This window comes from Campylobacterota bacterium, from assembly GCA_040752835.1.
In the GTDB taxonomy this organism is placed as follows: Bacteria; Campylobacterota; Campylobacteria; order Campylobacterales; family Sulfurimonadaceae; genus Sulfuricurvum.
In genome coordinates, this window is record JBFMGG010000005.1 from 57,672 (window position 1) to 113,370 (window position 55,699).

The following is a 55,699-nucleotide window of genomic DNA, read 5'->3' on the forward strand; positions in this document are numbered from 1 at the left end:
CACGACATCTACACGAAAGTCTACGTCGGGTATCTGCCGATCGCCGAGTTCAAGCGTCTCGCCCCGGATGCGGTGAATGCCGAGAGCAAGGCCGAGCGGGCCGTCGTCGCGATCGAAAAAGACCACAGCGGCGGCTATTTTCTGACCTATTTTGTCCGCCATTCGGCGAAGAAACTCGACAATGTCACCCTCGGCGGCGGCGCGTGCAAGATCGTCAAAAAAGACCCTTTCGGGATCACCCTGACCGAGATGAACCATCTCGACCGCGTCATGGGGGAGGAATTCGCCCTCACCGCCGAACAGCATCGCCGCCTCGAAGCGCTTATTCCGACCATCCGTCACAAATAGGGCGTTAATCGTTAATTATCCTTTTTTGCCTTATACTTGCGGGATCACAAAAGTATAAGGGTTTATTATGAAAAGAGTTATCATTACCTGCCTTGCAGCCCTGAGCCTCTGGGGTGCTCCCTACAAAGTCGGACAGTCGGTCATGCCGCTGGACCTGAGCGACCAGTTCGGCAAGAAACACTCCCTCAAAGCGATGCCCAAAACCCTCATTATGGCGTTTGAAAAAGGGACCGGGGCCACGGTCAACGAGTATCTTGCGGAGCAGGAAAAGGGGTATCTGGCGAAAAACAGAGCCGCTTTCGTTGCCGATATCAGCCAGATGCCTCCGTTTATCACCGAAACTTTCGCCCTTCCCAAAATGCGCAAATATCCCCACACCGTCCTGCTGATCCGTGACGAGGAGCAGGGACTGCGCTTTCCGGGAGAAGACGGGAAAATCACGATCATGAAATTTCGCGGCAACTTTCTGACGAAGATTGATTTCGTCGAGAGCGCCGCCGAACTCAAAAAAGCGATCGAGCAGTGATCACGCCGATCAAGGCGCTGCGCAAGAACCGTTTCAAGACGGCTCTCATTTTCGTGAGCATGACCGTCTCGATCGCCGCGATTTTTCTCATCAGCGCGATCTCGGGCGGGGTGGTAAGCATGTACAGCGCGATGCTCAAAACCGACGGGGACGTCATCGTGACCCAAAAAGGGATCGCCGATACCTTTTTCAGCGACATCAACCGCTCGATGCTCCCGACGATCGCGGCGATGGAAGGGGTCCGGGAAGCAAGCGCGATGATCCTCGGCGCCGCCCCGGTCGATCCGCTCCCCATCGTCGGAATCTACGGGGTCAGCGACAACCGGTTCAAAAGCTACGTCCTCAAGCGGGGGAACTATCCCAAAGCGGGGGAAGTGATGCTGGGATCGAAAATCTATGAAACCCTCAAACACCCCCGCACGATCACCCTCTCCAAGCAGGAATTCAAGGTGAGCGGCGTTTTTAAAAGCCGGATCGGCTTCGAAGACGGCGGGGTTGTGATGAACCTCGAAGAAGGGGGCAAAATCTTTCACAAAAGCGCCTCGATTTTCCTGATCAGCCTGGACGATCTGGGGAAAAGCGACGCCCTCACCGCCCGTATCAACGCTCTGAACCCGCAGATCGAGGCAAAAACGACGGAGAGTTTCATCGATTCGTACAACCAGTTCAAAATCATCCAGACCAGTTCGGACGTGATCGGGGCGATGGCATTTTTGATGGGGATTTTGGGGATCGTGAGCATGATGAGCATGGTCGTCAACGACCGCAAGGCGGAATTCGGGATTATGCGGTCGGTCGGGCTGTCGTCGCTGAACATCATCCTCAAACTTCTGGGGGAGACGCTGATCGTCGCCCTGATCGCGTTTGCTGCGGCATGGGGGATTTCCGAAGGGGTGCTGGAGCTGATCGAGCATGCCGAAAAATTCCAGGGCTACATCAACGGCGAGATCACCGGGGCGCTGTTGCTCAAAGTGTTCGCCGTCTCGGTCGCGATGGCGCTGGTGGGGACGCTGCTGCCGGCGGTCTATGCGTCGCGCATCGACCCGATGAGCCTGATACAGCGGGGGGGAGCATGAGAATCGACGCACGGAATCTCGAACATTACTACGGGAGCGAATACGTTCTGCGCGGCGTCGATCTCTCGATCAAACCCGGGGGATTTACCGCGATCATCGGCGAGAGCGGGAGCGGAAAAACGACCCTGCTCTCGATCCTCTCGACGCTGCTGCGCCCCACTTCGGGGAGCGTTACCTACGAAGGGAAAACCCTCGATGAGGTGGGGGACATCGACGTCTTCCGCCGCCGAAACGTCGGTTTCGTATTCCAGTTTCACTATCTGATCTCCTATCTGACGCTGCGCGAAAACGTCGCCCTCTCCGCGCTGGATGAGGCCCTGATCGATCCGTTGATGGAACGGCTGGGCATTTTGCGCCTTCGCGGACGCTACAGCGACGAAGTTTCCGGCGGGGAACGCCAGCGCGCGGCGATCGCCCGGGCGCTGATCAACCGTCCCTCCGTCGTTTTCGCCGACGAGCCGACGGGAAACCTCGATACGAAAAATGCGTTGGGCGTCTACGAACTCTTTCGCGAATTTTCGGGGAGCGGGACCGGTTTTATCGTCGCCTCGCACGACAAGAAGATCGCCGATTTCGCCGATACGATCATTGAAATGGAGGACGGGATTGTTACGAAAATTTCTTGACGCGCAGCTCCCTCTTTTGCTGCTGTGGCTGATCCTCGGGCTCTTCGCGGGGCTCGTGTACGCGCTGGAGATGGTCGGGCTCGAAGCCACGGGGACGCTGCTCTCTCCCGAACGGGCGCGCTCGTTGCACATTTCGCAGATGCTGTACGGATTTTTTCCCCTGCTCCTTTCGCTGCTGCCGTTTGCATTGTTTGAAAAAGAGGGGGTTCTCAGCGAAACGGCCCTGGCTCACCTGGCGCGCTATTTCGTCGTCTGGAACCTGTTTTTGCTCTTTATGAGCATGGCGATCTTGTTCGGCAACATTCGGGGACTGCCGTTTTACGATTTCCCTTACGAACTCAACTTTCTGCTGGCGTTCAGCGGGCTTTTTTACCTTCTGGCACTTCTGGACGCCCTGCGCCGTTACGAAAAGCGGCCCGTTTGGGTCAACGTTTCGCTCTTTGCCGTGATCGCCGCGCCCATAGCCCTCGTCGTTTTGATGAACCCCCAGTACGGGCAGGTCGAAAAGAGCCTCATCGGCCCTCACGGGGACAATACGCTGGGGATGAGTTTTACCTTGATTCCGATCTATTACCTTCTGATCAAGCTGGTTGCGCCGAACGAATTCCGTCCCCGCGGACACTGGTTGTGGATCGTTCCGCTGGCGGGGTATCTCGTGTCGCTGGTAATCCGGAATTTTTTCCACCCCCTGAGTTACAACGAAGAGTGGTTTTTCCAGTACCTGACCCTGCTCTATCTGCCGCTGTTGTGGATTTGGCTGAGGGATGCGGGGGTGACATTCGCCCTCAACCCCTATCTGATCCTCTCGATCGCCGCGTTCGTCTTCGTGGACGTGCAGGGGAACATTCTCTTCATCCCCGAACTGCGGGAACTGATCCACCGCAACGACCTGGTTGTGGGGCATGCCCACATCGCGATGGGGCTTGGGGTGGCGTTTATGGCGCTCACCATTGCCCATCATCTCATGGGGCGTCTGTTCCGACGGATCCACGCACTGGTCTGGACCCTCCTGATGGCGGTAATGGCGGGGGTACTCACCGTTGCCGGAGTGATCGAAGCGGGGCTTGTCGAAGGGGCCGTCGAGCCGATGCTCACGCTACGGGCGATCGCGGGAGCGGCATTGCTGGCGATGGTGATCGCGTTGGCGTACGAACGGCTGGCGCTGCGTTTGAACACGCCGCTGCGGATCTATCACGCCCTCGGCGTCGCCGGCGACGCGGGAGGGGGGATTGTGTTGCTGATCGGCGGCGGGGTCCTTTTCGAACTGCTGGGATTCCGTTTTACGGGGACGTTCGAATACATCGTGTTCGCCTTTATGATCGGCACCGGGCTGGCCCACTGGGCGGGTTTGATGGGCGACGAAGAGCGCTTCGCCGATCTCACCGCGCAGGTAAGGGCGGTGTGCGCGTCGGTATTCGCCGCGCTGTACATGGCTGGGACGCTTGACGCTCTCGCCCTTTTGGTCGCGGTCTACGACGGAGCGTTTGCTTTGCTGTACTGGCTTGTCTTGCGGAGCCGCACATGAATTTCCTCGTCATTGTCCTGAGTTCCCAGCTGCTGTATTATCTTCTGATCGCCCAGACGGGGGTGGTCGGGGCGTTCGATTCGCATATCCACGACCTTTTCACCCTCCCCATCGGCGGAATCGTCGGAGCTTTGCTCAGTGCCTACTGGCGCCATCACGAGGTTCGGCAGGAACTCTATTTTCTCTTCGGTGCCCAGATCATCATTTCGTGGTTCTACCCCAACTATTCGCTGGGGATGTTGCTGGCGCTCGGATTCGTAGTCGGGTATACGACGCCGCTGATGCTCTATCTCTTCGGCAACCAAAGCCGCCTGCATCTGGCCGTCGGGCTGGCGATTTCGTATGCGGCGGGGACGGCGTTTTACACCTATCCCTTCGGTGAACGCGACGTCATTGCCGTGGTGTTGCCGGCGATTTCCGTCGCAGCGCTTTTTTTCGCCCGAACCGGGGCGATTCACCGCCCCAAGTCGCACGCCTTCGACTGGCCCGGAGTCGGGGTGATGATGTTGTGGATCTTTGCCGATTCGGCATTGTTTGAAACCCTCAGCCGCTCGGGGGATATGGACATCTGGAGCGAATACACGCTGCTCATCGTCACGTCCCATCTGCTGGGGGTTTATCTGGCCTACCGCTACGGGCAGGAACTGATGTCGCAGACCCGCACGGTCTGGCTGCTGTTCGCGCTGAGCTACCTGCTTTACTGGATCCGGCAGCCGATCGTACTGGCGATTGTTTATCCGGTCGTCATTTCGTACTATAATGTTCTTTTGTTTCAAAAACTGGTTGCGATGCGGGACGTTCGGCTGATCGCCCTCTCGATGGTGGGTGTGGGCTGGATCGCCGCTTCGGCGGCAAACGGCGTGGCTTTGGCCCAGCAGCTCTGGATCGCCGCGGTTGTGTTGGGGCTTTTCGCCCTCGTTTATCCATTTATTTTCAGGAGGTATGCATTATGAAAAAACTGTTGTTTGGGACGCTCGTACTGGCCGCATCGCTCTACGCCGGGAATCTCGGGTTCGAATCGGGGGTGATCAAAGCCCATACGGAAGTTTTCGGGGACAGCTCGATCGACCCGATGTTCAAAAAAGCCCATTCGAAACTTTCGATGGACGCTGACCCTTCGACTTTGCGCGGCACGATCGAAGTGAGCATCGGCGATTTTATCAGCGACAACAAAAAACGCGACGCCAACATGTACGAAGCGATGGAATCGGACAAATTCCCCAAAGCCTCGTTTGAGATCAAAGAGGTTGTCGCCAAGGGAGGAGACAACTACCTTCTTAAAGGGACGATGAATCTGCACGGCGTCGCGAAAGCGATGAATTTCGAGGGAACCGTCGCCGAGGAAGCGGGCAAGGTGCGTATCAAGGCCAAAAGCGCGATGAAAATGTCCGATTTCGGCATTCAGCCGCCGAAAATGGTGTTTCTCGTCGTTCGCGATCAGGTCGATTTGAACGTCGACGTCGTCTTGAAACGGTAAATCTCCCCGATTGCGAGGACTCGCGCCGCGTCGGCCGCCCCTTCGCGTTCGATCAACTCTTTGAACCACGCCGCGGGTTCGTCCAGCGGTTCATCCGAGAGACGGAACGTCCCGTAATGGATCGGGATGAGCGTCGCGGCCCCCAGATCGCGAAACGCCCGGATCGCTTCGGGGGGGTTGAGATGGTTGGGCCGCATGATCGCTTCGGGGCGATAAGCCCCGATCGGCAGAAACGCTTCGTCGATCGCAAACCGTTCCGAAATCTCGCCGAAATGTTCCCCATACCCCGTGTCTCCGGCATGGTAGAGGGTGTGCTCGGCATTTTGGATCACGTATCCTCCCCACAGTGCCTTGTTGGTGTCAAAAGGGGTCCGTTTGCTCCAGTGCAGGGCGGGGACAAGGGTGATGAAAAGTCCCCCGACCATCAGCGATTCCCACCATTCCAGCTCAAAACACCGTTCCCTCGTCATCTCGTTTTTCAAATAACGCCAGAACCCCTGGGGGGCGACGACGATGGTTTCGGGATTGCGCCGCAGCAGCTCGATGACCGAACGTTTGTCGAAATGGTCGTAGTGGGCGTGGGTGATGAGGACCAGGTCGGCGGCGAGACGCTCACGCGGCACCGGAAGGGGTGTGTGGCGCCCATACATCGGGATCCCGCCAAAAACCGGATCGATCGCGACGGTCGTGCCGCCGATATTCAGCCATAACGTGGCATGCCCCATCCACATCGCGTATTCGCCCTGCGGAAGCGCGTCTAGGAAGTCGATCGGGGTGGGAGCTTCGTCTACGGGTGCGGATGCGAAGCGTTTGGAAATCTGCCACTTGAGAATCGTACGCAGCGAGATGCGCGGCGAGGTATAACGCTCCATTGTGCCCCTTTTTGTTTGGTTTAATTGTACCAAAAGGCGCAAGGGAATAGTATTCTCCGCAAAAAAGGGGTGGAGATGGAGCCGTTTGCGTTTATCGTCGCGCTGCTGCTGATCGGGATGGCGCTCCAAAAAGCCGATGCTCCCGCCGATTTCTCCAAAAGCCTCAACTTTTTCGTCATCTACGTCTCCCTCCCCGCGACGGTGCTGCTGCAGGTCCCCAAGATCCATTTCGATCTCTCGGCGCTGGGGATCGTCCTCGTTCCCTGGCTGCTGCTGCCGATCACGGCAATGATCGTGATCGCGATGACGCGCAACCGGCCGCTCCACGTCCGTGCGGCACTGCTGCTGGTGATCCCGCTGGGAAATACCTCGTTCGTGGGTATTCCGATCGTTCAGACGCTGCTGGGGGAAAGCGCGATTCCCTACGTCTTGATGTACGACCAGTTCGGAACGTTCCTGATGCTTTCGCTCTACGGGAGCGCCGTGATCGCCCGTTACGAGAGCGGGGTCTTTCACAAGCGGCTGATCCTCAAAAAGCTGCTTCTTTTTCCCCCTTTTCTGGTACTTCTTTTTGCCCTTGGGTGGGGAGAGATGCCGGTGCACGCGCAACCCTACCTTCAAACCCTCTCCTCGACGCTCGTTCCCCTCGCGCTGGTGTCGGTGGGGTATTCGCTCAAACTTCGGGGGGAGATCGATTATCCCCTATTCGCCAAGGCGCTCGCCCTGAAGCTGCTTCTGATGCCGCTTATCGCATTCGGGCTGCTGTGGGGGATGGGGACGGCGTCTCCCGCGCTTGAGACGGGGGTGCTCGAATCGGGAATGCCTTCGATGATTACGGCGGGAGCGCTGGCGATCGCGGCGGGGTTCGCCCCGGCGCTAAGTGCCGCACTGGTGGGATACGGCATTATCGTATCGCTTGTTACGCTGCCGATGATTGCGTATCTGATGGAGGCAATGCGTTAGATGCGTAGGCGTCAGGGCCGTTAGAAACGGCGTTCATCGAAATGTTCTCTTATTGTTGGTGCGATCCGTCGCAAAACGGTTTACGTCCCGAACGTCCGCAGCGGCAAAGCCATTTGTCGGTATCGGCGTCGACCGAAAAAAGGATCGGCTCTTTTCCCGTCCCCTTGTGGTTCCCGTTGCAAAACGGGAAACTCTCCGAAAGGCCGCAGGTACAGTACGCGTACTCAACCCCCGCATCGAGCGACGCTTTGAACGGTGCGTTTTGAAATTTGGTTTCCATGGGATGCTCCTTTGGTCGGTGAAACTGACCTTACGGACTTCGTCTTGACAGGGGCCATCAGGGCAGTTTGTTTCCCGTATCCGGAAGATGCGGGAAGCATGTAGAGGAACGGACGGATATCCGTCCGTTCCCTTTTCCGGGCTCGCGCACCCGTTTCGGGCATTGTCCGAAACGGGGATAACATCAGAAATAATGATAACACGTTTTTTCGGTTTAGTCTCCCCGTTTAGCAATTGCCCCGAAAATGCAAACCTGCTCCAAGGAGGTACCCGTGAAGTGCTCGGGACGGGTGATGACTATTTAAGCGCTTTTTTGTAATAAAAAAGCGCCACCTCAGATGGTATAATTTCACATTTGATTTGTGAAAAGGGGACGCGGTGGATATTGTCGAGAGAGTCGAAGTGCTCGTGAAAAAAACCTATTACACCTACGAGCGCTACGAGCTCGACGCGACGTTTGCGATGCTGTACCACGAGCAGCCCATCACGTCCGCCGAACTGGGGCAGTATGTCCGCATCTCCGACCACCTGGTACAGCTTGATGCGAATCACTGCTTCATCATTTTCGCCTACACCGAGCACGACAGCGCCGTCAAGGCGTGCCAGAACCTCGTCCATAAACTCGACCACCATTTCAACGACCGTACCAGCTGCATCGCACTGGACAGTTTCAATCCTGCCAAATCGGCCAAAATCGTCCTCAAACGGCTCCAGGCCATCCTGGACGAAACCCGCGCGCGTTCCTACACCCGCGTCGAAACCGAAGAGATTCTCGACCACTGACGACGCACGCTTCGGCGTCAAAAAACATCATAACATTCTGGATGAAAAAATAAAAAGTCGTTGCTTTGAAAAAAGGGGAGTTTCAATGAAGTGGCGGGCAGACTGAGATTCGAACTCAGGGACCTGTTACAGTCGCCGGTTTTCAAGACCGGTGCATTCAACCGCTCTGCCATCTGCCCGTATAAGAATTGAGTGTATTTTAGTGGAGGCGGCACCCGGATTTGAACCGGGGATCGAGGCTTTGCAGGCCCATGCCTTACCACTTGGCTATGCCGCCGTCTATGGTGCCCGAAGCCGGACTTGAACCGGCACAGTGTTACCACCGAGGGATTTTAAGTCCCTTGCGTCTACCGATTTCGCCATCCGGGCAACGGACACAAAAAAATACCCCAGCTCAAACATCGTCGGACGATATTTCAACTGGGGTTATGGAGCGGGAAACGAGGTTCGAACTCGCGACCCCAACCTTGGCAAGGTTGTGCTCTACCACTGAGCTATTCCCGCATTGTTTTTGTGGACTGGAAGTATAGCAAAAAATTTTCGGCGTGTAAAGAGTGCGGAGAAAATTTTTGCGTTTTTTGCAACCGGAAAAGGTTTTTAGAGTATCGGTGCGGTATAATCGCGCCATTTAAACCATAACTATTGACGAACAAAGGAAACCCCTATGCGCAGCGATACGATCAAAAGAGGATTTGACAAAACCCCCCACCGGAGTCTCCTCCGTGCCACAGGTCTCAAAGACGAAGACTTCAACAAACCGTTCATCGGGGTGGCGAATTCGCACATCGACATTATCCCGGGGCATTTTTTTCTCCAGGAGTACGGCCGCATCGTCAAAGAAGCGATCCGCGAAGCGGGCGGGGTCCCGTTCGAGTTCAACACCATCGGCGTCGACGACGGGATCGCGATGGGGCACGACGGGATGCTCTACAGCCTTCCCAGCCGCGAGCTGATCGCCGATTCGATTGAGACGGTGATGAACGCCCACAAACTCGACGGCCTCATCTGTATCCCCAACTGCGACAAGATCGTTCCGGGGATGCTGATGGGCGCACTGCGGGTCAACGTCCCGACGATCTTCGTCTCGGGCGGTCCGATGAGGGCAGGACACAAGAAAGACGGTACCCCGATCGACCTGGCCACGGCGTTCGAAGCGGTCGGCAAACATGCCGATGGCAAAATGTCCGACGAGGAGCTCTACGAGATCGAGTGCGAGGCCTGCCCGAGCGGCGGGTCGTGTTCGGGGATGTTTACCGCCAACTCGATGAATACGCTGTGCGAAGCGATGGGGGTAGCGTTGCCGGGGAACGGGACCGTTTTGGCGATGACGCCGGAGCGGATCGAAATGGTCAAAACCGCGGCACGCCGCATCGTCGAGATGGTTAAAGACCAGAACCCCGAAAAATGGAACATGCGCAACATCCTCAACGAAAAAGCGGTCCACAACGCGTTCGTCGTCGACATGGCGATGGGGGGCAGCTCGAACACGGTTCTGCACATGCTGAGCATCGCCAAAGAGGCGGGGGTCGATTTCGACATCACCCAGATCAACAAAATCAGCGAGAACGTCGCCCACATCGCGAAAATCTCCCCATCGCTCTCGACGGTTCACATGGACGACATCAACCGCGCGGGCGGCGTCAACGCGGTCATGAAAGAGGTCTCCCGTCGCGGCGGAATCCTCCATACCGACGCGATGACCGTGACGGGCGAGACGATCGGCGAACGGATCAAAGACGCGGTCATCAAGGACCCGAACATCATTCACACGAACGAAAACGCCTACTCTCCCGTCGGCGGTCTCTCGATCCTCTTTGGTAACCTTGCCGAAGAGGGAGCCGTCGTCAAAACGGCGGGGATCGCCCCGGGAATGCGTCAGTTCAAAGGGACGGCGATCTGTTTTAACAGCCAGCAGGAGGCGATCGCCGGGATCGTCGGCCACAAGGTCAAGGCGGGCAACGTCGTCGTTATCCGTTACGAAGGGCCCAAAGGGGGACCGGGAATGCAGGAGATGCTCGCCCCTACTTCGCTCATCATGGGGATGGGACTGGGCGAGAGCGTCGCCCTCATCACCGACGGCCGCTTCAGCGGCGCGACCCGCGGCGCCTCGATCGGTCACGTCAGCCCCGAAGCGGCGGAAGGGGGGCTGATCGCCCTGATCGAAGACGGTGACGAGATTGAGATCGACGTCGATGCGCATCTGCTGCAACTCAACGTCAGCTACGAAGTGCTCGAACAGCGCCGCCTCCACTGGAAACCGATCCAAAAAGAGATCCCTTCCAAATGGCTCAAACGCTACAGCCTCCTCGTCTCCAACGCCTCCAACGGCGCCGCCCTCAAGACGGAATTGTAATCCTTCTCTTTTCCCCCGGCCTCAGGCCGGATTCTTCGGTAACTGATCCATCGTTTAATTGTGTTTGGCGTGCTCGAATTCGGGGACGATCTTCTTGAGCCCCTCGACGACGTTATCGGTATGTTCGAGGGCGTCGATGTCGCGGACGAGGGCGTCGATCGGGTAGCGGGTGGAGCGGGCGATCATGATCGATTCGAACGCCGTTTTCTGTTCGCTCTCATCGATCAGCAGCTCTTCGTAAAGTTTTTCGCCCGGACGAAGTCCCGTGTAGACGATTTCGATCGGGCGGGCGGCGTAGAGACGGATCATCGTTTCGGCCAGGGTACGGATCTGCACCGGCTGCCCCATGTCGAGGATGAAAAGTTCCCCCCCGCGCGCGATCGCGGCGGCCTGGAGTACCAGCTGGCACGCTTCGCTGATCAGCATGAAATAGCGGGTGATTTCGGGGTGGGTGATCGTGATGGGCCCTCCCGCTTCGATCTGGGATTTGAATTTGGGGATGACGCTGCCGCTGGAGCCCAGGACATTGCCGAAACGGACCGAGACGATTTCGCTGTTGCGCGGATCGACGTTTTGGGCGTAGAGTTCGACGACCCGTTTCGTCGCTCCCATGACGTTGGTCGGGCGGACCGCTTTGTCGGTTGAGATGATGACGATCTTGGGGACGTCGTGCGCGATCGCGCAGTCGATGAGGATGCGGCTGCCCAGAATGTTGTTCCGCACGGCGGCACGGGGATTGGACTCGCACAGCGGGACGTGTTTAAACGCGGCGGCGTGGATGACGATCTGCGGACGGGTTTGGGTAAAAATCTGTCCGAGGGTTTCGCGGTCGGTGATGCTGCACAGGTAGAGGTCGGCCCGGGGAATCCGTTCGCCGATCTGGTAGAGGTTGTATTCACTGTGGTCGATCAGCACGAGGCGTTCGGCTCCGAAACGGCGGCATTGCAGCGAGATTTCGCTGCCGATGCTTCCCCCGGCCCCGGTGATGAGGACGGTTTTCCCCCGGATGAAGCTTTCGATGGTTTGGGTATCGAGGTCTTTGGGGTGGCGGGCGAGGAGTTCCTCCACTGACAGCGGGGCGACCGTTTCGGCCCCGTCGGCGAGAAGGGCCGAGCGTTTGATTTCGTCCACCCCCGCTTTGGTGAGGAGTTCGTAGGCGAGGCGGAAATCGTCGTTGCCCAGCGAACCGTCGATGATCGCGGCGCTGACGTTGCGTTCCCGGACGGTCTTTTCGAGACGTTCGGGGGCGATCACTTTGATGTTCTGGACGCTGGAGCCGACCATGTGGCGGCTTGCGGGATCGATGGCGACCACGGCGACGGGATAATAGGGGATGGAGCCTTCCAGGGCGCTTTGGATCAGGTGGGCGCTTCCGGGGGAGATTCCGACGATCACGGTTGTGCGAAGATCCTCATGCGGCGCGGAGAAACCGAACACCAGCCGTTTCAGCAGACGCAGGCCCCCCAAAAACAGGATCGAGAGGATCAGGTCGATGACGATGACGCTTCGGGGAAAGGGGGCGAAAAAATCGGCAAAGAGGGTGTGGATGAGGGTGAACAGCGCGTAGGCCCCCGCAAGGGCGTAGACCAGTTTTTTTCCCTCTCCCAGGCCGTAGTAACGCCAGATGACGCGGTAGTTTTGCGAGGCGTAGATGAACGCGAGTTTGAGGGTGATCAGCGTCAGCGCGACCGATACGAACGGTTCCATGAACCGTTCGGGGACCGCAAAATTGAACCGCAGCAGGTAGGCGCCATAGAGAGACGCGAACGAGAGGAGGATGTCGAAGAGGACGAAAAAGGCGATCCGCCGCGCGGTCGTGGGGCGGAAGAATCTTCGTACACGGCTCACGCGCGTACCGATTTGACGATTTCGCAGACGCGGTGAACGTCGTCGCGGCTCATGCGGGTTCCGCTGGGGAGGCACAGCCCGGTTTCGAACAGCCGCTGCGATGTGCCGTTTTCGACGCAAAGCGCCTCTGTGAACAGAGGCTGAAGGTGCATCGGTTTCCACAAAGGGCGGCTTTCGATGTTTTGAGCTTCGAGGGCGAGGCGGACCCGTTCGGGATCGGTACGCTCAAAGGTGAGCGTCGTAAGCCACCGGTTGCCTCGGGTATCTTTGAGCTCGGGCATGAATGCGATTTCATCAATCTCTCCCAGCTCTTCGCGGTACCACTGGAAAATCTGCCGGCGTGCCGCAATCCGCTCATCCAGCACTTCCATCTGCCCCACCCCGATGGCGGCGAGGATGTTGCTGAGCCGATAGTTGTAGCCGAATTCGGTGTGCTCGTAATGGGGGGCGTCATCGCGCGCCTGCGTCGAATAGAAGCGGGCTTTGTCGATGAATTCCTTGTGTCCCGATACGAGCATCCCTCCCCCCGAAGTGGTGAGGATTTTGTTGCCGTTGAAACTGTAGGCGCCGAAGAGCCCCAGCGTCCCGCTTTGACGACCGTGATACAGCGCTCCGAGGCTTTCGGCGGCGTCTTCGATCAGGGCGATGCCGTGACGGTCGCAGATGTCGAGGATACGTTCCAGGTCGGCGCACTGGCCGTAGAGGTGGGTCAGAATCAGCGCTTTGGGTTTTTTGGGTGCGCGTGCGATCGCCTGTTCGAGCAGTTCGGGGTCAAGATTCCAGCTTGCGCGGTCCGAATCGACGAAAACGGGGATCGCGTTTTGGTAGAGGATCGGCGCGACCGAACCGATAAAGGTGAACGAAGAGGCCAGAACGACATCCCCCGCTCTGACGCCCAGAACCCGCAATGCCAGATGGATCGCGGCCGTCGCCGTCGAGAGTGCGAGGGCGTTGGGGGTTTGGGTGTAGGAGCGGATGCTCTGCTCGAACCGCTCGACCATGGGACCCAGGGGGGCGATGTAGTTGCTTTCGAAGGCTTCGGCGATGTACGCCTGCTCCCGGCCGCTCATGTGCGGCGGAGAGAGGAAAAGACGGGGGTTCATGGGAAAACGGTCCTCCAGATGTAGCCGATGTCCCCCCAAAACGACCATTCGTGCAGGTAACGGCGGTTGAGGCGGACTTTGTCGGGCCAAATGATTTCGTCATTATACCGTTTCGGGTCGGGCTGGGCGGCAAGGATCTGCTCTTCGTCTTTGTACTTAAGGGTCGCGGGACCCGTGATCCCCGGGCGGAGGGCGAGGATTTCGGCATCTTCGCCGCTGAGGCGGTCCATGTAGCCGCTGACGTCCGGACGCGGCCCGACGAGGCTCATCTGCCCCAGCAGGACGTTGATGAGCTGGGGGAGCTCGTCGATTTTGGTGCGGCGGAAAAAAGCGCCGCTGCGGGTGATGCGGGGATCGGCGGCGGTGGTTACCGTGGTGGTGTAATCGGTGAGGGGGCGCATCGTTTTGATCTTGATGACGGGAAACGGTTTGCCCCAGCGGCCGATGCGCGTCTGGATGAAAAAACCGTTGCTGCGGGTGTCGATGGAGGCCGCGACGAAAGCTATCAGGATGATCCACCATGTGGCGGCAAGGCCGAGGGCCGAGACGACAAGGTCGAAACTCCGTTTGAGGAAACGCTGGTACAGGGTCATGTCAAAGCTTCAGCCGGTAGATTTTGGTGAGCGGGTCGAGGATGACCGGTTCGAACAGCTTGGGATCGTAGCGTTCGAACACCGCCATCTGGATAAACGTCGAGTTGAGGTAAAAATCGTCCAGCACCAAAAAACGTCCGTAACTGGGGAGATAGATCAGGTTGATCCCCTCGGAGGCGAATTGCTGGCGGGTCACCTGCAGTTTGTTGTTGCCGTCGTATCCGGCCTGGTAGAACTCTTTGATGGGGACGTCCCGATCACCGATTTTGACGATGTTGCGCTCTTTGAGGACCGATACGCCGTTGCCCAGATCGAGCGTTTTGCCCGTATCCTGAACGGAGGCGGTCATGTAAAAATAGGGTTGCGGCCGATTGTCGGGGGCATTGAGATCGAGGTTGGAGAAGAGCGTTACGGTCGGGAGGATGTCGATCATCCGCCAGGGGAGATAGAGATAGACTTCCCGCGTCTTCGCCGGCAGCGCGACGTTTTCGCTGTAGCGGAGGGTGTCGAGGTAGTCGGCGACGTTTTCGGCCGTGCCGTCCTTGCGGATGAAGAGGGTGTCGGCGATCTCTTTGTAGCCCGAGGAGACGTAGGTCTCGACGGCGATCCGCGAGAGGCGGGCCGCTTCGAGCGCTGAGGAGGTGGTCAGGATCTCGCTGACGATAAAGTTGTCGTGATGGTGTTTTCCCCCGTCGATAAGGGTGTTGGTATGGGTATAAAACCACAGCGGGTAGCCGTAATCCCACCACGCGACCGTATAGTCTTTGCTCGAGGCGATCGATTTGAACTGATCGAGTGCCGCCGCCTCTTTGGCGGTCATCACCGTGGGGACCTTGTATTCGACGATGTGGACGATATGGGCTAGAAGGAGCACGGCACTCGAGACGCCGATGATCGCGTAGCGGATTTTGCGCGAGGCCACGCCGGCGGTGATGAAATAGAGGAGATAGACCGCTCCCAGTGCGGCGACGGGGACCGCATAGATGGTAAAGCGCAACCCGCCCCAAAAAGCGAAGAGCCCGATTCCCAGCAGCGGAAGGGTAAGGACAAACGCCTTATGCCGGACGATCAGGGCGATGTAGCCCAGCGAAGCGGCGATCAGCGCCGCCGTGTTGCCGCTGATGCGGTTGGCGATTTCCGAAAAGGGGATTTTGCCCGCTTCGCGCACCGTCTGGGTTACCTGGAAGAAATGAAGCGACCCCTCCGTCGCGGTCCCTTTGGCGGTGTAGCTGAGGATTTTCGCCCAGATGAGCGAGACGACGTTTCCGTTGACGAGAAAAACGGCAAAGGCGAACGCCGCAAGGACGAGCAGCACCCGCAACGAGAGCATCCCGCGGCTGTAGGCGAGACTCAGCGCGCCGATGAGAAGGAGTTTGATCCCTAAGGGAAGGAGAAAGAGGGCGACCGAGAGGAGCGCGATCGAATAGTAGGTAAAGGGCTCTTTACGGTGGAAGAGGAGCATATACCCCATGTAAAAGAGGGAGACGGCGTATATGACCGAAAGTCCCTGATCGTACAAAAACGGGTAGGCGAGGATCGAGAGGGCGCTGAGCAGCGCCCATGTGACGTTCTCCCTGATCGTCGTGGCCATGAGAAAGTAGACGATGAGCATCGGCGCCATCGCCGAGAACATGTCGGTATCGTAGTACCCCGCCATGGTGCGGTTGTAGTAGCTCCAGGCAATGGACGCGATGAGGGCGGCGAAAAATCCGAAATAGGCGGCGTTGAACAGCCGGCCGATGAGGATCAGCGGGACGACGACGAGCGAGGAGACGAACACGGGAAGATAGAGGATGACGCTTTCCAGGGGGAAAAATTGTGCGGCAAGCGCGGTGAGGGTGATCGTTGCCGAACTCCATGCTTCGGCAACGCGGGGGTTGTGTTCGAAGATCCCGGTGAGCGAGTTCTGGGCGGCGGCGGCAAAATAATAGCCGTCGTTGGTGTTGATCATCAGGCTGCCGTTCCAGTGAAATTCGGGGATTCCCGACGCCCAGTCGATCCAGATCAGACGCATGCCGACGCTGAACGCGTAGGCGAAGAGGATCAGGAGGATGACGTGCAGGGTCGAGGTTCGCTCGTTGGGGAGTGAAAAGTTCATCGTTGGCCTTGACGCAGGATTTTTTTCAGAATCGTTATTATACCGCCTATGCTCCCAAAGCCGTAACTGAAATGGAGCACCGCAAACGCGGCGATCTGCCGCAGCCACGTCGTGTTTTTCCCGATCTGTGCCGAACGGATGCCGATCGCTGCGAGATACAGCCCCAGTATGGCGGCGCTGAGGCCTAGAAACGGGGGGTAAAGGGGGGAGAGGAGGGGCGGAACGATCAACCCCAGCACAAAGAGCAGCGGGACGAAATGGCGCAGGCTCAGCGAGCGGAACGTCCGGGTGTAGTAGGGGGTCAGGATGTTCCAGTAGCCGTTTTGGTAGTTGTTGCGCCAGAGTTCGCGGTACGTTTCGCGGGCGAAATAGGTGCAGGTGACGTCGGGGATCAGGTAAATTTTCCCCCCTCCCCGGGCGATCCGCTTGTTGAACTCGATATCCTGGTTGCGGATGAGCCGTTCGTCGAAGAGGCCGTATTGCTCGAAAGTATCGCGCCGGAAACACCCGAACGGAACCGTATCGGCTTCGACGATCTCCGAAACGCCGGTGCGAAACGAGGAGTTTCCGACCCCGAAACGGTCGCTGAGGACGTTTTGGATGGCGTTGGCGGTCGGGGTTTTGCTCATCGTTTCGGTACGGCAGACGGCACCCACGTTGGCGGCGCCGAGCCGGATGCTCGCATCGACGAGACGTTCGAAGTAGTCGTGCGGATACTCGGTGTGGGCATCGAGCCGGATGATGTATTCCCCTTTTGATGCGCTGACCCCGAGGTTCAAAGCGGCGGGGGCGATTTTTTTGGGGTTGTCGATGAGCCGGATGAAAGGGTGGCGCGCGGCGTAGCTTTCGACGATGGCGCGGGTGGCGTCTTCGCTTTGGCCGTCGATGACGATGACTTCGAGCCGGTCGTGCGGGTAGGTGGTCCGCAGAACCGAATCAAGGCACCGCCCGATGTAGCGTTCCTCGTTGCGGCAGGGGATGATGATCGAAAGCGATTTCATGCAGGTTGCCCGGCGTGTCGGATTTTTGCGGGGACGCCGTAGGCGGTCGCTCCCTCGGGGATCGAACGGTTGACGAGACTGGCTGCGCCGATGAGCGCTCCCCGCCCGATCACGATCCCCGAACGTCCCGAGAGGACGGTGCAGCGCATCCCGAGGTAGGCCCCCTCTTCGATCCGGATCGGGGTATGGGTCTGGTTTCGGCCGTGGCAGGCGAAATAACAGCCGTACGAAATCGTGACGTTGTCTTCGATGAGGGTGAGTGAAGGGTCCATGTCGTCGAGATAGCATTTCATCCCGATGAAGACGTTTTTGCCGATTTTGAATCCGATTGCGCGGTAGAGGAGGATACGCAGGGTGTTGAAAGGGAGCGCGGGGATGACGACGACATTGATAAATTTGCGCAGCGGTTTCCAGAAGATCAGCCAGAGGGGGTAATGGGCGTAATAGGGGGGAGTGCGCCGCAGTATATAGGCGTAAAAGAGCCGTACGAGGAACATCAGCGCCCCTCCCCTTTGTTCAGCAGGGTTTCGTAGAGGGCGAAGAGTTTTTGTTTTTCGCACTCCCAGTTGTAGGTACTCACGACCGCTTTTTTACCGTTTTCCCCCATTGCGCGGGCCCGGTCGGGATGGTCGATGAGGTAGGTGATCGCCTCGGCAATCGCTTCGGGATCGAGTGGATCGACGAGAAGACCGCACTGCGCGTTGTCGACGATCGAGCGCCACAGCGGAAAATCCGACGCGATGACGGGGATCCCCGCAGCCATGTATTCGAACATTTTCACCGGGAGGGCATCGACGTAGTTTCGGGTCGGGTGGAGGGTCACCAGCCCCGCTTTGGAACGGCTGAGGACGTCAGCTACTTCGGCGCGGCCCAGAAAACCGAGCATGTTGACCTTTTCCCATCCCGCGGTCTGCTCCGCTTTGTTCCGGAGCTCGGCGGTTTCGAATTTGCCGCCCAGGTTCAACCGCACGTTTACGGTGCGGTTCATCGCGGCGATGATTTCGAAAACCCCCCGGATGGTCGAAATCCCCCCGATGTAGCACACTTCATTGAGGCGGTTTTCCCATGCCGTGTCGTTGGAAAGTTCCCCCAGAACGGGGAAATTGTTGATGTCCACGCTTCGGGGGTTGATCGGGAGGAATTTTTCCCGGATATAGGGGGTGGCGGTAACGACGGCGTCGAACCGCGAACACGCATGCCGCTCGTAGGCGGCGGAGGCCTTGGAGAGGAGGAATTTGGACGTTTTGCCCAGATACGCCTTGCTGAGGATCTGTTTGGGGAGGTCTTCGTGGGCGTCGAAGATCACTTTTTTCCCCAGTTTTTTGAGTTTCAGCCCGATGGGCATCAGTTCGGGATCGTGCAGGTGGTACAGATCGGCATCCAGCGCGCGTGCCTTGTCGAATACCGCGTGTACGGTACGGGTGAAACGGCTGAGGCGGCCGCCGGAGGGGGCACCGGCATCCAGGATATTGACGCCGCCGTGCTTTTCGTCCCCTTTGCCGTCGGCAACGATGAGATAGACCTCGTATCCCTCATGCGTCGCCAGGGAAGCGCACTCTTTGACGAAAATGCGGGTGTCGTAACGGGGGTGAGCCGAGGTGAGGTGGGCAATTTTATGTAAGTTTGACGTCATAGATCCGCTCCCATTCGGCGATATTGAAAAGTTTCCATCGGGTTTTCGCGTCCAGTTTCGAGTAGTCGTAGGCTCCGCACAGGGTCCGCAGAAGCGGGCTGTTGCGAACGGAGGTCTCCATTGCCGGGGCGAGCGCTGCGAGCCATGTCGCGCTGGGGGCCTCGAACCCGATCTTGTCCCGACGCCACACGATGTCGGCGGGGAGGAGCTTTTCAACCCCCCGGCGCAGCAGGTATTTCGTCCACCCTTCATGGATTTTCAGCCCGTTTCGGATCGCGAGGGCGTTTTCGACGTTCCGGTAATCGACGAACGGTAACCGCGCCTCGACCGAGTGGCACATCGAATTTTTGTCTTCGTATTTAAGAAGATGGGGCAGTTGGGTGGAGGTGATCTCCAGAAGCTGCAATCCCAGAATGTTACCATAGTTTCGGGCCGAATCGCGGAGGGTTCCGAGGCTGAGGCGGTCGAAATATTCGGGTTTGATGAACGAGAGTTTCTTTTTAAGCCGCGCCAGCCGTATGGACGCGTTCGTAAAATAGACGAAATACTGCAGAAGCTTCCACGGGGTGAGTTTGGAGTGCTTGAAGCTCAGCCAGAACCCCCGGATTTTTTCGGAGCCTTTGAGGCTGAGGAGGTAGGCGGGGAGGTAGCGTTCGTACCCCATGAGGGTTTCGTCGCCCCCCTGGCCGTCGAGCATCACTTTGCACCCCAACCGGTTGGCTTCTTCGAAGACGAGGTACTGCATGATGATCGAGGGGCTTCCGAAGGGTTCTTCCTGAATGCGGATGACGTGTTCCACACAGGCGCGAAAGGCCTCGGCATCGGGTTCGATGATGCTCAGCTCAAGGGCGCAGTGGTCGGCGACTTTTCGGGCCCACCGGCTTTCGTCGTTGGCCGATTCGGTCGATTTGGCATGAACGGCGCTGAGCGCGCGATCTTGGGTATTGTACATCTTCGCCGCAATCGCCGCGACGCTTGAGCTGTCAAGGCCGCCGCTGAGGCAGGTTCCCACCTTCACGTCGGAGCGGAGGCGGATTTTGACGGCGTCTTCGAGCGAGGCGGCATAGGTGCGGACCGCTTCGGCTTCGTCCAGCGTCCCGAGCTTTTCGTCGATGCGGATCGCGTAATAGCGCCGCAGGGAAAATTCCCCCGTTTTGAGATCGTAGAGGAGATTGTGCGAGGGGGGAAGTTTGAGAACCCCCTCAAAAAACGTTTCGTCGGTGTGCTCTTCGTAGCTGAGCACGAGGTAGTCCATTAGGATTTTCGTATTGACCTTCCGCTCGTCCAGGAAGGGGAGAAGCTGTTTGATCTCGGAGCCGAAGGCGAACCGTCCGGGGGCCTGGACGTAATAAAACGGTTTGACCCCGAAACGGTCGCGACTGCAAAAGAGGGTCTCTTTTTCGCGGTCGTAGAGGGCGAAGGCCCACATCCCGTTGAAGCGCGAAACGCACCCTTCCCCCCATTCTTCGTAAGCGGCGAGGATCACTTCGGTATCGCTGTGGGACGTGAACGAATGCCCCGCGGCGATCAGCTCGTCGCGCAGTTCGAGGTAATTGTAGACCTCCCCGTTGTAGACGATGACGTAGCGCTGTGCGCGGTGCATCGGCTGGTGTCCCTCGGGGCTGAGGTCAAGGATCGAGAGCCTCCGGTGTCCGAGGGCGATATTGTTTTCGAGAAAAAAACCTTCATCGTCGGGCCCCCGGTGGCGGATGCGGCCGTTCATGGCTTCGATTTCGCCTCGGGGGATGGGGGTGTTGTTTCGGTCAATGATTCCGCTGATTCCGCACATGGGTCAATTCCGTATTTCGTGTTGGATGAAGGCTTCAAGCCGTTTTGTGTGCGGCGTCGTCCAAAGGGGCGAGGTTTCCTCCCCGAAGGGGGATTCCGCCGCTGCCGCAAACTCTTGCGCATCGCGGACAATCCGGATATTCGGGCTTTTCATGTCGCCCATGAATTTCGTCGCCAGAGCGTCGATGTCGGCCAGGATCGCGATTTTGCCGAAAAACAGCGCCTCCTGGGCGCAGGTCGAATAGCAGGTCATGTGGATGTCCGAAGCGCGCATGACATCGTAACACGAATATTCGTCTTTGAACAGGTAGACGTTGGGTCCCATGCCGAATTCTTCGTAATAATCGCGACCGAAATGCCGCAGCGAGAACATAAACGCGATGTCGCGGTGGATGCGGGCGAGGTCGCGGATGAAAAGGGCGAGCTCTTTTTCGACCGTGTACTGGGTCGAGACGGAGACCCTCAGGCGGTATTTGTCCCCGAGGTCGAGGAGCTCTTCGGGGATCGGTTCGCGGGCGATGAGCTCGAGCTGGTAGCGGCCGACCGGGTAGATTCGCGCGATGGGGTTGTTGGGGGTATTTTCGAGCTCGCGCCGGTCGTATTCCCCGAAGGCGAGGAGGACGTCGGGAAAATAGGAAGGGTCGAGGGGCTTGAGCAGGTTATAGGCGAAATGTTCGGGGCCGATGGCGGAATGTTGCGCTTCGATGGTTTTGATTCCCCGCTCCGATGCCGCCTTGAGGATCGCCTGGTCGCTGTCGTAGCAGCTCACAAAGATCGCTTTGGGGCGGTAGAGGGCGAAGAGGAGGCGGTAGACCCTTTTGCGGACGTTGAACGCACGGATGAAGGAGGCGTAGTCGAACGCGGTGGCGTTGTCGCGGTTGATCGTATCGAGCAGCGGGATCTCGATGCTCGGCCCGAACCGTTTTGCGGCGAGGAGGAGCAGCCCCGCGACGAGATCGAGGAGCCGTTTTGAGACGATCCGTTTCGTCGAGATCCGGTTTCGGGGGAGATGAAGGGGATTGGGGAGGTCGATGTAGAGACATTTCTCCTCCCCGAGCAGCCCGATCAGCTCTTCGAACGCTTTTTCGCGGTAGATCCCGTGGTAGGGGAAGCGTGACTGGGTGTTGGAAAAAACGAGGTAGTCGTAGCGGTGAAACCAGTTGCCGAAACCGTAGAACGCTTCGCGCAGGGCTTTAACCCCTTTTTTGACGAGGCTTTGGCGGTTTTGGAGGGCGTATTCGTCGGTCATGTTCCGGATACTGTGCCAGAAATAATAGGTTCTCAGGTACGACCACACTCTCTCGCCGCCGTAGAGGAGGGTTTCGACGCCGTAATCGCGTTCGGTCCGTTTAAACGTGCTGTTCATGGTTTCTCCAAAAGACCCAGGGCATGGGATAGAGGCGGTGGGCCAAAAACCATCCGAGGATAAAAATCGTTCCGTATCCGCAGACGAGGGCGTATGCCGAGCCGATCACCCCGTAGCGGAGGATAAAAAAGTAGTTCAGACCCCACAGCAGCAGGAGCGAGAGGGTGGTCACGATCGAGAGGAGGTAGGTTTTTTTGACGTAAAAAATGTAGTTGGTCACGATGAAATAAAACCCCTGGAGCAAGAACGCGACCGAGAGAACCTGCGAAAGGACGACCCCCTCCCGGAAGTTCCCGCCGATGAAAAAACGGTACACCAGAGGGAGAAGGGCGATAAAGACGAGGGTGAAAGCTGTCATCGCCAGGGCGACTTTGTAGGTTTGGCGGACGATGAGGGCTTTGGCGCCCGCCGAGGGGGAGGCGTTGAGCTGTTCGTAGAGGTGGGGCATCCATGCCTGGTTAACGGAGGTCATCACGATCAAAATCCCCCCCGCGACCTGAAACGCGACGCTGTAAAGACCCACTTCGCGCACCCCCATCATGTTGGCCAGAAAGAGTTTGTCCGACATCGCCAGCAAAATCCCCGCCAGGGTATGGGGGAGGAGCGGGATGCCGAAGCGCAGCGCCTCTTTGAGGGTGTCGCGCGAAACGTACAACTGAAGGTAGCCCAGGGTACGAAGCACGGCCAGCCCCAGGAGGGTGAAGAGGGCATATGCGGCGGCGATCCCCAGGATGCGCCCTTCCCATCCCATTCCCAGCGAAACGACGAATACGAGGGTGAAGGCGAAGTTGGCGAGCGTCAGGGAGATTTTGAATTTGGCGTAGTTGAGCGGCTCTTTTTTGGCCTGGAAAATGACCGGCAGCATCGTCGGGATCGATTGCATCAGGGCGAACAACGGGACGCACACGACCCAGTCGGAGGGAATCTTGAACGATGCGGACAAAGGGGTCTGGAAAAGGATGAAAAGAAGTTCCAAAAAGGCGAAAGCGCCGAGGGGTATCCATATCATCGACGAAACGAACCGGCTGAACCCCTCCGGGGAGAGTTTTGAGTATTCCAGGATGAAAAGGCTGTGGATGTTCAGCAGGATAAAGGGGAACGAGAGGCTCATCAAAAGCTGCACCAGCGAGAGTTTTCCGTAATCGCCGGGGCTCAGGTACGACGTGAGGAGCGGCAGCAGCAAAAAAGGGAGTGCGGCATTGACCATGTTGGCCGCCGAATAGGAGAAGATGTGTCTGCGCAGGCTCACAGGTACAATCCGGCGATTTTGAAATCGATCTCTTCGTCGATGTCGACCGAACTTTCGCGGTCCATCGGATAGGCGTAGATGTTCGCGTTCAGGAAAAAGCTTTTCTGCTCGAGCAGGGGGACGGTTTTGCAGACGTAGACGGCGCCGTTGATCCGGTAGTACTTCTCAAGGTCCTGGCTCCGTTTGTTGCGGACCTCCTCGCGCAGAAAATGGCGCATGTCCCCATCCTCGGGAAGGGTGTTGCTCCACAGCGGGCTGTGGTCGTTCTCACACACCGAAATGACGGCGTCGGCGTTTTTCGCCACCGCTTTCTCCAGCGCTTCGTCGATGTGGTGCGCTTTGCGCAGCGGGCTGGTCGGCTGGAGCAGCACGATCCAGTCGCTGCGCGGGGAGTGCCCGATCGCGTGTTCGACCGTCTCGAACGTTCCGGCGGTGTCGGTCGCGAGGTCGTCCGGGCGCCGGAGCGCCTCTATCCCGTAGCTTTGCGCGATCGCAAGGATTTCCGCATCATCGCTGGTGACCACGATGCGGTCGATGTAGCGGCTCTTCATCGCCGCTTCGATCGTCCATCCAATGAGCGGTTTGCCCCCCAGCGGAAGGAGGTTTTTCCGGGGGAGGCGTTTGCTCCCGCCGCGTGCGGGGATGATGGCCAAAACGGTGTGATTCTTAATCATGTCGGGCTCTCCGGGATAACAGGGATCGGGTCAGCGGACGTTCGTAGCGTTCGTAAACGAAATGCGATGCGACGAGGGTTGCGAGGATCATGAAAGCGATCTGTGCTTGAGGAGGAATATCGCTGCCATTGAACCATACGACGTTGCAGACGAGAAAAACGACGGGGTGGAGCAGGTAGAGGGTGTAGGAGATATTGCCGAACCGCTCGAACGCTTTTGCCGTCGGACTTTGGTGCGCGACGTGCGGGTTCAGTGCCGTAAACAGGTAAAACAGGATCAGTGCGACCGCCGAGAGGATCAGGCGGTCAGTCTCGTAGATGAGGGCGACGATGCCCCCCTCGACCGGGTAGAAAACCGCCGTAAGGGCCGTTGCGCCGATCAGGAACCAGACCGTCCGTTTCGGAAGCGCAAAAAAGGAGCTTTTTTCGAGGTAGAGCACCCCCCCGAGGATTCCGAAAAGAAAAAAGTAGACGTGGTTGACCGGGTTCATGTAGATGGGCCAGTACTCCGCCGTTTCGGGGGAATCGAACATCCCGAACGCCGAGACGCCCAGCGCCGAGAAGGCGAGGATCAACAGTGCGGCCGAAGCCGTTTTTTTCGCTTTTCGGACGGCGTAGAGGGCAAGGGGGAGGAGCAGGTAAAACGCGATCTCCATCCCGATCGACCAGCTCCCCGCCGTAAAGCCCGTGTGGTGCCCGAAGAGGACGAAGCTGACGGTGAGGTTCAGAAGGATCTGCTCCATCGGGGGGAGCGTTTTCCCCCCCACGAGAAGTGCCAGCAGAAAGAGTGCGACGACGAGCCAGTAGAGGGGATAGATCCGGGCAAAACGCTTGAAAAAATAGTCTTTGAGGAGCGGGGCGTCGAAACGCTCGAATTTTCGATAGTAGCTCAGCGTCAGCGAAAAACCGCTGATGATGAAAAAGAGCGAGACGCCATACAGGGCGTTACGCGTCAGCGCCGATGCGGCATCGGGAGTAAAGAGTTTTTCCCAGATCGAATAGTGGTAGACCATGACGAGCAGGGCGAGTATCCCCCGCAGGTAGTCGATCGTGTAGACTCTCCCCATCAAAAGAACTCGTGATATTCGACGTTGGCGCGTTCGTATTCTTCCATTCGGCCGATGTCGAGCCAGTATTCGCGAATCGGGAAGGAGATCGTTTTCTCCCCCTCGGCGATCAGGGTTTCAAAGAGGGTCGGCATGTCGTAGAACCGGTTTTTCGGAATCCGTTCGAGGGCCTTGGGGCTGAGCATGTAAATTCCCGCGCTGACGAAAAATTTGTGGACCGGTTTTTCGACGATCGAGAGGATCCGGTTCTCTTCGACGTTCACGACGCCGTAGGGGACCTGAAAGTCGTATTCGCGGACGCACATCGTGGCTGTCGCGTCCTGATCGGTGTGGTAATCGAGAAGATGGCCGAAATTGGCGTTGGTGAGCAGATCGCCGTTCATGACGAAAAACGGCTCTTCGGGGAGGGGGGAAAGGAGGCTGAGCGCTCCGGCAGTCCCCATCCGTTCCTCTTCGAGGAGATATTCGATGTTCACGCCGAACGCGCTGCCGTCGCCGAAATAGTTGCGGATGACGTCGGATTTGTAGTTGACGCACATGATGATGTCGGTAAACCCGTATTGAGCGAACGTCTCGACAATCGTCTGCAAAATCGGTTTGTTCCCCACTTTGAGCATTGGTTTTGGGGTCTCTTCGGTGAGGGGACGCAGACGGGTTCCCAGCCCTCCGACCATCAAAACGACCTTGTTGGGTTTGCGGTGGGGGCGGACCAATTCTTCGATCGCCCGGATCCCGATGACCCGGTTCTCCTCGTCCACGACGGGCATCTGGCGCAGTTTTTTGCTCAGCGCTTTTTGGAGGATCTCCTCTTTGGAGTCGGTCAGTCGCGCGACGGTGGGGGTCTTGAAGACGATGCTCTCAATCTTGTCGTCGAGTGTCAGGTTGTTCAGCAGCCCCCGACGGATATCGCCGTCGGTGAGGGTGCCCAGAAGGCGGTCGTTTTCGTCGACGACGATGGCGATCTGCATGGCTCCCTGGTCGATAAGGCGCAGCGCTTCGCGGACGGTCGACGTGGGAAGGAGTTTAATTCGGTCGATCGGTGTCATGGCGTTTCCTTCAGGTCGTAAAACGATTTTTTCAATAGCCCCGAAAAGTCGGTTTGTCGGAGAATTTCAAGTATCCGTTTGCTCGCGTTCCCTTCCCCGTAGGGGTTCGTGACGCTGCGGAGAGTTTCCCGAAACGGCGCCGAATAGAGCCGGGAAAGGGCATCCAGGATCGATTCTTCGGTCGGGGCGCAGTCGATGACGCTGGCGGCTTTGAGCCGTCCTTTCTGGCGGTCACCGATATTGATCGTTCCGATACCGAAACTGGGGGCTTCGATCAGTCCGCTCGAGCTGTTGCCGACGACCCCGTCGACGTATTGCAGCGCGCTGAGGTAGCGCAGCTGCCCCAGCGAGGCGAAAGCGGCCGAAGTGTCGGGATGAGCGGCGACGTAATCGTCGATCATCTTGTTGATGATCCGCCCGTCGGTGTCGCTGTTGGCTTTCGTAAAGAGGATGCGGGTCTCTTCCAGGGTCGAAAGGGCACCCAGGAGAGCGCTGAACTGTTCCTGCGCGGTCGCGTTTTCGAGGGTGGCGGGGTGAAACGTCACAAGGAGGTTTCGGGGGGCGAGGGAAACCCCGACGCTCTCTTCGAACGCCTCTTTGGAGAGGAGCGCAAGGCGACGGATGTTTTCGATCCCCATCCCCCCGACGTTGAAGACGCGGTCCGGGTGTTCTCCGAGCTGGATGACGCGGCGACGGTAGGGTTCGGCCGCCGTAAAGTGCAGATGGGCCATTTTGGTGATGCCGTGGCGCATCGCTTCGTCGTATGCCCCTTCGGTCGTTTCTCCCCCGTGGAGGTGGGCGATGGGGATCCTCGCGATCGTCGCGGCGCTGGCGGCGCAGAAGATTTCGTAGCGGTCTCCGAGCACCACCAGAAGGTCGGGCCTGAGCTCGTCAAAACATTCGGCGAACGAGATTTGCGCGAGTCCCATCGATTTGGAGATCCCTACGGGGGTGTCGCTGGAGAGAAGCATTTCGACTTTTTTGTCGATGACGAACTCTTTTTCGATGTCGCGGTAGGTGAGACCGAACTCGGGGCTCAGATGCATCCCCGTGACGACAAGCTGCAACTGCAGCCGGGAATCGGCCTCGATCTCTTTCATAAGCCAGTAGAGCAGGCCGTACTCGGCCCGGGTCCCGGTGACGACGCAGATTTTTTTCATAGGGGTTCGTCCTCATCGTAATCTCTGGCCGCGCGTTGTCCCACAACTTCGTCGTAACGCATCGGGCTGATCCCGTTACCGGGACGTTTGATGGCGATGTTCTCGGAGGTAAAAACCTCCCCCGCGCGGATGGGACGGGCGGCAACGATGCTTTTGCGGGCGACGGCCATGTTTTTGCGTTCGCTCTGGGAGGGTTTTTTGACCCCGTCGCCGAGGGCCTGCTCGATGTTGCGGATCGCGCTTACCATCGCGCACAGCTCGCCCGGCTCGAGGCTCGCCTTGTGATCGGGTCCTTCCATCGTCCGGTCCAGGGTAAAATGCTTTTCGATGACCGAGGCTCCCATTGCCACCGCCGCAATCGGCACCTCAATCCCCCTGGTGTGGTCCGAATAGCCCGCGCGCACCCCGAACGCCGAAGCGATCGTCCCCATCGCTTTTAGGTTTACTTCCCCCATCGGGCAGGGGTATTCGGTCGTCGCGTGCAGCACGGTGATTTTTTCTTTTGGAGTTCCCGAAGCGTTCAAAACATCCAGTGCGTCTTCGATTTCACCCAGATCGGCCATGCCGGTCGAGAGGATCACCTCTTTGCCCAGCTCCCCGATGCGGCGGAGATAGGGGAGGTTGGTGATCTCCCCGCTGGGGATTTTAAATATCTCCATCCCCAGTGCATTCAGCAGCTCGATGCTCTCGTGATCGAAGGGGGTCGAGAGGAAACGGATCTTTTTGTCGTTGCAGTAGCGGATGAGTTCGCGGTGCGCCGCTTCGTCCAGTTCAAGTTTTTTGATCATGTCGTACTGCGATTCGGCCGCGTCGGTCGTTTGTTTTTGGTAGTCCGCTTTCTGCGCGTTTTTGGCGACGAGCTTTTCGGCTTTGAAAGTCTGGAATTTCACGGCGTCGGCCCCGGCAAGAGCGGCGACGTCGACCAGTTTTTTGGCGAGCTCGAGGCTTCCGTTGTGGTTGACCCCCGCTTCGGCGATGATGAAAGTACTCATGTAACGATGCTCCCCGCTTTGATGAATGACGCTTCCGCGATCAACGCCCCCTCTTTCGAGACGGCGTTACTCCCGACGAAAGTACCCTCTCCGACGACGGTGGCGCCGTTGAGGATCGCCCCGGTCGAGACGTGACAGTGGTCCCCCACGCGGCAGTCGTGCTCGATCAGGGCCTTGGTATTGATGATGCAGTTGGCCCCTACGCGTGCGTGGGCGTTGATCAGCGCATCGTGCATGACGACGCTTCCCCGTTCAATCCGGGCATGGGGAGAAACATAGGCCCGCGGCGATACGATGGAGGGGATGACGTATCCTGCGCGTTCGAGCAGCGCGAAGAGTTTTTTGCGCAGGTCGGGGGTTCGCACCTGCCCTACGCTGACGATCGCGTTGGGGTAGCGCGAAACGAGAGACGCCAGGTCGTCATCGCATCCGATCACGTCGTATCCCAGGAGTTTTCCCCCGATGAGCTCGGGACGGTCGATGATTCCGGCGATCGTGTATTCTCCCCCCGATTCGATGACGTCGATGAGGGCTTTGCAGTGCCCCCCTCCGCCGACCAAAAGGATTTCGGGTTTCATGGGCGCACGCTGCTGGGGAGATTGACCACCCTTTCGCACAGAAAGAGGGCGTTGGAGAGATCACCGCATCGGCAGTGTTCGAACATCGGGAGGCGGTTCATCAGCTTCCAGATCGGCCGTGTCATGACGCCGTTGGCATTGGTGTATTCCAAAAACGCATCCCGTTGTTCGATATTTTCCAGCACGATGGCGTTGAGCCAGTAGTTCGAGCGTCCGTGGGGCGGTTCTGCCGCAAAATGGATCCCCAGGCCGGCAAAAAAACGGTGGTAGGTTTCGGCGAGATCGCGTTTGTTTTCCAAAAATCCCTCCAGCTGCTCGAGCTGCGCGCACAACAGTGCGGCATTGAGGTTCGGAAGGCGGTAGTTGTAAGCGACTTCATCGTGCGCATACTCCCACGGATGGGGAATTTTTGCGGTTGTCGTGATGTGCTTGGCCCGCTTGGCGAGCGCTTCGTCGTCGGTGACGATGACCCCGCCGCCGCCGCTGGTGATGATTTTGTTTCCATTGAAGCTGAACGCACCGAGGCGGCCGAAAGTTCCGGTATGGCGTTCCTTGTAATAGCTGCCGAGCGATTCGGCGGCGTCTTCGACGAGGACGATGTTCCATGCGTCGCAGAGCGCTTGGATTTCATCGATGCGGCAGGGATGGCCGAAGGTGTGCATCGGCACGCACGCTTTGATGGTTTTTCCGGTTGTCCGGTTGACGCACCGACCCTCGATCCGTGAGCACTCCTCCTCCAGGAAAGCTCTCAGAGCGTCCGGACTCAGTCCCATCGTATCGCGGTCGACGTCGAGGAAAACGGGATCGGCGCCGCAGTAGGTGATGGCGTTTGCCGTCGCGATGAACGTCAGCGGCTGGGTGATCACTTCATCTCCCCGTTCCACTCCCGCCACGAGAAGCGCGATGTGCAGTGCAGCGGTTCCGTTGACGGTCGCGACGGCATATTTTGCCCCTACGGTACGGGCGAATTCGGTTTCGAAGCGGTCAACGAACTGCCCGACGCTGGAGACGAACGTCGAGTCGATGCATTCGTTCAGGTACGCTTTTTCGTTTCCGCCGAAACGGGGTTCGTGGAGCGCGATGAACCCTTCGTTTCGGTACAGGGTACGGATGAACTCTACGGTTTGCGTCTGCATTTACATTTTCCCGTCCAGGTATTTCCCGGTCTCTTTATGCCCAAAATCGGGGATCATCTCGAAAAAGAGGTTGACGATCTCCTCTTTCGACCAGGAGCGCCCCGCTTTCATCTTCCCGATCGTTTCGGTGAAGTGGCGCAGTTTCGCCTCTTCGTAGAGGGGATCGTTTTTGATCACCCCGAGGTTGTGGAAACGTTTCATGTCGAGCGTTTCCCTGTCGGTAAAAAACTCTTCGAAATCTTTTTCTCCCGTCGTATCGCTGGCGGTGAAAAGGCAGGGCCATTTTCCCTCATCCGGGAGTGTTTTGGCCAGTTCCCTGGCTTCGTCTTCGGTTGCGCACAAGTAAGGCTCGTATCCGAGCGCTTCGAGGTATTTTACCGCGATGTCGGCAAATGTGACGAGATGGAGCTCTTCGCTCAGTTTCGGGAAAAAGATGTCGCGGTTTTCGCCGAAGATGCACGACATCAGGCACAATTCGCCCGATTCCTCGGGGGTGACGAAATAGCGTTTGATGTCGTTGGGGGCGACGATGGGCTGGCGTTTCTGGATCCGCTGGTTAAACCCGTGGAGTAACGATCCGTCGCTGAAGGCGACGTTGGCGAAACGGGCGGTGGAGATCGGCATTTCGAGGCTGCGGCGCATCAAAAACATCTCCATGATCCGCTTGCTCGCCCCCATCATGTTGACGGGATTGGCCGCTTTGTCGGTCGAGACGCAGAAATATTTCCGGCTCCCTTTCGCGATCGACTGCCGAAGGGTTTTGTCGGTATTGAAAATATTGACGTCGCACATCCGCATCAGGGTGAACGGGTCTTTTTCGCTCCGGACGTGTTTGAGGGCCGAGAGGTTGAGGACGTAGTCGTAACGGCCGTCGGCTTCGATGAACGCGTCGTATTCGACCGAGCCGATATCGAGGGCAAACGTCTGGAAATCGCCGTCGATGTATCCGAACGAACTGCGGATGTCCCGTACCAGCTCGACCATGTTGTTTTCGCTGATGTCCACGACGTGGAGTTTGCGCGGACGGCGCTTGAAAATCTCTTTCGTCACCGCCTGGCCGATCGATCCGGCGCCGCCGATGACGAGGAACGTCGAGGAAGAGACGATCCGGGAGAGTTCCTCCTCATGCTCGGAAATGTCTTTGCCGAAGAGCTCCTTGTTCCGTCCGATCAGAGAGAGGATATTCATAACGCACCTACCGTGTAGTCGATTTCCGCGTCGGTGAGAAACGGGTTCATGGGGAGGCTCATGATTTCGTTTGCGACCGTTTCGCTGATGGGGAAATCCCCCTTTCGGTACCCAAGATAGGCAAAGCACTCCTGCAGATGGAGCGGCATCGGGTAGTGGACCGCCGTGGGGATGCCGCGGCCTTTGAGCTCCTCTTGGAGCGCATCGCGGTTACGGACCCGGATCGAGTACTGCGCGTAGACCGATGTGCGTTCGGGAGCGACGAAGGGAACGGAATGTTTGCCTCTCAGCGCGGCGTCGTATTTGCGGGCGACCTCTTGGCGCAGCGCCAGATCGGTTTCGTAATGGCGGAGCTTGACCAGCAGCACCGCCGCCTGGATCGTGTCGAGCCGGCCGCCGATACCGATGTAGCGGTGATGGTAACGCTTGCTCTGGCCATGGACGCGTAGGGAACGGATCTTTTCGGCCAGCGCGTCGTCATCGGTAAAAAGGGCCCCGCCGTCGCCGAAGCATCCCAGCGGTTTGGCGGGGAAGAAACTGGTGCAGCCGATCGGGCTCAGGGCACACGATTTTTTGCCTTTATAAGTCGCCCCGAAGCTCTGCGCCGCATCTTCGATGACGACCAGGCCGTGTTTGGAAGCGATGGCGTTGATCTCATCCATATCGGCGGTCTGCCCGTAGAGGCTGACGGGGATGATCGCACGGGTTTTGGCGGTGATTTTCTCCTCGATTTTCGAAGGGTCGATCGTGTACGTCGTTTCGTCGATGTCGACGAAGACGGGGACGGCCCCCAGGTGGGCGATCATCTCGGCGGTGGCGATAAAGGTGAAAGGGGTCGTGATTACTTCATCCCCCGGTGCGATGCCGATCCCCATCAGGGCAAGCTGCAGCGCGTCGGTTCCGCTGGAGCAGGTGATGGCGTGCTTGACGCCGACGTAGGAGGCGAGGGCGCTTTCGAGCTGCGCGACCTCTTCGCCCATGATGAAGTTGCATTTGGCCATGACGGCGTGCACCGCCGCATCGATCTCCTCTTGATAGAGGCGGTAGTGTTTTTGGAGGTTGGCGAAATCGATCGTCATGCGAGTTCCTTCAGGGAGTCGTTTTCGAGAAGGTAGCGGCTGCCGTCGAAAGGGTCGACGGCGATGTTGTTTTCATCGAAAGCCAGGGTATTGCCCGCGCGGCTCACCCATCCGATCTGTTTCGCGGGGACCCCCACCATCAGGGCGTAAGGTTTGACGTCGCGGTTGACCACCGCACCGCTTCCGATGAGGGCGTATTCGCCGATCGTGACGCCGCAGACGATCGTCGCGTTGGCCCCGACGCTGCATCCGCGCTTGAGGAGGGTTTTTTTGAACTCGTCGCGACGGACGATGAAGGCTCTGGGGTTAACGACGTTGGTAAACACCATGCTGGGACCCAGAAATACGTCGTCTTCGCACTCCACCCCTTCGTACACGCTGACGTTGTTCTGCACCTTGACGCCGTTGCCGATTTTCACCTTCGGCCCCACGACGCAGTTTTGGCCGAACGAACAGCTTTCCCCGATGACGCTTCCCGATAGGATATGGCTGAAATGCCAGATTTTGGTGTTGTCGCCGATGGTGACGTTCTCGTCGACGTAGCTGGACTCATGGGCGAAAAACGGCGCCATTATCCCAGTACCTTCCGGCAAAAAGGGTGGTATTCCCCTTCCAGCCCCAGTGCGGGAAGCTTGCGGATCGTCGAGACGATGTTGATCGAGTTGCGCGCCTCCTCCAGGCCGAAACCGCCCCCTTGCAGGATATGGCGGTAGCTCGTGGTGTGCAGGTCGGTGAACCCTTCGCTGAACTCGAACTCCTCTCCGTCTACCGTGATGCTGCGGTAGGTCGTTTTCCCCGAGGCTTTGACCTCTTCGGGGATATAGTCGTAGTTGACGCTCAGAAACCACCGTACCCGGGCGTTTTTGAGTTTCATGTACCCCGCGTTGGCGTCAGGCTGTTTGAGGTGGACGAGGTTCTCCTCGATAGGACCGAAGATCCAGCTGAGCATGTCGAAGAAATGGACCCCGATGTTGCTGGCAATTCCGCCGCTTTTGGCTTCGTCGCCTTTCCAGCTGACGAAATACCACCGCCCGCGACTCGTAAGGTAGGTAAGATCGATGTCGTACATTCGGGTCGGATCGGCTTCGAGCTCTTTGGAAATCTTGTTTTTCAGGGCAATGATCGAATCGTGCAGCCGCAGCTGGAGGATGTTGTAGACTTTTTTCCCCGTCTCCTCCTCGATCACTCTGAGCTGGTCGAGGTTGTGGGGGTTGAGGACGAGCGGCTTTTCGCAGATAGCGTGGGCGCCGCTTTTGAGGGCGAAGCGGATATGGCTGTCGTGGAGATAATTGGGGGTGGTGATCGCGATGTACTCGATCCGTTTGTCGTGTTCGCGGTGCCATTTGTCGATGAAGCGGTCGAACCGCTCGAATTCGGTAAAAAAATGGGCCTGAGGGAAATGGCTGTCCATGATCCCGATCCCGTCGTATTTGTCGAGCGCGGCGATGAGGGTGTTGCCCGTCTCCTTGATCGCCTTCATGTGGCGCGGAGCGATGTACCCCGCCGCTCCGATCAGGGCGAAGTTTTTCATCGTCACAGCCTCCACGTGGGATCGGGAACGATCCCTTTGACGTCGATGATGACCGGTTCGCCCGAACTGATGGAACGGTAATCGTCCATCCCGAGGGCCTTGAACTGCCGGTGGCCGACGGCGACGATGATCGCGTCGTAGCGTTCGCCGCTTTGGAACGGGTCGGCAATGATGCCGTGGCGGTAATGGTGTTTCTCTTCTTCGGGATCGACCCAGGGGTCGTAGACGTCGACCGCGCACCGGTACGATTTCATCTCCTCGATGATGTCGACGACTTTGGTGTTGCGCAGGTCGGGGCAGTCTTCTTTAAAGGTGACCCCCAGTACCAGGACGCGGGCATTTTTGATCTTTTTGTCCGCATCGATCATGCATTTGACCGTTTTCTCGGCGATGTATTTTCCCATCCCGTTGTTGATCTGGCGTGCGCCGAGGATCAGGTTGGGTTTATAACCCAGCTCTTCGGCCTTGAACGTGAGGTAATACGGGTCGACCCCGATGCAGTGGCCGCCGACGAGCCCCGGCTTGAGCTTGATGAAATTCCATTTGGTGGCGGCCGCCTCGATCACCTCGTTCGTATCAATCCCCATCGTGTCGAAAATCAGGGCGAGTTCGTTGATGAGGGCGATGTTGACGTCGCGCTGGGTATTTTCGATCACCTTGGAAGCTTCGGCGACCTTGATGCTGCTGGCGAGATAGGTCCCGGCGGTAATGACGCTTTGGTAGAGCTCGTCAACCTTGCGGGCGATTTCGGGGGTGCTTCCCGAGGTGACTTTGAGAATTTTTTTGACGGTATGCTCTTTATCGCCGGGATTGATCCGCTCCGGGGAGTAGCCGCAGAAAAAATCGACGTTGAACCGCAGCCCCGAAACCTTTTCGAGTTCGGGGACGCACACCTCTTCGGTCACGCCCGGGTAGACGGTGCTCTCGTAAATGACGATGTCCCCTTGTTTGAGTACCTTTCCGACGGTCTGGGACGATTTGATCAGCGGGGTAAGATCGGGGCGATTGCTCTCGTCGATCGGAGTGGGGACGGTGACGACGTAGACGTTCGCATCGGCGATATCGCGGATGTCGCAGGTATAGCTCAGACGTTCGGAGGCGGCTTTGAGCTGCGCTTCGTCGAGTTCGAGGGTGCGGTCGTAACCGCTTTGGAGCTCTTCGATCCGTCTGGGGTTGATGTCGAAACCGACAACCCGGTATTTTTCGGCAAACGCGGCCGCGAGCGGGAGCCCGACGTAACCTAATCCGATGATGGAGATGTGCAAATTTTCGGTCGCCATATGTACTCTGTTTCGTTGTGTTTAAAATAATGCTCATTATAGTCTTTTCGGACTTCATTTATTCTAAAAAAAAGGCTGGTCAACGGGGGACGATCTGGCGTATAATGGCGAAAACCAAAAAGGGACGGAATGTGCGGCGTATTCGGGATCATCGGCGACTATTCTCCCCATCAGGCGCGCGCGGCCCTGGCGCGGATTTCCCATCGCGGCCGCGATCACTGCGGCACCGTCGAAGAAGCGGGGGTGTTTTTCGCCCATCAGCGCCTCTCGATCACCGACCTGCACCCGCGTGCCCGCCAGCCGATGCGGCGCGGGAAGGTGCTGGTCAGTTTCAACGGCGAGATTTACAACCATGCGCGGCTGCGGGAAAAACTCGGGGGAGAGTGGGAAACCCGCAGCGATACGGAGGTGCTGCTGCGCGCTTACGAGGCATGGGGGATCGGATGCCTTGAACATCTGGAGGGGATGTTCGCGTTTGCCCTCCTCGATGGGGAGAAACTCTATCTTGTCCGCGACCGTTTCGGCAAAAAACCCCTCTTTTACCATCGGGGGGAGCGGGGCTTTTTTTTCGCTTCGGAGATCAAGGCGCTGAAACCTTTTCTCCCCTCGGTGCGGCTTAATTCCGAGGCGCTTCACTCGTATCTCTCCTTTCTCGCCCCCGTCGCGCCGCATACGTTTTACGAGGGGATAGAGAAGCTCGGGGCGGGGGAATGGCTGTGTTATGAGCAGGGGGAGGTGACCCGCCGGCGCTATTACACCCTGCTTGATGCCCCTTCTTCGGCGCTGAGGTCGCTGGACGAAGCGGTTGATACGCTCGACGCGCACCTTCACCGTTCGGTTGCGATGCGCCTCCCGCGCGAAGTTCCCGCCGCCGCGCTCCTTTCGGGGGGGCTCGACAGCGCCATGATCTGCGCCGTGGCGGCGTCGCAGGGGACGAAACTCCCCGTGTTTACCCTCGGCTACGACGAATACGGTGCCTACGACGAACGCTCCAATGCCGCTCAAACCGCGCGGTATCTGGGGCTGGAACACACCGAGGTGGTAATGTCGCAAAACGATTTTGACACCCACCTCGACGACATGCTCGATCATATGGACGAACCGCTCAACGACCCCGCCGCTTTGCCTCTGTACCTGCTGATGCGGCGGATTTCTTCGGAAGGATACAAAGTGGTTCTCAGCGGGGAGGGGAGCGACGAACTGTTTTTGGGATACCGGCAGTATTTCGAATACCTCGACATCGAAAACGCCGCTTCGCTGCACCATAAAAACTGGCTCAAAAAATATTTTCACGCCCACTTTTCGATGAACCGCGAGTGGGAGTGGTACAAACGGGTGTTCGACGATACGCTGCTTTTCCGCACGTCGGGGGAAAAGTTCACCGACCTGCAGCAGAACATGTTGCTGCGGCGCAATGTCCGCGACAACGAGTCGCTGCGCTTCCTCCGCCTTTACCGGGAGCTTTTCGAGGGGAGTGCCCACACCCATCCGGCGCAGTGGTACGGGTACGTCGATCTCCAAGTGTTCGTCGCCGAACATTTTCTTGCCAAACTCGACCGGGTGTCGATGGCCCATACGCTCGAAGCGCGCACGCCGTTTCTCGATCACTGCCTGGCGGAGGCGGCGTTTTCCGTCGATCCGTCGGTGAAAATCGGGGAGGGGAAAACGAAAGGGCTGCTCAAAGCGGCGGCCCGCCGCTATCTACCCGACGAAGTGATCGACCGGAAGAAAAAAGGATTTTCGAATCCCTACATGGAGTGGCTGATCGCCTCGGGGAGGATCGGCCTTATCGCCGAAGTGAACGACCAGACGGGGCTTTTCCGCCCCGAAGTGGTGGAAAAATACATCGATATGGCGCGCCGGGGACGCTTCAAGCAGCACGTCTGGGGGCTTTATGTCCTTTCGCACTGGCTGAAACGGGAGATGTTATAACGTTTTCTTTTGCTCCATCAGCAAAGCGAGTTCGAGGGTTCCGCTGATGTAATTGGCGAAAAAAGTCATGATCCCCTCGTCGGTTTCGGCGAAATCGCCGCTGTATTTGTTCAAGAGCTGGATGACGCCGATCACTTCCTGCATCGAACTGAAAATCGGGACGGCGAGGATATTGCGGGTCACGAAGCCGCTTTTTTCATCGATTTTGACCAGAAAATTGGGATGTTCGTACGGATCGTTCACCCGCTGGGCCGCCTTGGCCCTCACCGTCTCTCCCACGATGCCCGCATCGATGCCGATGGCGATCCGCCCGATGCCGTCGGAGAGCTTCGTCCAGAGCATTTTCGCGTCGTAATCGACGATGAAGATTGAACAGCGTTCCGCCCCCACGATCGCCTTGGCCTCTTCGGCGATGGTGGGGAGGGTATTCTCGATCTGCTCGAGCGAAGAGAGTTTTTTGCCGAAATCGGCGATCCGTTTGTACATTTCCAGGCTCATTCGATCCCCTTTGCCAGCAGTGTCGCTTCGTCGTCGAACAAAATGGCCAGTTCGAGGTAACCGCTGATGTAATGGGCGAAAAAGATCATGAAACGGGCATCTTCGCGGTCGAATCCCCCCTCTTTGTTCAGGAGCTGGAACACCCCGATGATTTGGCGGTTCGAATCGAAAATCGGGATTGAAGCGATGTTTTTCGTCACGAAACCCGTTTTTTTGTCGATCAGGGGGAGAAACCGGGGATCCTCGTAAGGATCGTTGACGAGCAGAGGCTTGCCCTCTTTGACCGTATGGCCGACGATCCCGTCGTCTTTGTGAACCATGATCTTCCCCGTTCCGTCGGAGAGGGTGGTCCAGAGCATCTGGATTTTGGGATTGTAGACGAAAATCGAGCACCGTTCGGCACCGATGGCCTGCTTGGCGTATTCGGAGATCATCGGAAGCCCCTCTTGCAGGGAAGGGCGGTTGAGCAGCGCACGGCCGAATTCGGCAAGCGCGCTGTACGACGGTGCTGGGGTCATGCATGCTCCTTGGGTAAACGTTGGTAATCGTATCAGGACGAAGCTAAAAAAAAACTCAATGGGTAAGACAGAAAAACGGGAGAGACGAAAAATCAGGTTGGGAAAAGACGAATGTCGCCGAAGGAGCTTCGGCCCCTTCGGCGTCGAAAGAATATCTTAGAGGTTGTGCGCTTTTTTGTACTCGACGATCATCGCGTACGCTTCGTCTTTGAGAAGCAGTTTCTCTTTTTTGAGTTTTTCGATTTCGAGATCACTCATCGGAACTTCGCCGTTTTCGGCTTTGGCGATCTGGTCGTCAAGTTCGTTGTGGCGGTCGAAAATTTTCAAAAAGTGGGCATTCGCCGCATCGTTTTGTTTCATATGGGTGATGATGTCGCGGTATTCGTGTAGCATCGGGATTCCTTATCGGATGGATTTTCGAAATTTTACCACTTCTTATTTTAAAATACGCGGAAGGGTGATCCCCTCTTGCCCCTGATACTTTCCGCTTTTGTCTTTATAGCTCGTTTCGCACATTTCGTCACCCTGCAAAAACAGTACCTGGGCGATCCCCTCGTTGGCATAGATTTTGGCGGGAAGCGGGGTCGTGTTGGAGATCTCGATCGTGATGTGCCCTTCGAATTCGGGTTCGAAAGGGGTTACGTTGACGATGATGCCGCAGCGGGCGTAGGTCGATTTCCCCAGACAGATCGCCAGGACGTCGCGGGGGATTTTGAAATACTCCACCGTGCGGGCGAGGGCAAACGAGTTGGGGGGGACGATACAGACGTCGCCGGTGAAATCGACGACGTTCGCATCGTCGAAATGTTTGGGGTCGACGACCGTCGAGTTGAGGTTGGTAAAGATCTTGAACTCGTTGCTCACCCGGATGTCGTAACCGTACGAACTAAGCCCGTAACTGACGACGCCGACGCCGACCTGATCTTCGCAAAAAGGGGTGATCATCTCCTCTTTGAGCGCTTTTTCCCGAATCCATCCGTCGCTTTTAAGACCCATGCTATATCCGTTGTTAAAATAATTTGTGGTAGTATAGCACATCTCTTACCCTACTTTTAGGAGCTTTTTTCGATGGATATGAAACAAATCAAAAGCCTTTTGCAAGAGTTTGACGCCAGTACTCTTTCAAAATTGAAAATCACTCAGGACTCTTTTTCAATCGAACTGGAAAAAAACACGGGTGTCGTTGCGGCACCGGTTATGGCGGCCGCTCCCGCGGCGGTTGCGGCGGCTCCGGTTGCGGCGGTTGCCCCTTCGGCACCGGCTGAAGCGGCGGCTCCGGCGGCGGCCCATACGGGCGACATGATCGTTTCTCCGATGGTAGGGACATATTACGCGGCCCCTTCGCCCGATTCGGCTCCGTTTGTCAAAGTCGGCGACCGCATCAAAAAAGGGCAGGTCATCGCAATCCTCGAAGCGATGAAAATCATGAACGAGCTCGAAGCCGAATTCGATTGCAAAATCGTCAGCGTCCTCGTTTCCGACGGTCAGGCGGTTGAATACGATATGCCACTTTTCGCGGTCGAGAAACTCTAATCATGGCGGAAATCAAACGTATTCTTGTGGCCAACCGGGGTGAAATCGCCCTGCGTGCCATCCGTACCATCAAAGAGATGGGTAAAGAAGCGGTCGCCGTCTATTCGACGGCCGATAAAGACGCCTCTTACCTGAAGCTTGCCGACGCGGCGATCTGCATCGGGGGGGCACCCAGCTCCCAGAGCTACCTGAACATCCCCTCCATCATCGCCGCCGCCGAAATCAGCGGATGCGACGCCGTTTTCCCCGGATACGGGTTTTTGAGCGAAAACCAGCACTTCGTCGAAATCTGTACCCATCACGGGATCAAATTTATCGGACCGACCCCCGAAGTCATGGTGATGATGTCGGACAAATCGAAAGCCAAAGAGGTGATGATCGCCGCGGGCGTTCCGGTTGTTCCGGGGTCTGACGGTGCGATCAAAGACATCGCCGAGGCCAAGGTGCGTGCCAAAGAGGTCGGTTACCCGGTCATCCTCAAAGCCGCCGCCGGCGGCGGCGGGCGCGGAATGCGGGTCGTCGAAGACGAGAGCTATATCGAAAATGCGTTCCTTGCGGCCGAAGCCGAGGCGATCAGCGCCTTCGGAGACGGCACGATCTACATGGAGAAATTCATCAAAAACCCCCGTCACATCGAGGTGCAGGTGATCGCCGACAGCCACGGCAACGTTCTGCACATCGGGGAACGCGACTGTTCGATGCAGCGCCGCCACCAGAAGCTCATCGAGGAGTCCCCCGCGATCGCCCTGACTCCCGAAGTGCGTGCGGAGCTTCACGCCTCGGCGGTTCGCGCGACCAAGTACATCAAATACGAAGGGGCGGGTACGTTCGAATACCTCCTCGATGCCGATAAAAACTTCTATTTCATGGAGATGAATACGCGCCTTCAGGTCGAGCACTGCGTCTCCGAGATGGTCAGCGGCCTCGACCTGATCGAGATGATGATTCGTGTCGCCGAAGGGGAGGCACTCCCTCCGCAGGAGAGCGTCGTGCTCACCGGCCATTCGATCGAGTGCCGCATCACGGCGGAGGACCCCGTCAAATTCCTCCCCTGCCCCGGAAAGATCACGCAGTGGATTGCCCCGGGAGGACGCAACGTGCGGATCGACACCCACGCGCATGCGGGATACATCGTTCCCCCGACGTATGATTCGATGATCGGAAAACTGATCGTTCACGGCAAAGACCGCAATGATGCGATCGAGCGGATGCACCGCGCGCTGAGCGAGTTTACCATTACCGGGATCAAAACGACAATCCCTTTCCATCTCAAAATGATGAAAAACCCCGATTTCGTATCGAACAACTTCGATACCAAATACCTCGAGCGCTACAACGGCTAACGCCGGCGCCCGCTTTTCCTCACCCCTTTTTTACTCTTTTTTACGTAAATTTTACAATTTTGCAGTAACCTGATAGGATAGATTATGATTCTTGAATAAAGGGTGTCAATGAAGAACTGGAGTATCTCCCAAAAGGTCCATATTCCGCTTGTGGCGTCGATTGCGATCGGGTTTGTGATCGTACTGCTCAATTACTGGGTATCGGTCGATCAGATCCGCGAAAACGTCTACGCGGCGCAGAGCAAAGAGATGACGACCGTGTATGAAGAAGCGATCGAAGCGAAGAAAAACGTCGGGATCACCAATGCGATCAGCATTTCCAAAAACAGTGCGGTCGTCGGCGGCCTGGCCTCGGAAAATCGCGAACAGACGTTGGCGAGCCTCAAATCGCTTTCCAAAGAGTTCAAGGAAAACACCAAGTTCGGCAACATCAAGATACACGTCCATGACCGTGACGTGCGCAGCTTCCTCCGGGCGTGGAAGCCTGACAAATACGGCGACGACCTTTCGGGATTCCGTAAAACGATCCTAGCCGTCAAGGAGACGCGCAAGCCTCTGGTCGCAATCGAGATCGGGGTTGCGGGACTCGAGCTTCGCGGGATCGCTCCGATCACGTCCAATGGCGAGTACATCGGCTCGGTGGAGTTCATGCAGGGGCTTAATTCGGTGGTCAAGGACCTGCGCCAGAACTTCGGAACCGAAGTGATCGTCGCGATCGACAACCGACATCTCGATACCGCCAACGAGCTTGAAAAAGCGCCTAAGGTGGGCAGTGCCCATACCCTGGCGGTGAAAGAAGACGTTGTCGACAAATCGTTTCTCGCCGAGCTTGGATCGGCTACGTTCGACCCTGCCTCAGGTCCTTTCGTGACCGAAGGCTATTACGTCACCCCGATCGCGATCAGCGATTTTTCGGGGGAGCGGATCGGGTATGCGTTTTCGGGCAAAAAACTCGAAACGGTCGAAGCGCTGGTCAATGAATCGGAAAATTCGCTTCTGCGGCAGGTCGTCATCATGGCGCTCGTCGACGTCGTGATCCTCTTTTTGCTCATCGCGATCATCCGTCGCGCCGTTACGGGACCGATCGAGCACCTCGATGAGATCGCGCAGGAACTTGCCAGCGGCGATGCGGACCTGAGCAAACGGCTGCGCGTCACCTCGCGCGACGAGATCGGCAAGGCGGCGGAGAGTTTCAACGTCTTTATCGAAAAAGTCGAGGCGATCGCGCGCGAAGCTCAACAGCAGGCGGCCGAAGCCTCCGAGGCGAAAGCCCGTACCGAAGAGCAGGTGCGCAAGATTCAGATGTCGCTCGCACTTGCGCACGGCATGATCGGCGGAACGATCGACAATGCCGGAAGTCTGCGCAACAGCCTCGAGAGCAGCATTGAAGATCTCAACGACGTCAATGCCCTCAATGCCGAAACCGGGGTGGTCGTCGATCAGGTGAGTGCGCAGACCGATGCGATTATGGCGAGTATGACCGACATTACCGAAATGATCAACGACTCGCGGGAGAATTCCGAACAGCTCAACCACAATGTCAGCGAAATCTCCAACGTCATCACCCTGATCAAGGATATCTCCGACCAGACGAACCTTCTGGCGCTTAATGCCGCGATCGAAGCGGCGCGTGCCGGCGAGCACGGCCGCGGATTCGCCGTCGTCGCCGACGAGGTGCGCAAACTGGCCGAGCGGACCCAGAAAGCGACCAGCGAGGTGGAAGCGAACATCAGCGTCCTCAAGCAAAATTCGGTCGGGATGCTCGAAAACAGCGAACGGGTCGAGGAATATGCCGTCGATTCCGCCCGCAGACTCGACGAGTTCAAACAGGTGATGACCCGCCTGATCGAAAACGTCGAAAAAATCAAGCAGGACAACCAGACGATCAGTCACGAGATTTTCACCAATATGGCCAAAATCGATCATATGATCTTCAAGGCGCATGCTTACGAAGCGGGATTCGAAGGGAAATCTTCACACGCTTTCGGGGACCACCACGGATGCGCGCTCGGGCAGTGGTACGAACAGGGGGACGGGAAAACGGTCTTCGGCGGTACCGATGCGTACGGACGCATGAGCGGTCCGCACAAAAAAGTTCACGACGAAATCCGAAAAGCGATGGAACTGCTGGAAAAAGAGAGCGAGGGACGGGATGAAAAGATCATCGCCTGCTTCGAGGAAGCCGAAAAAGCAAGCCGCGAACTCTTCGCGATACTCAACGACATGGTGAAGGGGTAAACCCCCTTCGCGTCATTCGGGAAGGCGGAGCACCTTGATGTCGGCGCTGAGGCGCAGCCGGGTGAAATAGTCGTTGAGGACCTGGTTCCGTTTTTCGGCCAGGATCGCGTTGGCGATTTCGGGGCGGACCGAATCGAGGTTTTCGGTCACGACGTTGATTTTGTCTTTCATGTAAAACGCCATAAAGCCGTTTTTGCCGTTGGGGAGGATCGGCCCGAAATGCCCTTCGGGGATTTTGTTGAGGATCTGGGCCAGCTGGGGGTGTATTGCCCCAAAAGCGATCGTTTCGTCTTTGCTGCGGACGTTGGGCACTTCGCGCATCGGATCGGCAATTTTGGCCTGCAGCGACTGCTGCGAATCGGCGACGTAGGTCGTCACTTCGAAACTTTCGGGGCGGGAAAACTCATCCAGGTGCAGCTGGTAGTATTCGGCCTCTTCCTCACTCGTGGGTTGACCCATTTTCGAAAAAGCGATGCTCTGATAGAGTTTTTGCCCTTTGAGCGTCTCTTCCACTTTCGTTTTGAGCTCTTTCTCACCGATTCCGCGCACCGTCTGCATCGCGTTTAGAAACTGCTCCACCGAAAGATTGTTCTGAGCCGCCATGCGGGCGATCTCTTCGCTGACTTCGGCCGGGGTGACCGTGATTTTTTTCTCCTGCGCTTCGAGCTGTTCAAGTTTTTTGCGGATCAGGGTGTCGGCACTTTGTTTGGCATTTGTGCCGCTTTGTTTCATCTCCTGTTCGATCTCATAGAGGGTGATCGGGCTGTTTTTGACCAAAACGCTCACGCCCCCGACGGGAGCGCTCCATAAAAAGGTGGCCAACACTGCCGAAAGGGTAAGGGAACGCATCGAATCTCCTGGGTCAAAGTTGTTCTATTTTACCCGCTTTTAACATAGCCTTAACTAAAATCTCGCCATTGTTTCAAAAAGGATTGTCGATGGTTGTGACCAGATTTGCCCCCAGCCCCACCGGATATTTGCATATCGGCGGTTTGCGCACCGCGTTGCTCAGCTACCTGTGGGCGCGACGCAACAACGGAAAGTTTCTGCTGCGGATCGAAGACACCGATTTCAGCCGTAACGACGAAGCGGCGGCGCGTGCCATCGTCGAAGCATTCAAATGGGTCGGATTGGAGCATGACGGGGAGATCGAATACCAGTCTTCGCGCCTCGCGATCTATCAGGAGTATGCCCAGAAACTTCTGGACGAGGGGAAAGCCTATCGCTGCTACATGTCCAAAGAAGAGCTCGAAGCGCTTCGCGAAGAGCAGACCGCACGCAAAGAACGGCCTAAATACGACAACCGTTACCGCGATTTTACCGGCACCCCTCCCGAAGGGCGCGAAGCGGTCATCCGGATCAAAGCCCCGCTGAGCGGAACCCTTACCGTGCGTGACGGGGTCAAAGGGGATGTCGTCTTCAACGTCGAAGACATCCTGGACGATTTCATCATAGCCCGTGCCGACGGAACGCCGACGTACAATTTCGTCGTCGCGGTCGACGACGCGCTGATGGGGGTCACCGACGTCATCCGCGGGGACGACCATCTCTCCAATACCCCCAAACAGATGGTGGTTTACGAGGCACTGGGGTTTGCCGTTCCGAAGTTCTACCACGTTCCGATGATCCACAACAGCGAAGGGAAAAAACTCTCCAAACGCGACGGTGCGACCGACGTCATGGCGTATAAAGATCTGGGGTATCTTCCCGAAGCGCTGCTTAATTTCCTCGTCCGGCTGGGATGGAGCCACGGGGACCAGGAGATCTTCTCTCTCCCGGAGATGCTGGAACTCTTCGATCCCAGCGACATCAACCGTTCGGCATCGGTCTATAACGTCGAAAAACTCGACTGGCTCAATGCCCACTACATCAAAAACACCCCCAACGACAAGCTGTGCGAGCTGCTTGAATTCCACGGGGTGATGCTGGTCAGCCACGACAAGCGCGAAATTCTCCTCGATGCGGTCAAAGAGCGTTCCAAAACCCTCGTCGAGATGGCGGCTCTCATCAACGAGATCATCAACCGTCCGGCCGACTTCGACGAAGCGGCGATGAAAAAAGCCTATAAGGAGGAGAGCCCCGAAATCCTCCGTACGTTCGCCGCCGCCCTTAAAGCCTCCGAGGCGCTCCATCTCCCCAGCGACTACCACCACGTGATGGATCAGGTGGTCGCTCAGATGGGGATCGGATTCGGCAAAATCGGTCAGCCGCTTCGCCTGGCGCTGATGGGACGCCTGGCGGGCCCGGGTCTGGACAGCGTGATGGCGATCATCGGGCTGGACGAAACCCTCGCGCGCATCGACGCGCTTCTTCAGCGGTAACGAATCTCCCGCAGGCTGGGGGAGAGGTTTCTCTCCTTCGCTTCCTTCACAAACCTTTTCAAGCCTCTTTTCTCTTTTTCGCCGACGCGGTAGCTGATGTAGGTCAGATAATGGGTGATCTGTTTGGGCGTCAGCCCGCTTTTGCGGGCGGCTTCGTTCAAAATGTAGTACGGAATGCGGATTCTGGTTTTGACGAATGCGCGACTGAGGCGCTTGAGCTCGTCGGGGTGCTCATGGGTGCATAAAAGGGCAAAGACAAAAGGGAGCCCCGTTTTCTCGTGCCAGAGCCCGCCCAGATCGGAGTGTTCGCCGCCGCCGTAGTAATAGCGCAGCGCCTTGTCCCCGATCAGCACTTCCCCGTCGGTTCCGAGTATCTGGGAAAGACGGTTGGAGGTCGCCGAATCGGCATCTTTTTTGAGGGTGTTCGAGGGGAGGGAGAGGACGCTCAACACCTCTTTTTGCGCCACGATCCCGACGCCGAAATGGCGACAGTTTTTGGCGGTGATGCTCGAGATGAACGCCGCGTCGATCCGCCGCATGGCAAAATCGCGGTTAAGGGCCGAGGGGACCCCCCGGTGGTAGTGGAGAATCTGATGGAACCGGAGCGTCCGTGCGTAGCGTTTGATAAAAACGTGGAAGGGCAAAAGGTTCAAAAAATCGATTTTTCCGAAGATCACGGGGGTCCCTCTTGTGGAATCAAAAAAATATTATACTAATCCAAGGCTAACAAAGCTCTGTTAGCTCTCTTTCGATATAATTGGCCCCAAACGATACCGCCCAAAAGGGAAATCATCATGGTCACCATCGAATTTCTAGGACCCATCGCAAAGGCTCCGCTGAGTCTTGAGGCCGCATCGCTGCGCGACGTCGCCGATGCGCTGAAAAACGACGCGGATGTTTCGGACTGGCTCGAATCATGTGCCGTTGCGGTCAACGACGCCCTCGTCGCAACGCTGGATACGCCGCTTCAGCCGGGAGACAAAGTGTCGCTTCTCCCGCCGGTTTGCGGAGGCTGATGTGCTCGAACTCTACGACGGTCCTCTCAACGTTCCCGAAATCCTGACCCGCTGGTATGCGGAGGAATCGGCAAACAATTACGGCGCCTACATCCCTTTTGTCGGAACGGTGCGCGAAGAAGACGGTATCGAAGGACTCAGTTTCGACGTCTACGAACCGATACTCGCATCGTGGTTCGATGCGTGGAGAGCCAAAGCCGCTCCGATGGGGGCAACCCTCAAAATGGCCCACAGCCGGGGGGACGTGATGGTACACGAATCGTCCTACATCGCCGCCGTGTTTTCCCCTAAACGCCGCGTCGCGCTGGAGACGATCGAAGCGTTCGTCGAAGACTTCAAGGCTTCCGCGCCGATCTGGAAATACGATCTTAAAAACGGCGAACGCCTCTACGCCCGTGACCGATCGACCCCGATTCAGGGTTCGGGCCTTCTGGGGGGAAAATCGTGAGTATGATCTCGTACGAGACGTCGCAGAACATGCTCTCGCTGCTGGGAGTGGGGAGCGTTCGGAGCGAGCGGGTTTTTCTCAGTCATGCGCTGGGCCGCATTCTGGCCGAGGACATTGTAGCGTCTGAGGATTATCCCGCCCATCCGACCTCGGCGATGGACGGTTATGCGATCCGGCATGCCGATCTGGCCGAATTCGACACCCTTGTAATCGAAGGGGACAATCCGGCCGGTAGCGAAAAAATCGGCAGCGTGATCGCCGGGATGTGCATCAAGACGTTTACCGGTTCGTTGATGCCCGAAGGTTCCGATACCCTGATCCCGATCGAAAACGTACGGGTGAGCGAAGGGGAAATCGTGATCGAAAAACCGGTTCCGATCGGGTTTGCCGTTCGTCCGGTAGGGGAAAGTTACCGCTGCGGTGAAACCCTTATCGAACGGGGGACCCGTCTGGGATTTGCCCAGATCGGTGTCCTGGCGGGAATCAACCGTGTGATGGTAAGCGTCGCGCAGCGCCCGAAAGTGGCCGTATTGGCCACCGGAAGCGAAATCCTCGATATCGGGGAAGAGTCGCGTCATGCCGGGCAGATCCGCAGCTCCAACAGTTATACCCTCCAGGCCCTCATCGAGCAGTCCGGGGGAGAATGCGTTCAGCTGGGAATCGTAGGGGATGACAAAAAAGCGATTGAGCAGCGGTTCGAAGAGGCGCTTCGCTCTGCCGATATCGTCGTGACGACGGGGGGAGTGAGCGTCGGGGATTACGATTTTGTCAAGCATATCATCCCTCGGCTGGGAGCCGATGTGATCTTCAAGGGGGTCAACATCAAGCCCGGACAACACGTGCTGGTCGCGCAGCGCGGCGAGAAATTCATCGTCGCACTCCCCGGCTTCGCCTACTCCTCGACGGTGACGTTCATCCTGTACGCCGCTCCGCTGATTGCGCGGATGAGCGGGGTCGAAAACCCGTTCGAGCCGATTGAGGCGACCCTGAAGACCACGTTTGCGAAGCGTTCGAACAAAAGCGAATTTGCCGCATGCAACCTGACTTTTTCCGACGGGCGCTACTGGGTCGATTTCGAAGGGAAAAAGAGCGGAAGTTCGGCGATTCTGACCAATCTGCTTGGGAATTCGGGACTGATGATCTGCGGTGAAGAGGACAGCGAACTCGAAGCCGGAACGCAGGTCCGCGTTATTAAACTCTAAAGCGCTCACCCGGGTCAATCCGGGCATCAACGCGTTGAGAAAAGGGCGATGCCCTCCTCCTTTATTTGACGATCTTCATTTTAATCTCTTCTTCATTCACCTTGTCTTTGCGATATTTTACCGCTACGACGTTTTCGGTTTCGTTGATGTACCATTCGGCGATATGCTCATGCTCCAGCGCGTTCAGTTTCTCCATGTCGACCTGACCGGCGGGGAGAAAAAGGTGTGAATAGCGGTGTGGATTGGCCATTTTAAAGGTCCACAGCAGCCACAGCGTCGTGACGACGACGAGTGCCGCCGCAAACGTTTCGCGACCGCCGTACTGCAGCGCGAGCCCCGCGACCGCCCCCCCGATGAACGTCATCAGGTAGGCAAACCCGTTGGCGATCCCCAGTGCGGCCCCTTTTTGGTGGACGCGGGCAAATTTGCTGATCATCGACTGCACCAGCGGTTCCATCATGTTGAAGGCGATGAAAAACGCCACGACGCCCAGAACGAATTCCCACCCTTTGGTCGCGAATCCCATAAGGGTGAACGAAACGATGAACAAGACGATCGAGACCAGAAAGATTTCACGGGGTTTGTTGTGCTTTTCGCCGAAAACCGCCGCAGGTCCCATAGCCACGAGACCCGCCAAGAGTGCCGGGAGATAGACTTTCCACAATTCGGCCTTGTCCCATTCGAATCCGTAGCCCTTCTGGGTCAGGAGAATCGGGATCAGAACGAACGCGACGGTCATCAGCCCTTTTTGCATCCCGTTGATAATGATCATATTGAGGAGATTCTTGTCGCCGAGGATGTCGCGCGTCGTCGTTTTGGAGTGATAGATATGGCGTATGCGCGGCGGTGTGGGAACCTTGGTGAAGAGGATCACCATCGAAACGATCGCGAGGGCCGCCGTGATCCAGAAAAGGGAGGCGAACCCCGCCTGCGCGGCGATGACGGGTCCAAGCGCCATGGCCGCGGCAAAACTGATCGCAATGGTCCCCCCCATCAGTGCCATCGCTTTCCCGCGCTGCTCTTCGTGTACCAGGTCGCTGATCATGGCGGGGATAACCGCGCCGATCGCGCCCGCTCCCTGGAGAAAACGTCCGATCATCAGGGTATAGATGTCGGTGCTGACCGCACAGATGATCGATCCGACCAGAAAGATCACCAGCCCCAGCAGAAGGGTCGGTTTGCGTCCCAGCCGGTCGCTCATTGTCCCGAAAGGGATTTGGAAAATCGCCTGCGTCAGGGCGTATCCGCCGACGATGACCCCGATCAGAAACGGGGTAGCCCCTTCAAGATGAAGGGCATAGGCCGAGAGGACCGGCAGGACGAGAAAAAGACCGAAAAAGCGCAGGGAGAGAATTGCCGAGAGGGGTAAAACCGTTTTAAACACGTTATGACCTTAGTTCCGCTAAAATTTTTGCCATTATAGTACATTTGCGGATGAGGCGAATCGCACCGCTCTCATCGCTAAGTCTTCTCTAAGGAATCGGAATGAAAATCGTTTTGGCTACCTCGAACAAAGGAAAAGTGCGCGAAATCGTCGAACTGCTGCACGATCGCGAAGTGTTCCCCTATACCGATCTCATGGAAGGGTTCGAGATCGTCGAGGACGGTGAAACGTTTGCCGCCAACGCCCTGATCAAGGCACGCGCGGTCTATGCGGCGCTGGGCGATGCAGACGCCGTCGTGATCGCGGACGACAGCGGGATCAGCGTCGATGCGCTGGGAGGGGAGCCGGGAATTTACAGTGCCCGCTACGGCGGCGAAAACGCCACGGACAAAGATAACCTGAACAAGCTGGTCGAAGCGCTCCGGGCCAAAGGGATCGGCGAATCCAAAGCCCACTACACCGCCGCCATCGCCGTCGTCTCCCGGGAGGGGGAGCGATGTGTGCACGGGTGGATGCACGGCCGCGTCATTACCGCGCCGCGGGGAGAGAACGGGTTCGGATACGATCCGATGTTTATCCCCGAAGGGTTCGGCCAAACGCTCGGCGAACTCCCCGATGACGTCAAGAAAGGGCTGTCACACCGCTCGCAGGCGCTTTCTTTGGCAAAGATCCTGATCGATCAGATCAAATTCCTGAGACGTTAGGCCGGAAGCTCCGTAATCAGATAGAAGAAAACCAACCCGACGACGATCCGGTAAATCGCAAAGGGGACGAAGGTGTGGCGACTGACAAAGGTGACGAACGCCTTGACGGTCGCCAGTGCGAAGACGAACGCCGTGATAAACGCGATCGAGAGCATCGACCAGTCCTCGACGACCATTTCGTTGCGGTGTTTGAGGAGGTCGTAGGCGGTGGCGATCACCATCGTCGGGATCGCGAGCAAAAACGAAAACTCCGCCGCGCTTTTACGGCTCAGCCCCATAAAAAGGCCGCCGATAAGGGTGGCACCCGAACGGCTCGTCCCGGGAATCATTGAAAGGCTCTGGAAAATCCCGATCGTAAACGCCTCTTTAAAGGTGAGTTCCGAGACATCTTTTCCCGCATCGATCGGTTCGTTCCGGCGGAGGTATTCGATGATCAGGAAGACGATTCCCCCCGCAACGAGCATGATACTGACCGTTTCGACCCCGAAAAGGGCCTTGATCTGTTTGTAGAACAAAAACCCCAAAACCCCCGCGGGTAAAAACGCGACGGCGATTTTGAACCAGAGCATCCGGTCTTGCAGGAGGCGCTGGGTGTAGAGGAATAAAACGGCGAGGATGCTGCCCAGCTGAATCGAGACTTCGAACGCTTTATGGGCGTTCGTCTGCTCGAGACCCAGCAGGTGCGAAGCGAGGATCAGGTGTCCGGTCGAAGAGATCGGAAGGAACTCGGTCACCCCTTCGAGGGCTCCGAGCAAAAGTGCGTCAAACAGTGTCATTCAAACTCTTTCATTTCTTTTGAGGGAATTTTAGCTTAAACCTCCCCTAACTTCCCTTTGGCTATAATATCGCTATTTTGCACTCCGAGTAAGGATAGACTCTATGTTACTTTTTACCCCCGGCCCAACCCCGGTACCCGAATCGGTACGTATCGCGATGGCGGGCGAAACGCTCCACCACCGAACCCCTGAATTCGAAGCGATTTTCGAACGCACCCGCGCACTGCTGTTCGAGCTTATGGGGATGGATGAGGTCTTGATGCTCGCTTCTTCGGGAACGGGCGCGATGGAGGGGGCCGTAATCAACCTGGCCCACTCCAAACTCCTCTCGATCAACTCCGGAAAATTCGGTGAGCGTTTCGGGAAAATTGCCCTCGCCCACGGGATTGCGAACGTCGAGATAAAACACGAATGGAATACCCCCGCGAGCGTCGAGGAAGTAAAAGCGGCACTCGCCGCCAACCCCGATATCGACGCCATCGCGATCCAGATCTGTGAGAGTGCGGGCGGTCTGCGCCACAGCGTCGAGGAGATCGCCGCGGCGGTCAAAGCACACAACCCTTCCATCATGGTGATTGCTGATGGCATCACGGCGGTCGGGGTTGAAAAAATCGACGTAAGCAATATCGACTGTCTCATCTCGGGCAGCCAGAAAGCGTTGATGCTCCCTCCGGGACTTGCCATCATGGGGCTCTCTAACGCCGCCATCGAAAAAATCGGTGCGGGCAAAGGGTACTACTTCAACCTCGCGACCGAGATCAAGAACCAGCGTAAGAATACCACCGCATGGACGGCGGCGACAACGCTGATTATCGGGCTCGAAAGCGTCCTCAACCGTATCAAGGCCGAGGGGGGACTAGAGAAGCTTTACGCCGATACCGCCGCACGCGCGAAAGCGACCCGCGCCGCGATGGAAGCGATCGGGCTGCATCTGTACCCCGCACGTCCGGCCGATTCGATGACGACGGTGGACGATGCGGAGGCCAAAACGATCCGCTCGATCCTCAAAAAAGAGCTCGGGGTCAACGTAGCGGGCGGACAGGACCATATCAAGGAACTGATTTTCCGTATCAACCACATGGGGCTGATCGCCCCGTACGAAGCGGCATGGGTCGTCAACGGCGTGGAACTTGCACTGGCCAAAATGGGCCGCCGCCCTTATGACGGAACGGCCAACCGTGTTTTCAATACCGTTTACTTCGGGCTCTGATCGTTATGGTTTTTGAACACGAAATCCCCGAAGGCTCGAAGCTCTATTTCGCCGGCACGGCCAAAACGAAGCGCCGTATCGAAAATACCGCCAGCGAAGTACTCAGCGAAGCGGGGTTTGAAGAGATCCTTACCCCGTTGTTTTCATATCATCAGCACATGAGTGTCTGCGATCAGCGCGAGTTGATCCGGGTCAATGACAGCGAGAATCATCCGATCAGCCTGCGGGCCGATTCCACGATCGACGTCGTTCGGATCGTCAACAAACGCCTGGGCGGCAACACCGAGCATAAAAAATGGTTTTACATCCAGCCGGTCTACCGCTATCCGGCCAATGAGCAGTATCAGGTCGGGGTCGAGATCATCGGCGAACCGAACCTTTCCGCTGCACTGACGCAGGCGACGCGGATTGTGAAAAAACTGGGCATCGCACCGCTGTTGCAGATTTCGAACATCAATATTCCGCGTATTCTTTCGGAGACGCTCGAACTGGAACTCGATGATTTCCGCCACGTCAACATCGAAAAGTTTCTCGCTCTGAAAATCGAATGGCTGACGCGCCTGGTTTATCTCCAGCACCCCGACGAAATCGATGCGGTTGTCGCAATCGTTCCCGACGCGATCAAAGCGGAGTTGCTCAAAATCAAGGAACTGTGCGCGGAGCTTGATTATCCCAACGTCGTCGTGGCGCCGTTGTATTACGCCAAAATGCTTTATTACGACGAGCTTTTTTTCCGGGTTATCGAAAAAAATGAAACGTATGCCATGGGCGGGCGCTACAAAAGCGACGAAACCGTTTCGGTCGGTTTTGCCATTTACACCGATGCGTTGATCGACGCATTACACCAATAAAGATAGGATTTACATGAAAGCGGATTTAATCGTAGGAATTCAGTGGGGAGATGAAGGAAAAGGGAAAATCGTCGATTTGCTGGCACAGCAATACGACGTCGTCGCCCGCTATCAGGGGGGGCACAATGCCGGGCACACGATCGTCGTCGACGGCAAAACCCATGCCCTGCACCTGATCCCCTCGGGGATTTTGAACCCCGACGCGGTCAACATCATCGGAAACGGTGTCGTCGTTTCCCCAGAAGCGCTCATCAAAGAGATGAAGCAGTTTGAGAACCTTCTGGGACGTTTGTACGTATCCGAATCGGCCCACATGATCCTGACGTTTCACACGCTGATCGACCAGGCCAAAGAAAAGCTGCGCGGTGAAAAAGCGATCGGTACCACCGGCCGCGGTATCGGACCTGCTTACAGCGAAAAAATCGCCCGCGCGGGATTCCGCCTCGGCGAATTGCGGGATGTGGAGGCGCTGACTTCGCGCGTTATGGAGTACTTTGTCCAGAACAAAGCGATTTTCGAAGCGCTCTCTATCGAATTGCCATCGCGTGAAGAGCTGGTGGCCGAATTGAACGGCTATGCAGAAAAACTGGTTCCGTTCCTCGCCAACACGACCCAGATGGCGTGGAAAATGATGGATGAAGGGAAAAAGATCCTTTTGGAAGGGGCGCAGGGGACGATGCTCGACATTGACCACGGAACCTATCCCTACGTTACAAGCTCCTCGACGATTTCGGCCGGAGCATGTACGGGTCTGGGAATCAACCCCAAAGACATCGGTAAAGTGACGGGGATCGTCAAAGCCTACTGCACCCGCGTCGGTAACGGCCCTTTCCCGACCGAAGACCACGGTGAAATCGGTGAGAGACTGCGTCAGCAGGGACACGAGTTCGGCACTACCACCGGGCGTCCCCGCCGCTGCGGATGGTTCGATGCGGTAGCCTGCCGCTACGCCAGCCGCCTCAACGGGTGTGACGAACTTGCCATCATGAAGCTCGACGTTCTGGACGGATTCGATGAAATCCAGGTGTGCGTAGGCTACGAAGTTGACGGCAAAGTGATCGACTACCTGCCGATCGATCTTGAAAACGTCAAACCGGTCTACCAAACGTTCCCGGGATGGAAGAGCACCGTCGGCGTCCGCTCTTTTGATGCTCTCCCCAAAGAGGCGCAGGAGTATCTCAAAGCGCTCGAAGCGTTTACCGGAACCAAGATTGGCATGATCTCGACATCGCCCGACCGGAACGATACCATTACGTTATAACGACCGCGACAAGGAGCCGTTATGGGAAAATCGCGTTACGAGCCTCTGGTCAAACTGAAAAAAAAGAATCTCGAAGAGGCCGAACGCGCCCTGATCGCGGCGAATAACGAAGTCGCTGGGGCCAGCCACAGCCTCAACCGCGCTTATGAAATCCTTGCCACCCTCCACCTCCCCCAAAGCGGCTCCGTCCGCGACCTTTCCCAGGCCAAACTGATGATCCGGACCCAGCACGAGACTATCGAACGGTGTAAAACGGCTCTGCAGGAGGCTGAGGAAAAACAGCGTATGATGCGCGAACGGTTTAACGTCTCACGGATCGAATTCGAGAAGTTCAGCTATCTCGAAGTGCAGGAAGTAAACGCCAAGATCAAAAAAATCAAGGCGCAAGAAGCTAAAATGCTTGACGAAATCGGCACACTAACCTATAAAAGAGATAACAAATGAAACCTTTCTGGATCGTATCGATACTCGCATCAGCGGTATTCGCCGCCCCGAATACCAAGTCGTACGAGTGTACGAAAATCTTTGAAGACCGTAAAAACGAACTGCTCGTCGAACTCGAGCGGATCGACGAGCAGCGCCAGTCGCTCGACGCGCTCAAGCGGGCGACCGAAGACCTCCTCCGTAAAAAAGAGGCGATGATCAAAGGGAAAGACACCAAGGTGGACCAGAAACTGGCCGAGATCAAGGCCAAGGAAGCCTCGGTGAAAAAGATGCTCGAGCAGAACAAAAAAGTGCTCGACGAGATCAAGCAGCTCAAAGCCGACAAAGTTTCCCAGACATTTGCCAAAATGAAGCCCGCCGCATCAGCGCAGATTCTATCGCAAATGAGTGCCGACGAAGCCGCCGGGATCATGAGCACGCTCAATACGAAAGTGGTAGGGCAGATTCTGGCGAAAATGGATCCGAAAAAAGGGTCCGAAATTACCGCGAAACTCAAGGCTATTCCCGAACCAAAGCCCTAATCCCACTGCCGCCTAAGCCATTTTAGAGGTGTTTTGGGATAAAATGGCAAAAATTCCACTCAGGGCAGGCAATGAAGGTTTCACTGACACACGTACCCCACATCGCAACGCGTATTGCCGTTGATCTAAGCCGCAGCGGGCTGGTCACGATGACCAAAGGGCTGGAAAGTGCCGCAAAAGAAGCGGAATCGGTCTTGGCTGCCAACATCAAAAAAGAGATGGCCCTCGAAGAGAAAGTCAAAGAGATCGTCAACGCCAACGA

The 55,699-nt window shown here is 57.2% G+C and carries 57 protein-coding genes and 4 tRNA genes (2 of these 61 only partly in view); 25 read left to right on the forward strand and 36 right to left on the reverse strand.

Going from position 1 to position 55,699, the window contains the following annotated elements; all coding sequences use genetic code 11:
• The 7 genes from AB1763_03470 to AB1763_03500 form a co-directional block, all read left to right on the forward strand.
• Positions 1–348: the end of a hypothetical protein gene (locus AB1763_03470; GenBank protein ID MEW5831879.1), read on the forward strand. It extends 768 nt beyond the left edge of the window; the window shows 348 of its 1,116 coding nt (coding positions 769–1,116); the start codon falls outside the window, past its left edge; it ends in the stop codon at positions 346–348.
• Positions 349–415: 67 nt separating this feature from the next.
• Positions 416–874, forward strand: a complete 459-nt coding sequence (locus AB1763_03475; GenBank protein MEW5831880.1) for a hypothetical protein — start codon at positions 416–418, stop codon at positions 872–874.
• Positions 871–1,950 (forward strand): FtsX-like permease family protein, encoded by a 1,080-nt coding sequence (locus tag AB1763_03480; GenBank protein MEW5831881.1) that lies wholly within the window; start codon positions 871–873, stop codon positions 1,948–1,950. The genes AB1763_03475 and AB1763_03480 overlap by 4 nt, the downstream gene beginning before the upstream one ends.
• The gene (locus AB1763_03485) at positions 1,947–2,576 is read left to right on the forward strand and encodes an ATP-binding cassette domain-containing protein (protein MEW5831882.1); all 630 of its coding nucleotides are present in this window, start codon (positions 1,947–1,949) and stop codon (positions 2,574–2,576) included. Before AB1763_03480 ends, AB1763_03485 begins: the two co-directional genes overlap by 4 nt.
• Positions 2,557–4,101 carry a hypothetical protein gene (locus AB1763_03490; protein ID MEW5831883.1) on the forward strand — a complete coding sequence of 515 codons (1,545 nt, stop codon included), beginning with the start codon at positions 2,557–2,559 and terminating at the stop codon, positions 4,099–4,101. Before AB1763_03485 ends, AB1763_03490 begins: the two co-directional genes overlap by 20 nt.
• Complete coding sequence (locus tag AB1763_03495; GenBank protein ID MEW5831884.1) at positions 4,098–5,054, forward strand: hypothetical protein; 957 nt, start codon at positions 4,098–4,100, stop codon at positions 5,052–5,054. The genes AB1763_03490 and AB1763_03495 overlap by 4 nt, the downstream gene beginning before the upstream one ends.
• Positions 5,051–5,578 carry a YceI family protein gene (locus tag AB1763_03500; protein ID MEW5831885.1) on the forward strand — a complete coding sequence of 176 codons (528 nt, stop codon included), beginning with the start codon at positions 5,051–5,053 and terminating at the stop codon, positions 5,576–5,578. The genes AB1763_03495 and AB1763_03500 overlap by 4 nt, the downstream gene beginning before the upstream one ends.
• On the opposite strand, the gene AB1763_03505 is transcribed toward AB1763_03500, so the two are convergent.
• A complete protein-coding gene (locus AB1763_03505) occupies positions 5,539–6,450 on the reverse strand; it encodes an MBL fold metallo-hydrolase (protein ID MEW5831886.1) in 912 nt (303 codons plus the stop codon). The two genes, AB1763_03500 and AB1763_03505, sit on opposite strands and share 40 nt — an antisense overlap.
• A gap of 75 nt (positions 6,451–6,525) precedes the next feature.
• On the opposite strand from AB1763_03505, the gene AB1763_03510 reads away from it, so the two are divergent.
• On the forward strand, positions 6,526–7,413 hold the full coding sequence (locus AB1763_03510) for an AEC family transporter (protein ID MEW5831887.1): 888 nt from the start codon (positions 6,526–6,528) through the stop codon (positions 7,411–7,413).
• Positions 7,414–7,462: 49 nt separating this feature from the next.
• Here AB1763_03510 and AB1763_03515 read toward each other — a convergent pair whose 3' ends face one another.
• Positions 7,463–7,693 (reverse strand): CDGSH iron-sulfur domain-containing protein, encoded by a 231-nt coding sequence (locus AB1763_03515; protein MEW5831888.1) that lies wholly within the window; start codon positions 7,691–7,693, stop codon positions 7,463–7,465.
• Positions 7,694–8,070: 377 nt separating this feature from the next.
• Between AB1763_03515 and AB1763_03520 the strand changes: the two genes are divergently transcribed.
• The gene (locus AB1763_03520) at positions 8,071–8,475 is read left to right on the forward strand and encodes a hypothetical protein (protein ID MEW5831889.1); all 405 of its coding nucleotides are present in this window, start codon (positions 8,071–8,073) and stop codon (positions 8,473–8,475) included.
• Positions 8,476–8,566: 91 nt separating this feature from the next.
• On the opposite strand, the gene AB1763_03525 is transcribed toward AB1763_03520, so the two are convergent.
• The 4 genes from AB1763_03525 to AB1763_03540 form a co-directional block, all read right to left on the reverse strand.
• Positions 8,567–8,654, reverse strand: a tRNA-Ser gene (locus tag AB1763_03525).
• A 24-nt stretch (positions 8,655–8,678) separates the two neighbouring features.
• Positions 8,679–8,752, reverse strand: a tRNA-Cys gene (locus tag AB1763_03530).
• A 5-nt stretch (positions 8,753–8,757) separates the two neighbouring features.
• Positions 8,758–8,844, reverse strand: a tRNA-Leu gene (locus AB1763_03535).
• 60 nt (positions 8,845–8,904) lie between these two features.
• Positions 8,905–8,979 (reverse strand) — tRNA-Gly (locus AB1763_03540).
• Between the two features lie 160 nt (positions 8,980–9,139).
• On the opposite strand from AB1763_03540, the gene ilvD reads away from it, so the two are divergent.
• Positions 9,140–10,828 carry a dihydroxy-acid dehydratase gene (gene ilvD, locus AB1763_03545; protein MEW5831890.1) on the forward strand — a complete coding sequence of 563 codons (1,689 nt, stop codon included), beginning with the start codon at positions 9,140–9,142 and terminating at the stop codon, positions 10,826–10,828.
• A 54-nt stretch (positions 10,829–10,882) separates the two neighbouring features.
• On the opposite strand, the gene AB1763_03550 is transcribed toward ilvD, so the two are convergent.
• From AB1763_03550 to AB1763_03655, 22 genes are read right to left on the reverse strand one after another with little or no spacing between them, the layout of a single operon-like run.
• Positions 10,883–12,676 carry a nucleoside-diphosphate sugar epimerase/dehydratase gene (locus tag AB1763_03550; GenBank protein ID MEW5831891.1) on the reverse strand — a complete coding sequence of 598 codons (1,794 nt, stop codon included), beginning with the start codon at positions 12,674–12,676 and terminating at the stop codon, positions 10,883–10,885.
• Positions 12,673–13,779 (reverse strand): UDP-N-acetylbacillosamine transaminase, encoded by a 1,107-nt coding sequence (pglE, locus tag AB1763_03555; GenBank protein MEW5831892.1) that lies wholly within the window; start codon positions 13,777–13,779, stop codon positions 12,673–12,675. Before pglE ends, AB1763_03550 begins: the two co-directional genes overlap by 4 nt.
• Positions 13,776–14,372 carry a sugar transferase gene (locus AB1763_03560; GenBank protein ID MEW5831893.1) on the reverse strand — a complete coding sequence of 199 codons (597 nt, stop codon included), beginning with the start codon at positions 14,370–14,372 and terminating at the stop codon, positions 13,776–13,778. Before AB1763_03560 ends, pglE begins: the two co-directional genes overlap by 4 nt.
• A 1-nt stretch (position 14,373) precedes the next feature.
• On the reverse strand, positions 14,374–16,470 hold the full coding sequence (locus AB1763_03565) for an STT3 domain-containing protein (GenBank protein ID MEW5831894.1): 2,097 nt from the start codon (positions 16,468–16,470) through the stop codon (positions 14,374–14,376).
• Positions 16,467–17,471, reverse strand: a complete 1,005-nt coding sequence (locus AB1763_03570; protein MEW5831895.1) for a glycosyltransferase family 2 protein — start codon at positions 17,469–17,471, stop codon at positions 16,467–16,469. Before AB1763_03570 ends, AB1763_03565 begins: the two co-directional genes overlap by 4 nt.
• Complete coding sequence (locus AB1763_03575) at positions 17,468–17,968, reverse strand: acyltransferase (GenBank protein MEW5831896.1); 501 nt, start codon at positions 17,966–17,968, stop codon at positions 17,468–17,470. Before AB1763_03575 ends, AB1763_03570 begins: the two co-directional genes overlap by 4 nt.
• Complete coding sequence (locus AB1763_03580) at positions 17,968–19,104, reverse strand: glycosyltransferase family 4 protein (protein ID MEW5831897.1); 1,137 nt, start codon at positions 19,102–19,104, stop codon at positions 17,968–17,970. Before AB1763_03580 ends, AB1763_03575 begins: the two co-directional genes overlap by 1 nt.
• Positions 19,085–20,893 (reverse strand): asparagine synthase (glutamine-hydrolyzing), encoded by a 1,809-nt coding sequence (gene asnB / locus AB1763_03585; protein ID MEW5831898.1) that lies wholly within the window; start codon positions 20,891–20,893, stop codon positions 19,085–19,087. The genes AB1763_03580 and asnB (AB1763_03585) overlap by 20 nt, the downstream gene beginning before the upstream one ends.
• A 3-nt stretch (positions 20,894–20,896) precedes the next feature.
• Positions 20,897–22,258 carry a hypothetical protein gene (locus AB1763_03590; GenBank protein MEW5831899.1) on the reverse strand — a complete coding sequence of 454 codons (1,362 nt, stop codon included), beginning with the start codon at positions 22,256–22,258 and terminating at the stop codon, positions 20,897–20,899.
• A complete protein-coding gene (locus AB1763_03595; protein MEW5831900.1) occupies positions 22,242–23,507 on the reverse strand; it encodes an oligosaccharide flippase family protein in 1,266 nt (421 codons plus the stop codon). The genes AB1763_03590 and AB1763_03595 overlap by 17 nt, the downstream gene beginning before the upstream one ends.
• On the reverse strand, positions 23,504–24,181 hold the full coding sequence (locus tag AB1763_03600) for an acylneuraminate cytidylyltransferase family protein (protein ID MEW5831901.1): 678 nt from the start codon (positions 24,179–24,181) through the stop codon (positions 23,504–23,506). The genes AB1763_03595 and AB1763_03600 overlap by 4 nt, the downstream gene beginning before the upstream one ends.
• A complete protein-coding gene (locus AB1763_03605) occupies positions 24,174–25,247 on the reverse strand; it encodes an acyltransferase (GenBank protein MEW5831902.1) in 1,074 nt (357 codons plus the stop codon). Before AB1763_03605 ends, AB1763_03600 begins: the two co-directional genes overlap by 8 nt.
• Positions 25,247–26,293, reverse strand: coding sequence for a nucleotidyltransferase family protein (locus AB1763_03610; GenBank protein MEW5831903.1), 1,047 nt, complete (start codon positions 26,291–26,293; stop codon positions 25,247–25,249). Before AB1763_03610 ends, AB1763_03605 begins: the two co-directional genes overlap by 1 nt.
• Complete coding sequence (neuC, locus tag AB1763_03615; GenBank protein ID MEW5831904.1) at positions 26,290–27,453, reverse strand: UDP-N-acetylglucosamine 2-epimerase; 1,164 nt, start codon at positions 27,451–27,453, stop codon at positions 26,290–26,292. Before neuC ends, AB1763_03610 begins: the two co-directional genes overlap by 4 nt.
• Positions 27,450–28,445 carry an N-acetylneuraminate synthase gene (gene neuB / locus AB1763_03620; protein ID MEW5831905.1) on the reverse strand — a complete coding sequence of 332 codons (996 nt, stop codon included), beginning with the start codon at positions 28,443–28,445 and terminating at the stop codon, positions 27,450–27,452. The genes neuC and neuB overlap by 4 nt, the downstream gene beginning before the upstream one ends.
• Entirely contained in the window at positions 28,442–29,023 is a 582-nt protein-coding gene (locus AB1763_03625) for a NeuD/PglB/VioB family sugar acetyltransferase (protein ID MEW5831906.1), read from the reverse strand. Before AB1763_03625 ends, neuB begins: the two co-directional genes overlap by 4 nt.
• Complete coding sequence (locus AB1763_03630) at positions 29,020–30,159, reverse strand: LegC family aminotransferase (GenBank protein ID MEW5831907.1); 1,140 nt, start codon at positions 30,157–30,159, stop codon at positions 29,020–29,022. Before AB1763_03630 ends, AB1763_03625 begins: the two co-directional genes overlap by 4 nt.
• Entirely contained in the window at positions 30,160–31,347 is a 1,188-nt protein-coding gene (locus AB1763_03635; GenBank protein ID MEW5831908.1) for a UDP-N-acetylglucosamine 4,6-dehydratase, read from the reverse strand. It lies immediately after the preceding gene.
• Entirely contained in the window at positions 31,344–32,426 is a 1,083-nt protein-coding gene (locus tag AB1763_03640) for a DegT/DnrJ/EryC1/StrS family aminotransferase (GenBank protein ID MEW5831909.1), read from the reverse strand. Before AB1763_03640 ends, AB1763_03635 begins: the two co-directional genes overlap by 4 nt.
• On the reverse strand, positions 32,423–32,998 hold the full coding sequence (locus tag AB1763_03645) for an acyltransferase (protein MEW5831910.1): 576 nt from the start codon (positions 32,996–32,998) through the stop codon (positions 32,423–32,425). Before AB1763_03645 ends, AB1763_03640 begins: the two co-directional genes overlap by 4 nt.
• Entirely contained in the window at positions 32,998–33,957 is a 960-nt protein-coding gene (locus AB1763_03650; protein MEW5831911.1) for a Gfo/Idh/MocA family oxidoreductase, read from the reverse strand. Before AB1763_03650 ends, AB1763_03645 begins: the two co-directional genes overlap by 1 nt.
• 2 nt (positions 33,958–33,959) lie before the next feature.
• A complete protein-coding gene (locus AB1763_03655; GenBank protein MEW5831912.1) occupies positions 33,960–35,237 on the reverse strand; it encodes a nucleotide sugar dehydrogenase in 1,278 nt (425 codons plus the stop codon).
• Between the two features lie 129 nt (positions 35,238–35,366).
• On the opposite strand from AB1763_03655, the gene asnB (AB1763_03660) reads away from it, so the two are divergent.
• Complete coding sequence (asnB, locus tag AB1763_03660) at positions 35,367–37,169, forward strand: asparagine synthase (glutamine-hydrolyzing) (protein ID MEW5831913.1); 1,803 nt, start codon at positions 35,367–35,369, stop codon at positions 37,167–37,169.
• Here the strand turns inward: asnB (AB1763_03660) and AB1763_03665 are convergent.
• The 4 genes from AB1763_03665 to dcd form a co-directional block, all read right to left on the reverse strand.
• Complete coding sequence (locus AB1763_03665; GenBank protein MEW5831914.1) at positions 37,164–37,667, reverse strand: GAF domain-containing protein; 504 nt, start codon at positions 37,665–37,667, stop codon at positions 37,164–37,166. The genes asnB (AB1763_03660) and AB1763_03665 overlap by 6 nt on opposite strands.
• On the reverse strand, positions 37,664–38,185 hold the full coding sequence (locus AB1763_03670) for a GAF domain-containing protein (protein MEW5831915.1): 522 nt from the start codon (positions 38,183–38,185) through the stop codon (positions 37,664–37,666). Before AB1763_03670 ends, AB1763_03665 begins: the two co-directional genes overlap by 4 nt.
• Positions 38,186–38,341: 156 nt before the next feature.
• Positions 38,342–38,578 (reverse strand): DUF465 domain-containing protein, encoded by a 237-nt coding sequence (locus AB1763_03675; GenBank protein MEW5831916.1) that lies wholly within the window; start codon positions 38,576–38,578, stop codon positions 38,342–38,344.
• Between the two features lie 42 nt (positions 38,579–38,620).
• Positions 38,621–39,181 carry a dCTP deaminase gene (dcd, locus tag AB1763_03680; GenBank protein MEW5831917.1) on the reverse strand — a complete coding sequence of 187 codons (561 nt, stop codon included), beginning with the start codon at positions 39,179–39,181 and terminating at the stop codon, positions 38,621–38,623.
• Positions 39,182–39,253: 72 nt separating this feature from the next.
• Between dcd and accB the strand changes: the two genes are divergently transcribed.
• From accB to AB1763_03695, 3 genes are all read left to right on the forward strand, one after another.
• A complete protein-coding gene (gene accB / locus AB1763_03685) occupies positions 39,254–39,718 on the forward strand; it encodes an acetyl-CoA carboxylase biotin carboxyl carrier protein (protein ID MEW5831918.1) in 465 nt (154 codons plus the stop codon).
• Positions 39,719–39,720: 2 nt separating this feature from the next.
• Positions 39,721–41,061 carry an acetyl-CoA carboxylase biotin carboxylase subunit gene (locus tag AB1763_03690; GenBank protein ID MEW5831919.1) on the forward strand — a complete coding sequence of 447 codons (1,341 nt, stop codon included), beginning with the start codon at positions 39,721–39,723 and terminating at the stop codon, positions 41,059–41,061.
• Positions 41,062–41,169: 108 nt separating this feature from the next.
• The gene (locus AB1763_03695; GenBank protein ID MEW5831920.1) at positions 41,170–43,299 is read left to right on the forward strand and encodes a methyl-accepting chemotaxis protein; all 2,130 of its coding nucleotides are present in this window, start codon (positions 41,170–41,172) and stop codon (positions 43,297–43,299) included.
• Positions 43,300–43,311: 12 nt separating this feature from the next.
• Here the strand turns inward: AB1763_03695 and AB1763_03700 are convergent, their stop codons facing one another.
• Positions 43,312–44,148, reverse strand: a complete 837-nt coding sequence (locus AB1763_03700; protein MEW5831921.1) for a peptidylprolyl isomerase — start codon at positions 44,146–44,148, stop codon at positions 43,312–43,314.
• Between the two features lie 89 nt (positions 44,149–44,237).
• On the opposite strand from AB1763_03700, the gene gltX reads away from it, so the two are divergent.
• A complete protein-coding gene (gltX, locus tag AB1763_03705; GenBank protein ID MEW5831922.1) occupies positions 44,238–45,620 on the forward strand; it encodes a glutamate--tRNA ligase in 1,383 nt (460 codons plus the stop codon).
• Here the strand turns inward: gltX and AB1763_03710 are convergent.
• Complete coding sequence (locus tag AB1763_03710) at positions 45,611–46,297, reverse strand: MqnA/MqnD/SBP family protein (protein MEW5831923.1); 687 nt, start codon at positions 46,295–46,297, stop codon at positions 45,611–45,613. The genes gltX and AB1763_03710 overlap by 10 nt on opposite strands.
• Positions 46,298–46,414: 117 nt before the next feature.
• Between AB1763_03710 and AB1763_03715 the strand changes: the two genes are divergently transcribed.
• From AB1763_03715 to glp, 3 genes are read left to right on the forward strand one after another with little or no spacing between them, the layout of a single operon-like run.
• The gene (locus AB1763_03715) at positions 46,415–46,636 is read left to right on the forward strand and encodes a MoaD/ThiS family protein (GenBank protein MEW5831924.1); all 222 of its coding nucleotides are present in this window, start codon (positions 46,415–46,417) and stop codon (positions 46,634–46,636) included.
• A 1-nt stretch (position 46,637) separates the two neighbouring features.
• Positions 46,638–47,084: a molybdenum cofactor biosynthesis protein MoaE gene (locus AB1763_03720; protein ID MEW5831925.1), complete on the forward strand. Its 447-nt coding sequence runs from the start codon at positions 46,638–46,640 to the stop codon at positions 47,082–47,084.
• 2 nt (positions 47,085–47,086) lie between these two features.
• A complete protein-coding gene (gene glp, locus AB1763_03725) occupies positions 47,087–48,286 on the forward strand; it encodes a gephyrin-like molybdotransferase Glp (GenBank protein ID MEW5831926.1) in 1,200 nt (399 codons plus the stop codon).
• A 61-nt stretch (positions 48,287–48,347) separates the two neighbouring features.
• Here glp and AB1763_03730 read toward each other — a convergent pair whose 3' ends face one another.
• Complete coding sequence (locus tag AB1763_03730) at positions 48,348–49,670, reverse strand: MFS transporter (protein ID MEW5831927.1); 1,323 nt, start codon at positions 49,668–49,670, stop codon at positions 48,348–48,350.
• Positions 49,671–49,771: 101 nt separating this feature from the next.
• Here AB1763_03730 and rdgB point away from each other — a divergent pair, with 101 nt between their 5' ends.
• A complete protein-coding gene (gene rdgB, locus AB1763_03735) occupies positions 49,772–50,374 on the forward strand; it encodes an RdgB/HAM1 family non-canonical purine NTP pyrophosphatase (GenBank protein ID MEW5831928.1) in 603 nt (200 codons plus the stop codon).
• On the opposite strand, the gene AB1763_03740 is transcribed toward rdgB, so the two are convergent.
• Positions 50,371–51,150 carry an undecaprenyl-diphosphate phosphatase gene (locus tag AB1763_03740; protein ID MEW5831929.1) on the reverse strand — a complete coding sequence of 260 codons (780 nt, stop codon included), beginning with the start codon at positions 51,148–51,150 and terminating at the stop codon, positions 50,371–50,373. The genes rdgB and AB1763_03740 overlap by 4 nt on opposite strands.
• Before the next feature lie 103 nt (positions 51,151–51,253).
• Between AB1763_03740 and AB1763_03745 the strand changes: the two genes are divergently transcribed.
• From AB1763_03745 to AB1763_03770, 6 genes are all read left to right on the forward strand, one after another.
• Complete coding sequence (locus AB1763_03745) at positions 51,254–52,360, forward strand: aminotransferase class V-fold PLP-dependent enzyme (protein ID MEW5831930.1); 1,107 nt, start codon at positions 51,254–51,256, stop codon at positions 52,358–52,360.
• Between the two features lie 5 nt (positions 52,361–52,365).
• The gene (locus AB1763_03750; GenBank protein ID MEW5831931.1) at positions 52,366–53,211 is read left to right on the forward strand and encodes an ATP phosphoribosyltransferase regulatory subunit; all 846 of its coding nucleotides are present in this window, start codon (positions 52,366–52,368) and stop codon (positions 53,209–53,211) included.
• Positions 53,212–53,224: 13 nt separating this feature from the next.
• Positions 53,225–54,472 carry an adenylosuccinate synthase gene (locus AB1763_03755; GenBank protein ID MEW5831932.1) on the forward strand — a complete coding sequence of 416 codons (1,248 nt, stop codon included), beginning with the start codon at positions 53,225–53,227 and terminating at the stop codon, positions 54,470–54,472.
• Between the two features lie 21 nt (positions 54,473–54,493).
• Positions 54,494–54,916, forward strand: coding sequence for a flagellar FliJ family protein (locus AB1763_03760; protein ID MEW5831933.1), 423 nt, complete (start codon positions 54,494–54,496; stop codon positions 54,914–54,916).
• Positions 54,913–55,437 (forward strand): PDP protein, encoded by a 525-nt coding sequence (locus AB1763_03765; GenBank protein MEW5831934.1) that lies wholly within the window; start codon positions 54,913–54,915, stop codon positions 55,435–55,437. Before AB1763_03760 ends, AB1763_03765 begins: the two co-directional genes overlap by 4 nt.
• Before the next feature lie 71 nt (positions 55,438–55,508).
• A protein-coding gene (locus AB1763_03770; protein ID MEW5831935.1) for a DUF507 family protein crosses the window boundary here: on the forward strand, positions 55,509–55,699 show its 5' end (the start). It continues 361 nt past the right edge of the window; the window shows 191 of its 552 coding nt (coding positions 1–191); its start codon is at positions 55,509–55,511; its stop codon lies beyond the right edge, outside the window.

Coding starts and splice junctions, on each gene's coding strand:
- glp (MEW5831926.1), top strand. CDS start 47,087: ATGATCTCGTACGAGACGTCGCAGAACATGCTCTCGCTGCTGGGAGTG.
- dcd (MEW5831917.1), bottom strand. CDS start 39,181: ATGGGTCTTAAAAGCGACGGATGGATTCGGGAAAAAGCGCTCAAAGAG.
- AB1763_03515 (MEW5831888.1), bottom strand. CDS start 7,693: ATGGAAACCAAATTTCAAAACGCACCGTTCAAAGCGTCGCTCGATGCG.
- rdgB (MEW5831928.1), top strand. CDS start 49,772: ATGAAAATCGTTTTGGCTACCTCGAACAAAGGAAAAGTGCGCGAAATC.
- AB1763_03560 (MEW5831893.1), bottom strand. CDS start 14,372: ATGACCCTGTACCAGCGTTTCCTCAAACGGAGTTTCGACCTTGTCGTC.
- AB1763_03690 (MEW5831919.1), top strand. CDS start 39,721: ATGGCGGAAATCAAACGTATTCTTGTGGCCAACCGGGGTGAAATCGCC.
- AB1763_03625 (MEW5831906.1), bottom strand. CDS start 29,023: ATGAAACCCGAAATCCTTTTGGTCGGCGGAGGGGGGCACTGCAAAGCC.
- AB1763_03510 (MEW5831887.1), top strand. CDS start 6,526: ATGGAGCCGTTTGCGTTTATCGTCGCGCTGCTGCTGATCGGGATGGCG.
- AB1763_03640 (MEW5831909.1), bottom strand. CDS start 32,426: ATGACGATCGATTTCGCCAACCTCCAAAAACACTACCGCCTCTATCAA.
- AB1763_03665 (MEW5831914.1), bottom strand. CDS start 37,667: ATGAGCCTGGAAATGTACAAACGGATCGCCGATTTCGGCAAAAAACTC.
- AB1763_03475 (MEW5831880.1), top strand. CDS start 416: ATGAAAAGAGTTATCATTACCTGCCTTGCAGCCCTGAGCCTCTGGGGT.
- AB1763_03500 (MEW5831885.1), top strand. CDS start 5,051: ATGAAAAAACTGTTGTTTGGGACGCTCGTACTGGCCGCATCGCTCTAC.
- neuC (MEW5831904.1), bottom strand. CDS start 27,453: ATGAAAAAAATCTGCGTCGTCACCGGGACCCGGGCCGAGTACGGCCTG.
- AB1763_03605 (MEW5831902.1), bottom strand. CDS start 25,247: ATGGGGAGAGTCTACACGATCGACTACCTGCGGGGGATACTCGCCCTG.
- AB1763_03505 (MEW5831886.1), bottom strand. CDS start 6,450: ATGGAGCGTTATACCTCGCCGCGCATCTCGCTGCGTACGATTCTCAAG.
- ilvD (MEW5831890.1), top strand. CDS start 9,140: ATGCGCAGCGATACGATCAAAAGAGGATTTGACAAAACCCCCCACCGG.
- AB1763_03610 (MEW5831903.1), bottom strand. CDS start 26,293: ATGACACCGATCGACCGAATTAAACTCCTTCCCACGTCGACCGTCCGC.
- AB1763_03750 (MEW5831931.1), top strand. CDS start 52,366: ATGGTTTTTGAACACGAAATCCCCGAAGGCTCGAAGCTCTATTTCGCC.
- asnB (MEW5831898.1), bottom strand. CDS start 20,893: ATGTGCGGAATCAGCGGAATCATTGACCGAAACAACACCCCCATCCCC.
- AB1763_03600 (MEW5831901.1), bottom strand. CDS start 24,181: ATGATTAAGAATCACACCGTTTTGGCCATCATCCCCGCACGCGGCGGG.
- accB (MEW5831918.1), top strand. CDS start 39,254: ATGGATATGAAACAAATCAAAAGCCTTTTGCAAGAGTTTGACGCCAGT.
- AB1763_03565 (MEW5831894.1), bottom strand. CDS start 16,470: ATGAACTTTTCACTCCCCAACGAGCGAACCTCGACCCTGCACGTCATC.
- AB1763_03700 (MEW5831921.1), bottom strand. CDS start 44,148: ATGCGTTCCCTTACCCTTTCGGCAGTGTTGGCCACCTTTTTATGGAGC.
- AB1763_03570 (MEW5831895.1), bottom strand. CDS start 17,471: ATGAAATCGCTTTCGATCATCATCCCCTGCCGCAACGAGGAACGCTAC.
- AB1763_03495 (MEW5831884.1), top strand. CDS start 4,098: ATGAATTTCCTCGTCATTGTCCTGAGTTCCCAGCTGCTGTATTATCTT.
- AB1763_03590 (MEW5831899.1), bottom strand. CDS start 22,258: ATGAACAGCACGTTTAAACGGACCGAACGCGATTACGGCGTCGAAACC.
- neuB (MEW5831905.1), bottom strand. CDS start 28,445: ATGAGTACTTTCATCATCGCCGAAGCGGGGGTCAACCACAACGGAAGC.
- asnB (MEW5831913.1), top strand. CDS start 35,367: ATGTGCGGCGTATTCGGGATCATCGGCGACTATTCTCCCCATCAGGCG.
- AB1763_03760 (MEW5831933.1), top strand. CDS start 54,494: ATGGGAAAATCGCGTTACGAGCCTCTGGTCAAACTGAAAAAAAAGAAT.
- AB1763_03765 (MEW5831934.1), top strand. CDS start 54,913: ATGAAACCTTTCTGGATCGTATCGATACTCGCATCAGCGGTATTCGCC.
- AB1763_03715 (MEW5831924.1), top strand. CDS start 46,415: ATGGTCACCATCGAATTTCTAGGACCCATCGCAAAGGCTCCGCTGAGT.
- AB1763_03580 (MEW5831897.1), bottom strand. CDS start 19,104: ATGACGTCAAACTTACATAAAATTGCCCACCTCACCTCGGCTCACCCC.
- AB1763_03670 (MEW5831915.1), bottom strand. CDS start 38,185: ATGACCCCAGCACCGTCGTACAGCGCGCTTGCCGAATTCGGCCGTGCG.
- gltX (MEW5831922.1), top strand. CDS start 44,238: ATGGTTGTGACCAGATTTGCCCCCAGCCCCACCGGATATTTGCATATC.
- AB1763_03630 (MEW5831907.1), bottom strand. CDS start 30,159: ATGCAGACGCAAACCGTAGAGTTCATCCGTACCCTGTACCGAAACGAA.
- AB1763_03675 (MEW5831916.1), bottom strand. CDS start 38,578: ATGCTACACGAATACCGCGACATCATCACCCATATGAAACAAAACGAT.
- AB1763_03575 (MEW5831896.1), bottom strand. CDS start 17,968: ATGTTCCTCGTACGGCTCTTTTACGCCTATATACTGCGGCGCACTCCC.
- AB1763_03740 (MEW5831929.1), bottom strand. CDS start 51,150: ATGACACTGTTTGACGCACTTTTGCTCGGAGCCCTCGAAGGGGTGACC.
- pglE (MEW5831892.1), bottom strand. CDS start 13,779: ATGAACCCCCGTCTTTTCCTCTCTCCGCCGCACATGAGCGGCCGGGAG.
- AB1763_03695 (MEW5831920.1), top strand. CDS start 41,170: ATGAAGAACTGGAGTATCTCCCAAAAGGTCCATATTCCGCTTGTGGCG.
- AB1763_03745 (MEW5831930.1), top strand. CDS start 51,254: ATGTTACTTTTTACCCCCGGCCCAACCCCGGTACCCGAATCGGTACGT.
- AB1763_03755 (MEW5831932.1), top strand. CDS start 53,225: ATGAAAGCGGATTTAATCGTAGGAATTCAGTGGGGAGATGAAGGAAAA.
- AB1763_03485 (MEW5831882.1), top strand. CDS start 1,947: ATGAGAATCGACGCACGGAATCTCGAACATTACTACGGGAGCGAATAC.
- AB1763_03645 (MEW5831910.1), bottom strand. CDS start 32,998: ATGGCGCCGTTTTTCGCCCATGAGTCCAGCTACGTCGACGAGAACGTC.
- AB1763_03650 (MEW5831911.1), bottom strand. CDS start 33,957: ATGAAAAACTTCGCCCTGATCGGAGCGGCGGGGTACATCGCTCCGCGC.
- AB1763_03655 (MEW5831912.1), bottom strand. CDS start 35,237: ATGGCGACCGAAAATTTGCACATCTCCATCATCGGATTAGGTTACGTC.
- AB1763_03635 (MEW5831908.1), bottom strand. CDS start 31,347: ATGAATATCCTCTCTCTGATCGGACGGAACAAGGAGCTCTTCGGCAAA.